We start from the raw sequence: 40,995 nt of genomic DNA, 5'->3' as shown, positions 1-40,995 counted from the left end.
CCAGCATACACCCAACCCCACAATTACAACCAAAACACCTCAAAACCCACGTCACATATATCAAAATAACACCCCAACACCTTGTTCCGACTCGGAAATTCAGAATCGGAGCGCTGTTTCTGAAGAATCGCAGAGTATGCTGAGCTATTCAGTGCAACGGATTTGCGATAATCACTCTCCCAATACCTGTTCACCTATATATGTGCCGCATGTGCGCTCAGATAAAGAGTATCAATGACCGTCTGCCCGATTGTTCCTTACCCCGATCAACGCCTGCGTGAGATTGCTGAAACTGTCACGATTTTCGATGAGGATTTACGCAAGCTCACAAATGATATGCTGGATACGATGCGTGCTGCTCCCGGTATCGGCATCACTGCTTCGCATATCGGTATTGGGAAACGTGTCGTTGTTCTGGAACTATCCGTAGAAGACGGCGGGAAAATCTATATCAATCCGGAGATTATCTGGGCCTCGGATGAGACAATCAAACATTCGGAAGGCAGCGTTTCAATGCCCGGTGTTGTGGAAGAAGTTGAGCGCCACGCCCGTATCCGTATTCGCTATCAGGATTTGAACGGTGCGGAACATATAGAAGAGTCCGACGGACTGCTTGCTGTCTGCCATCAGCATGAAATTGACCAACTGAATGGCATCTTCTGGATTCAGCGTCTCTCCCGCTTAAAACGAGATCGCCTGATCAAACGCTACGAGAAATTACAGCGCCGCTAAACGCACTACTTATAAAGAAGCCTCCCGAAAGCATTTTCGGGAGGCTTTATCACTTTAACCATGTAAACCCGGTGCTTCCTGCCCCGTGCTCTCTACATATTCTGTATAACCGCCGCCATATTTGTGAATACCGTCCGGTGTCAGTTCAAGAACACGGTTTGAAAGCGCGGACAGAAAATGTCTATCATGCGAAACGAACAGCATTGTTCCTTCATAAGCTGAGAGCGCTTTAATCAGCATTTCTTTGGTATCGAGATCAAGATGGTTGGTAGGCTCGTCCAGCACAAGGAAGTTCGGCGGATCAAACAACATAGCCGCCATGACCAGACGCGCCTTTTCACCACCGGAAAGAACCCGGCATTTCTTTTCAATATCGTCACCAGAAAAACCAAAACAGCCGGCCAATGCGCGTAAAGGTGCCTGCCCCGCTTTTGGAAAGCGCTGTTCCAACCATTCGAGAATAGTGCTGTCGCCTTCAAGGATATCCATCGCATGCTGGGCGAAATAGCCAAGCTTGACGCTGGCACCAAGCGTTACAATGCCATTATCGGCCTCAGTTGTGCCCGTAACCAGCTTGAGCAAAGTCGATTTGCCCGCCCCATTAATACCCATAATGCACCAACGCTCACGCCGACGCACCATGAAATCTAAACCGTCATAGATTGTACGGCTACCATAGGCTTTGCTGACGCCCTTCAAGTTGACCACATCTTCACCGGAGCGCGGTGGCGCGGCAAATTCAAAAGCAACAGTCTGGCGGCGGCGCGGCGGCTCTACCCGATCAATCTTTTCTAGTTTTTTCACACGGCTTTGCACCTGTGAAGCGTGGGAAGCACGCGCCTTGAAACGCTCGATAAATTTAATCTCTTTGGCTAGCATTGCCTGCTGGCGCTCAAACTGTGCCTGCTGATGCTTTTCATTCAGCGCACGCTGGCCTTCATAAAACGCATAATCGCCGGAATAGGTTGTAAGATTACCACCATCGATTTCGATAATCTTAGAGACAATCCGGTTCATAAATTCGCGGTCATGCGACGTCATCAGCAATGCGCCGTCATAGGTCTTGAGGAAACTTTCCAGCCAGATCAGACTTTCAAGATCAAGATGGTTGGAAGGTTCATCGAGCAGCATTACATCAGGACGCATCAGCAAAATACGGGCAAGTGCCACACGCATTTTCCAGCCGCCGGACAGTTTGCCGACATCGCCGTCCATCATTTCCTGCGTGAAACTCAGTCCTGCCAGCACTTCCCGCGCACGACCATCCAGTCCGTAGCCGTCCAGTTCTTCATAGCGCGCCTGAACTTCACCGTAACGCTCAATGATCGCATCCATCTCATTCATACGATCCGGATCGCACATGGCAGCTTCAAGCTCACGCAATTCCGCAGCAACAATACTGACAGGGCCTGCACCATCCATGACTTCCGCAACGGCGGTACGTCCACCCATTTCGCCGACATTCTGATCGAAATAGCCAACAGTTACGCCCTTCTCGACCGTAACCTGCCCCTCATCCGGCTGTTCCTCACCGGTAACCATACGAAACAGAGTGGTCTTACCGGCACCATTCGGCCCGACGAGACCGATTTTTTCACCACGATTCAAAGCGGCGGACGCTTCGATAAACAAAATACGGTGGCTGTTGGATTTGCTGATATTGTCGATACGGATCATGAATGAAGAGGCCTTTTGATTAGTCAGGCTCCTATGCCATGCCTTAGGCGCGCTGTCACCTCATACAAGTACAAAGTGCGGGGTTGTTTTACCGGATCGTCCGCAGAGCTTTTTGCAAAAGAAAAAGAGTAGCCAGCAGGGCCGGCACCAAAACAACGGCAAACCAGCCACCAATTTCCAACGCCCAGAACCAGAGCTGATGACCTTCAATATGGGTGAGAGTGCCGTCATCGTCAAAATACGGATCGAGAGAGAGCATCCATAAAGCGAGCACATAAGCAAAAATCTGCCCGAACAGCACTATGAGAATAACCGGCCGTATTTTCAAAACAGACCGGAAACGCATTGCATCAGCAAGTCCGCAAAGACATGCCGCCAATAATGTCACCGGAAATATGAAAAGCATAATCATTCGAGAATTCCGCGTGAATGCAAGATAGTGCCGGGTAACTCCGTCATGTCATGCATTATCCTCCGGCACAAGACCAGAGCGTGTCGCGTTTAACCTCGCCCATGACGCTCGCTCTAGATTCTTCTAATTGTCGCATGCTCGCGGACGCACCATGATCCCATTTTGCTGCGACATGCCCTAGAGCATAATTCCTTAAACTTGGATCAGTTTAAGGTAAAATTATGCTCTAATTTTAAAGTGTTAGAGCGACCTTTGTGTGCCAAGTCTGGCACACGGCGCTCTAGTCATTCCCACCTAAAATACAAAACCGCCCGCTTGTTTCGACAAGCGGGCGGTTTTGTTCTTTAAAGTCATGTCAGATCAGAATTTGATACCCAGCTTGGCGTTGACAGAATTGCTCTGGAAACCTGAGCCAAACTGGCCGCGATAGCTGATACCGAATGTTGCTGTTTCACTGGCTTTAATATCGAAACCGGCTTGCACCAATGCCGTGTCCTTAGCAACAGGAACACCGGAAATATCAAAGGCAGAGCCATTGCTAAAAGATGCACGAGTGACAGAGTCCACATCATTAAAGGCATGTTGCCAGCCCAGCGTACCGTTCAGCTCGGTCTTAACATTACCGAACATCATTTCTGTAGCCCCGCGAATACCCAAAGTCGTGAAAACCGTGCTCATTCTGTCCCTGTCGATTGTCAGAGCAGCCTGACCACCGGTTTCAGTAAAGCCATCCGTCTTCAGCGATACATAAGCCAGATTGGCAAATGGTTCAAAAACAGCATTGCTAGTTTTCAACTTATGGCTCAACTCACCAAAGGCCTGAACTGTGCCTGCATTATAATCAGCAGTCAGCTTTTCAGAGAAATCAGGGAAGAAAACCGAACGGCTGGTATCAACCGAATGCCAGCTATAGGCAATACCACCGCTCAGCGCTGTATTACCCCAGTGAGATCCGCCATAAAGACCCAGATGATAATTGTCGCTCTCACCCGATGAAGCACGATCATCAACATCAAAGCTGGTGCGGCTATAACCGGCAAGAGCACCAAGACGCAGATTTTCTGCTACCTCGGCATCATAACCGGCAAAAATACCACCTGTTGTCTGGCTGAGTTTTGCAGCATTCCCGTTTGAGGAGTTCTCAGTCCAAGTACCAAAACTCTGCACCCAAAGAGCAGCCGGCGCATCGTTTGCCGAGACAACCTGTGCGCCCTTTTGCGCATTGATATCACCAAAGGCAGAGCGAAGACGATCCTGTGCGGCATTACGCAGATCACTGCTTGTGTTGATCAGAGCGGTTTTTGAAGACGCATGTACTTCACCTGACAGCATATCAAATGCTACACGGGCATTTGCATCACTATCCTGTCCGGCAATAGCATCATAAACGGCATTACCGATGCCAAGCCCTTCAGCAGCACTGGCGACAGCCTGCTGGTTTTCGGTCTGTGCAACAGAGGCAAAACTTGTGCTGTTACGCAAAGCATCCAGATAAACCGTTTTCGGATCATAAACGAGATTCAGATCAATAAACGGCTTGTTCTGGCTCATATCTGCAAAAGTACCGGTAATCCCGCCATCTGCAGTCAGAATTGTATAACGGGTATTGGCTTTGTAGCTGCCGGTTGCTTTTTCCACATGGACATTGGCACCATCAATTATGGCCGCAGCACCAACCTGAATGAGATCCGAAGTACCGTCCGGATTAATCTCTGCCTCATACAAAGAGCCCGCTTCCATCACCAGATCACCGGAGGCTTTAAGCGTTCCGATTGAGTTGCCCGGAGCCAAAACGCTACCCGCAGCAACATGAATACCGCCCAGCATACCTGAACCGGCAAGGAAGGCGCCATTACTGACTTTGATAATACCGCTTACTGATGCATCCCTATGATCTGCATCACCAACGATCAAACCACCGCCATTGACTGTGGTCGTGCCTTGATAGCTGTTTTTGCCATTCAGCACCAAAATACCGGTGCCGTTCTTCGTCAGATCACCCTGACCATCGATCGTTCCGTCAAAGCGGGTATTCAGTGTCTGATTGATTTCCAGCGCAGCAGAATTCAAATCCAGACTGCCGCCTTTACCGGACAGGGAAGATGCCTTCAGGTCATGACCATTGAGATCAAGCTTACCGCCATTCACAACAAGCGTTGTGTTATCAACCAGAGCACCGGCAACATCTGCTCTTAAAATGCCCTTTTCTACAAATGTACCGCCCTGATGGCTGTTTGCCTGCCCCAGAACAAGCGTACCCTCACCCTGTTTAACCAAACCACCGCTGCCGCTGATCTCCTGCTTAACCAGTAGTTCATTCTGTGCATCAGCAACATCAATGCGCCCAGTACCATTCAGAATAAGTTTGCGGTCCAGTGCATTCATTGCCTGTCCGGCAATCTTCAACCCGCCATCAGCCAGATAAAGATCGGCTTTTGCAGTGCCTAAAGCGGCATCTTCATCAACGATAATCGTACCGCCATCTGTCACCAGCGTCTGGCCGATAAACTCGTGATTATCAATACAATAATCCTTCACAGCCTGCGCAAAACGATCATCCGTTGTTTTGCAGTCGAGCAGTGTCTGTTTTTCTTCCTGCGTCAGATCTTTCAGGATCGGATTGCCGTTCTCATCCGCAATCTGCCCGAGATAGGTATCATTGCGATTATTGTTACGGGTCAGATAGAATTCTTTGCCCTTGGCTTCAAAACCGGAAGCATCCGCGCCCCAGACAATGCGGGTCTTTTCCACATCACCGTCTTTATAAGTCTCCAGCTTTGGCCCGATCCAGCGCAAATCCTGCGCAATAGGATCATGATCAGACAGTGAATTGCCATTTGGCAACAGCGCAGGCTTGGAAAGCGTGCCTGACCATTTGCCGTTATCAACAATCTCAATCCATTTAGCAAACGGGCGAGACACCAGAATATGATCAATATTCACACGATCCCAACTTGCCCAAGTATTGGTGGATTCTTCGCCATCACTGGTCCATGTCGCGCGTTCATCGCCGACCTGACTTGGGTTAAATTGCTCGCGGTTGCGGTCTAACTGAATCAACTGATGCTGCTGCTTCAGAATATTCATCGTCACCGGCAGATTGTTTTTTACCGGATATGTCTCATCAACAAGACCAATATCTTTGCCTGCTTTGTAAGCTTTTTCCAGTGCAGTACCCCATTGGTTCCAGGAAAGCGTATCAATATTTACCCCCTTATGCGCGTCCTGAATGATCGCGCGCCATTTGGTTTTATCTGCAAGTTCAAGATATTCCGCAGACAAGTCGCTATATAGTTTATTGCCTGTAGCCTGCTTCATCAGACGCAATTGCGCGTCCACGCTCAGCAACCCACGCTCGGAAACATCTCCGGCATTAAGATCACCGACAAGGATAGTCGGAATGGCCGTTGATTGCGCAAGCGTATTGGCTTCTTTGGCCTGTTTGATACGATTGGTGGGCTCGTCATAATAATTGAAATGACGCCCGGTGATGACTGTATCCGGAAATCCGTTGCCCGGCTTCATACGAATTGTATTTGCGCCGAGATAGTCAGACTGACCGGCAGATATCACCATGCCGCTGCCTTCGCGGTCATCATTATCTTTGATTTTCTCGTAATTGCCGAGCTTGTCAGGATTAGCATTCAACAAATCCAGCGTGTTTTGCACATGAGCGTCAACAACGCTCTTATCGCCCAGCTTTTTGCCGCTGTTGTTATATAGTTCCGGTAAGACCAGCACATCAGGCGCAACACCGAGCAACAGGTCCTTCATCGTCTGATTATAAATCAGCTGGCCATTTTTTTTCGCCTCGGCATCCCACATTTTGGAATTAACGTTGTTATTCCAGATATTGAAGCCCATCACGGTCAGTGAGAAACTCTTATCTTTTGCCTCTTCCGCCTGTGCATGGGTGCCCAGAGCCGCGAGCAACAATGCGCCTGCCACCCCTGCTCCCAAATTACGTTTCTGTCCTGCGCCTGACCGCTGCTTTTTCATAACATCATCCTGATAGTAAGAGCTGAGACAACAAATGTCACTTTTCGTACATTAGACGAGGTATATGTCAGTTTTTATACAAAGCCTGTGAGTGTATCAAATCATTCACTTGACGCTTAAATTTTTTTATTTGAAATAATATGTGAACAGAGGGCGCGCTATGCGATTTGACGACGTAATATCAACTGGCGGCAATAAAAAAGACAATCGTCAGGCGTTTCTGCTGCAATATCTCGAACAAAATCACTATATTTCTCTTGAAGAAATCGCCCATCTTTGCTCTGTCACCATGCAGACTGCACGGCGGGATATTATGGCGCTCGAAACCACCGGCAAAGTCCGTCGTATTCACGGTGGCGCAACCATTGCCGCGCCGATGGATGTCGGCACGTATCGCCAGCGCCGCCTCGATCAGGCGGTAGAAAAACAAGCCATCGCGGCTTTTGTGGCAGAGACAATTCCGGATAACACGACAATCTTTATTGATACCGGCACGACTTGCGAGGCGATTGCAGCCGCACTGCTCAAGAACCGTCAAGGCTTGCGAATAGTCACCTATAGTCTGCGCGTGGCATCGCTGATCAGCGAAAATTCGGACTTCGCACTGGCTATTCCGGGTGGCTTTGTACGCGCCGTCGATGGTGGTATTTTTCAGGAAGATACACCGGACTTCATCAGCCGGTTTAAATTCGACTACGCCGTAATTTCGGTTAGTGGCGTTGATGATGACGGTGACCTTTGTGATGATGACCGCACCGAAGTGGCGGCAGTTTCCAAAGCACTCGATCAGTCCAGACACAAATTACTGGCCGTTGATAGCAGCAAATTCGGCAAACGTGCTTTGGTAAAGCTCGGCGGACTGGATAGTGTTGATGCTATCATTACCGACAAAGCACCTGCATCACATATTCTAGATAAAATACAGGCACTGAACCTGCAATTGCATCTATGCGAGACAGATGACCGGCACGGTTCCTGAGAACAGCCGGTCACCATACTTCACTTATGAATCGCCTGTGACACCAATTTGCTGTTCGTGGAAAACGGTGCTGAAAATCTCATTGCGACCCGCGCGTTTGCTCAAATAAAGCTGGCGGTCTGCATGGGCAATCCATTGAGACGGTGACATATCCGGCAGGCAACAGGCTGAAGCCACACCAATACTAACGGTCACGCAAGGCCCCACAGCCGATTCAGGATGCGGGATTCTGAGTGAACTGACTTGTTCCTGAATTTCCTTGGCAACCAGAGCGGCGGCTTCATGGTCACGCCCCGGAAGTACGCAGACAAACTCCTCACCGCCATAACGCGCAGTCAGATCGGTGGCCAGATGCACGGCTCTGGTCAGCGCTGCGGCAACCATAGCCAGACACCGGTCACCCGCCGGATGGCCGAATGTGTCATTAAACAGCTTGAAGAAATCGATATCGACCATAATCACCGAAAGCCATTCACCTGTACGGGAAAGCTTTGCGGTTTCTGTCGCCAGTGTCTGCTCCAGATGGCGGCGATTGCTTAAACCCGTGAGTGCATCCGTGACCGCCATCTGCGCCAGCTGATCGCGCAAGCGCTTCAGCTCCACATGATTGGCAACCCGTGCCAGCAGAATAACCGGCTGAATTGGCTTGGTCACATAATCAATCGCACCGGCAGACAGGCCGCGCACTTCCGCGTCCTGATCGTTCAGACCCGTGGTGAAGATCACCGGAATATCCGCAAGCATCCGGTCTTTCTTGAGACGTTGGCACACTTCATAACCGTCAATTCCGGGCATCAGCACATCCAGCAGAATGAGATCCGGCAATACGGTTTGCGCAATCTTCAGAGCTTCCTCACCGGATGTCGCAAAACATACCTCATAATCATCCTCAAGAACTGCACTCATAATCTCGATATTTGAGATTTCATCATCAACAATAAGGATGACTGCCCGGTTTGCCATAATCATTCTCCGATGCGCACATTATTGGTTGAAGACTGCGGGTTGTCCGCAAATTCTTCATCCAGCAATGTCAGCGCACGATTGTAGTCAAGACTATCAAGAGCGAGTTTCACCGGATGATCCTGCATAGCGGCAGGTGTCAAACCGATTGTCGTCGCCAATTTTTCAAAACTGCTGCGTGCCTTCAGGCTGCGGCGCTCTAAGAGCCCGCGAAAAGCAGAAATCTCTGCCTGAACATCAACCGGATCAGCAGATGCTGCCGGTGCGGCGGTATTAGCAGTTTCTGGCGTAGTTACAAGGCTCTGTGCAGCCTGAATCGCAGGTTTTAGCAGTTGCTCCAACTCAGCAATCAGACTATTCGCGGCAACGACATCGCCCTGTGACAAAGCCGCTTCCGTTTTGGCCGCATGAGCATAAATCTCTGCAAGTTCCAGAGAACCGGCAACACCTTTCAGCGTATGTGCATTGCGTCGTGCATCTTCCAATGCGCCACGGCTCATCAGCTCGTGCAACTCCTCGGTCGCGCCCGCAAATCTCTGTCCAAAATCTATAATCAGCTTACGCAGTAATGCAGTTTTTCCGTTCATGCGCGGCAGGGCTTTTGCCAGATCAAACGGCGGCAGGCTGTTAGGCAAATCAGGTTTTGGCTCTGCCGCTGGCACTTCACTTAATACGGCCTGAACCTCGACAATTTTCTGACGGGGTTTGAGCCAGCGGTTCAGTGTGCGCACCAACAGGAATGGATCAACCGGCTTGGCAATATGATCGTCCATACCGGCAGCAAAACATTTCTGCCGTTCTTCTTCATAAGCATGAGCTGTCATCGCAATAATCGGCAATTGCTCGGAAGACCATGTTTGCCGGATCAGGCGTGTGGCCTCAATGCCGTCCATTTCCGGCATCTGAATATCCATCAGCACGCCGTCATAGATAAGAGGCTTGGCCAGTGCCAGATCACAGGCGATCCGGCCATTCTCGGCAACATCAACCTTCAGACCCGCATCCTGCAACAATTCAACAGCGATTTCACGGTTGATCATGCTGTCCTCAGCGAGAAGCAGTGTCAGGCCACGCAAATGCTCTGCAACCATCGGAATAGCCTGCCCGATCTCCGCATGCGGTGCATCCGGCGCAACATCTTGCGAGAACAATTCTGTCACTGTGTCGAACAAAACATCCGGCATAATCGGCTTAGTCAGGAAGGCTGCAATACCCGCACGCTCAGATTCTGAACGGAACTCGTCATTACCATAAGCCGTCACCATCACGACATAAGGCAGCGATGTCAGCTTCTCGTGACGATGCATGCGTTGCACGGTCTCCAGACCATCCATGCCCGGCATTTTCCAGTCCAGCACCACCAGATCATAAGGTTTCTCAGCAAGACAGGCACTTTCAAGCGCGCCGAGAACTTCCTCGCCGGAAGCAACCAGATCAATGGTTACGCCCCAAGAGCTGAAAACATCCTGCAAAATTTCACGAGAGGCCGGATTATCATCCGCCGCCAGAACCCGCAGGCCAGCGATTTTTTCTGATGCAATGCGTACCGGTTCCTGCTGCATTTCACCTACAGCCATATTGACCGTGAAAGTGAACAAGCTGCCTTCGCCTTGCGTGCTCTCTACAGCGATCGTGCCGCCCATCTGCTCAACAATCTGCTTGCTGATGACCAGTCCAAGACCAGTACCGCCGAAACGGCGCGTCATAGAGCTATCGGCCTGCGTAAAGGAGTTGAACAACAGCGCCTGCTGTTCCGGTGCCATACCAATACCACGATCGCGCACAGAAATGCGCAGGGCAATATCATCATCTCGTCTCTCAATCGTATCGACAGATACGGTGACAGTGCCTTTTTCGCTGAATTTGACGGCATTGCTAACAAGATTGAGCAAAATCTGATTGAGACGCAGTTCATCCCCGACCAGCACCGGCGGAACATCTTCATGAATAACCGTCTCGATAGTCACGCCTTTATTCTCGGCGTTAATCGCTGCGAGATTAAGCTGGCTCTGCAAAGATGAGCGCAGATTAAACGGGCGCGCCTCAAGGGAGAGCTTGCCTGCTTCATTCTTGGAGAAATCAAGAATGTCATTAATCAGACGCAACAGAGCTGTACTCGCATTGCTGATTTTCGAGACATATTCTTTTTGGCGCAAATCGAGATCTGTACGCAGCACCAGATGACAAAAGCCCAGAATGGCATTCATCGGCGTGCGAATTTCATGACTCATATTAGCAAGGAACATGCTCTTGGATTTACTTGCCCCTTCCGCTTCCAATGTGCGCAGTTCAAGTGTTTCATTTTTGGCAATAATCTCATCGCGCATGGCGCTAATACGGTTGAAACATTCAACCAGCATATCGCCAAACCACACCAGAACAGCAGCCTGAAAGGCAACAATTCCTGCATGGAGCAAAACGCGCAGCAGATCGCCGCCTTCCGGAAACACAGCGGCAGGCATCAGGTAATCCAGCGTCAGGTGATGCGCGGCCACAGCGGCAGCGGCAAACAAGACGGCACGGCGATCACACCACGCGACTGTCAGCGCCAGCATGGCAAAGAAATACATATGCATATCCATCTGCCACTGACGCCCGCTCATCAGAAAAAGCAGCAAAGCAGGCTGCCCCATCAGAGCAACACCAGAAATATAGCGGGTAACCGGCGCAATGCCTGAACGCAGCCATGACAAATGATAGCATCCCGCCAATGCGACACCAGCCAGAGCCGCCCAGAGAGGCGAATGGCCTGTGCCATAGGCAACAATTGCCAGCAGCGGGACATGCAGCCAGAATAAAATCAGCAAAAACCGGCTGAACCGGCTGCGGAGGTCGTCGAGTTCTAGGATCATGCTGCTGTTGTCCGCTCCTGAATGCCATAACAGCCGCCCGGCAGCAGCGGTTCAAAAACCAGCCATACTCCGGCACTGTAAAGCTTGCTTGGGAATTCTTTATTCTCGGAATAAACGGTAATCACATTATTGGATGCGTTGATGGAGACAATCGCGCCTTCAGCAGCCTGAATGGAACTGACCACAGAGCTGAGACTGCGCCATGGTGTAACCATAACAATATACTGATCATCTTTGCCGGTCGGCCGCAACACGGCCACCGCAATGCTGCCAAGCAACAGCGCCAGCAATAATATCGCCGGCATCAGATCGCGGAGCTGAAACCGCTGATCTTCGCTCAGAGCCTTCATGTTATGGTATCCTGCCGTAAATATCCCTTTATCGGTAAATTTATAATATATGTAAGTAAATACGGCCTTAAATATTTTATAATCGTTCAGGCATACATTTCGACCAGTCCTGGCATGTTAATACATGTCTATGAGCGTTTCAGAACCCTTCCCCCACGCCGACCTGTTGGTTTGCCTTCTGCAACAACCGCCTGCCCGTTGACAAAAACATAGCTGATACCGGACGGCATCTGCGTGGAGTTTTCAAATGTGGCATGATCCGCGATTGCATCTTCAAATAACACCAGATCGGCAGCCATTGCGGGACGTAACAGGCCTCGATCATGCAGCGAGAAACGCTGCGCAGCAACTGAGGTCATCCGGCGCACTGCATCCTCAAGCGGGAACCATTTTTTATCACGTCGCAAATGGCCGGCAATCCGCGGGAAGGTACCAAAGGCACGCGGATGCGGCTTGGAACCCGGACGCGGCAACCCATCAGACCCTGCCATAAACAACCGGTTGCAACAGGCCGCATGGAGATCGCTTTCATCAAGCTGAAACAGGATAATCCCCGTCTGCCCGTCATCCTCTTCGACAAAGCGTACCAACAGGTCGAAAGGCGTTGTGCCAAGCGCAAACGCTGCCTCACGCATAGACTGCCCTTCCAGATGTTTCAGCATTTCAATACCGATTGCTGAAAGCCGTACATTCTCCCAGCCAATCAGAAAAATCTTGCTCTGGCCATGATAATCATCGCCGCCGTGCTCCACCCAATGCGCCAGTTTCTGTCGCCATGCTGTATCCTGTAAGCGCGCTTTCAAAGCCGGCAAACCACCATCCATCACCGCTGCCGGCAACAGCTGTAATATCCATGTACTGCCTGCCGGATAGGGATACATATCAAAGCTGATATCCACACCATCAGACCGCAGGCTTTCCAGATAATCGATCACCGCCGGTACATTGCCCCAGTTCGGCCGTCCCGCCGATTGCAAATGCGATAATAATCCGGCTGCACCAGACAGGCGCACGGCCTCACCGAACTCTTCAGTCGCCTGCATCAGCCCTGCTTCATAGGAGCGGATATGAGCAGCCAGCACACCGCCAAAACCGGCGACAACTCTTCCCAAAGCCACCAGTTCTTCAATTTCAGCAAAAGCGCTTGGCGGATAAACCAACCCCAGAGACAGACCTGCCGCGCCTTGTGCCATTTGCACTTCAAGTAACCGGCACATTGCTGCAAGCTCGTTCTCTGTTGCGGGTCGTCTGTCATGCCCCATCACTGCCAGCCGCAAAGCCGCATGACCAACAAGCGATACGAGATTGAGTGCGATCCCCTCACCTTCCAATGCCTGATGATAGCCGGAGAAATCATCAAAAATTTCATCAGATCGCGTTTCACCGAGAAGGCCGGAGAAATGCTGTCGCAGATATTCGCGGGATTGATCGATTGCGGGATAGAGCGAAAATGAGCAATTGCCGACCACAATACTGGTCACGCCTTGCATGGCTTTTTCGGGTCTGTCCCGCTCACGCAAAAAAATCAGGTCATCATGACAATGGGCATCTATAAAACCGGGACTTAAGTAGCGCTCATCCGCATCAATAATCTGCATATCGCCGTCTGCTTTCAGCCCCCTGCCGATCTGCTGGATCAGCCCGTTCCCTAAAAGCACATCACCGCGATACCAAGGCGCGCCGGTGCCATCAATGATACGGGCATTGCGAATGAGCGTTTGTGTCATATCCGGCTCCGGCTATTTATTGAATATTAAAGAGCAGCAACGGCTGTCATTTCAACCCGCAGATCAGGATCAGCAAGTCGGGCTTCCACACAGGCACGCGCTGGCGGATTTTCCGTATCAATCCATGCATCATAGACCAAATTCATCGCATCAAAATCAACAATTGCCGGAAGAAACACATTCACAGCCAGCAATTTTGAACGATCCGTACCGGCCTGTTTTAAGAGCTGATCTATCTTCCCCAAAACATCACGGGTTTGTTCTTCAATCGACGCTTTGCGATTTTCAGCCACCTGACCAGCAATATGCACCATGCCGCCATAACTTACGGCCTGACTCATCCGGCTGCCTTTTTCATAACGCATAATCATAATCATATTTCCTTCTGCAATCATAATTTCCGGTTTTAAACTTCTGCTTGCCTGCCAAAAATAATCCAATATAACAGACATAGAAACATTATAGCGAGCATTTGAGACGCCATGTCAGATAAGCCAGCAATCACTCCGGTCACGCCTAAAGAAGACGGCGTCAGCAAACGTGCGCGCGGGCTTGATCGGGCGTTTGAGATTTTGGACTTTTTGCGCAACAAACGTGAACCGCTGAAACCCAACGAAATTGCAGCGCAGATCGGCGCTCCGCGTTCCTCGGTTTATGAATTGGTCAATCTGTTGCTGCGCAATGGTATTCTCGAATTTACCGGCGGTGACGGCCGCGTCTTTCTCGGGCGCAAACTTTATTTTCTCGGCGCCGCTTACGAAGATCATTTTGACTTCATGCGCGCCTGCGATGCAGCGCTGGAACGTATTGCCGAACAAACTCGCGAAACCGCACAATATTGTGTTCTGGACGGCAATAAATATACCGTTGCCCGCATGAAAGAAGGCGTGCGCCCGTTCCGTATTTCCTCGGATGTCGGCCATTCCGTGCCTATTCCGTGGACAGCCTCCGGACGCCTGTTGGTTGCTCATCTCAGCGATCAAGACATAACCAGTTTTATTCCTGCCGCAGATTTTCAGATGCCCAATGGCAGCTGGCTGGATCCGGCAGAGTTTATCGCGCAGGTGCGTGAGGCCGATAAAACCGGCCAATTTACCTTCAATAGCACGGTCGACAATTTCACCCATTGTTTTGCCGTGCCGATGCGCGATGCACAGGGCATTGCCACCGCAACGCTGTGCCTTGTTGCCCCGCGCGATGACGGGCTGAAGAACCATGCTTTTTATCTGCAATGCCTCAAGGATGCGGCGCAGGCACTCAGCGGCAAACAATAACGGATATCCGGTACGACCACTGAGCGCCTCCCCCGCCCCAAAGCAGAATGATAGTTGTTTCATCAAACAGGTCATTGGAATATGAAATGCCCTTTTGAAACTTCACGCATTTGCCGCTCGACCGGCACATAATCCGGCGCACGAACAGGGCTGTGCAGTTCATCAGCGATCTGACCGCGGCGCATGCCGCGCCGTGCAGGGTCAGGCACCGGCACTGCGGCCATCAGTTTTTTCGTATAAGGATGCTGCGGATTTTCAAACACTGCAGCACGTGGGCCGATCTCAACAATCTCACCCAGATACATCACTGCAACGCGGTGACTAAGCCGCTCCACCACTGCCATATCATGCGAGATAAATAGAAAAGCCAGATTAAGACTGGATTGCAAATCGAGCAGCAGATTAATCACCTGTGCCTTGATCGAAACATCGAGAGCAGACACAGATTCATCAGCTACAATCAATTTCGGATCGAGTGCTAAAGCGCGTGCAATACAAACGCGCTGACGCTGTCCGCCGGAAAATTCATGCGGAAAACGCGAAGCCATATCCGCTTTTAACCCCACCCGCTCCAGAAGGTCAGCCACACGGTCGCGCGCCTGCTGTTTCGTGCCGAGGCCATGTTCCAGAAACGGCTCCGCGATAGAAGCACCCACCCGCATACGCGGATTGAGGCTGGCATAGGGATCCTGAAAAACCATCTGCATGGTACGGCGCAAACCTTGCAACTCATGTCCGGCCATGGCCATCACATTCTGCCCGTTGACCATAACTGAACCGCTTTGCGGCTCGATCAGCCGCATGATCGAGCGGCCTGTCGTCGACTTACCGCAACCGGATTCCCCTACCAGTGACAGTGTTTCTCCCGGTTGCAGGGAGAACGAGACATTCTCCACTGCATGAACACGCCCTGCCAGTTTCCCGAATAATCCGCTATGAATAGTAAAGCGCGTTGTGAGTCCTTTTACATCCAGAACCGGCGGTGCATCCTGCGCAACAGTATCAGCAGCTTCAACCGGCGGCAGAGCCGTGCCGGTACGGATATCAACAACCGGAAAACGTAATGGACGCACGCGCCCTGTCATCGATCCAAGTGCGGGGACTGACGACAATAAAGCGCGTGTGTAGGGATGCTTCGCCTGATGAAAAATCTCGGCCGTATCACCGGTTTCCACCGCATCACCATGATACATCACCACTGTACGGTCAGCCACTTCTGCAACCACCCCCATATCATGGGTAATGAACAGCACCGAAGTGCCTTCCTCCTCCTGCAAAGTTTTGATGAGGTCGAGGATCTGCCCCTGAATAGTCACATCCAGTGCTGTGGTCGGCTCATCGGCAATCAACAGTTTAGGGCGGGTGACCAGTGCCATAGCAATCATCACACGCTGGCGCATACCACCGGAAAAACGATGCGGATATTCATTGAACCGGCTTGCCGCCGAAGGAATACGCACTTTATCCATCAGGCGCAGAGCTTCAATCTTCGCTTCCGCCTTGCTCATATTGCGGTGGCACAGCAGCGCTTCGCAAATCTGATCGCCCACAGTATAGAGCGGGTTCAGCGAGGTCATCGGTTCCTGAAAAATCATCGCGACATCATTGCCGCGCAATTTCTGCATTTCCCGCTCGGAAAGCTTCAGGATATCTTTGCCCGCAAGCAGAATATTGCCTTCAATCCGGCTTGTGTCCGGCTGCAACAATCGCATCACCGATAGAGACGTTACGCTTTTTCCCGAACCGGATTCCCCGACCAGCGCCACTGTTTCTCCTGCGCCAACATCAAAAGAGATATTTTTAACAACCGGTCGCCAACCGCCATCCCCCAGAAAAGAGGTTGTGAGATTTTGCACACGGAGCACAGGCTGTTTGTCTGATAAATGGCTCATCATGCCCTCACATATCTTTCCGCAAACGCGGATCGAGTAAATCACGCAACCCGTCACCAACCATCTGTAACGACAGAACGGCGAGAATGATGGCAAAACCCGGAAACAGTGTCATCCAGTCTGCCTGCCCGACATATTGACGACCAGAAGCAATCATCGTGCCCCATGTCGGAATTTCAGGGCTGACACCAAGCCCCAGAAAGGACAAACCGGCCTCAGCAAGCATGGCTTGCGCAAACAGAAACGTACCCTGCACCAGAATAGGCGACAGCAGATTACGCAACACATGGCGGGTCATAATATGCGGCGTGGAAATGCCCAGCGCACGCGACGCCTCGATATAAGGCAGTTCGCGGATAACAAGTGTTGAAGCGCGCACCACGCGCGCCAGTCTCGGTGCATAGACAATCGACAGCGCCACAATCACTGTTGTCAGCGAGGGGCCGAGTGCAGCAACCAGCGCAATCGCCAGCAGAATATCCGGAAAGGCCATCATCGCATCAATCAGACGCGCAATCGGCGTATCCAACCGCTGGAAAAAACCGGCCATCAGGCCAAGTGTAATGCCAATTACAGAGGCCAGCACCACCACGGCAGCCCCCACCGCCAGAGACAATTGCCCCGCATAGAGTGTGCGGGAAAACACATCACGACCAAACTCATCTGTGCCGAACAACCATGTGCCGTTCGGCGCGGTCAGACGGTTACTGATCGATAATTTTCCCGGGGCATAGGGAGCAATCAGTGGCGCTAAAACGGCCAGCAGCACGAAAACCGTCAGAACGAACAGGCCGAATGCAACGGTACGCCGGCGCAACAGGCGGCGGATAAACAACCATGTTTCAGAGGATTTTATAACGGAACCGGTCATCAGTAGCGCACCCTCGGATCGACAGCCAGATAAAGCATATCAATGGCAAAATTGATCAGAACATAGAGCGCTGCAATCACCAGCAATGCTCCCTGAATAACCGGATAGTCACGGCGCATCACAGCCGACACCACCAGATTGCCAATACCCGGAAGACCAAACACAGTCTCTGTCACCACCGCGCCGGAAATCAGCACAGCGGCGGTTAGTCCGATGACGGTCAGAATCGGGATCAGCGCATTTTTAAATGCATGTTTCATCACCACGCGGCTACCGTTCAGCCCTTTCGCCTTAGCAGTGCGCACATAATCATCCCCCAGTACATCCAGCATAGAGGCGCGTGTAAAACGCATAATCAAAGCTGAGGAGACAATACCTAGTGCGAAGGACGGCAGCACCAGATGCATCATCCGCTCACCGAAACTGGTATCGGGGCCACCATAACCGGAGACCGGAAACAACCCGTAACGCACGGCAAAAACCTGCATCAGCAGCAGGCCAAGCCAGAAACTGGGAATACTTGCGGCAAACATCGCCAAAGCTGTTGCTGTCTGGTCGAAAAACGAACCACGCTTAACCGCAGCATAAATTCCGACCGGCAAAGCAATGGCACTGGCAATCAGAATGGAAAACAGTGTGAGAAAGAATGTCGGCTCTGCCCGCTCGGCCAAAGCATGAGCAACCGGCTGACCAAGGAAGATTGACTGTCCCAGATCACCGCGCAGCAATTGCAGTAGGTAATAGCCATATTGGACCGGCAATGAGCGGTCGAGACCGAGCTTTACGCGCAGTCCTTCAATATCAGCCTGTGTCGCCTCCGGCCCCAACATGACGGCAGCAGGATCACCCGGTGTAACGCGGACAATCACAAAAACAATCGTCACAACCAGAAACATGACCACGATCATGCCGATCAAACGCTGTATAATATAGCGTAGCATTCAGTCTCCACCCCATTCGGGACATGCCCAAATCCTTGAAGCCGCGCCTCTCCTCCTCCGGAGAAAACGCGGCCGGTCTTATTTATTTTTCAACGGATGCATTCCAGAAATAAGGCCATGGTGCCGGTGTCACACCATCCAGTTTCTTGGATTTGGCAGAGAGATTGTTGAAATTACCGATCTTGATGAACGGCACTTCGTCGAACACAACTTTCTGCACATCTGCCCAGAGTGCCGCACGCTTCTGCGGATCAGCCTCCGCATTAAACGCATCCATCACCTTGGCACGGGCAGGCGTATCCCATTTACCCGGCGCACTGACAGAGAGCGGGTCAATCAGCGCCGGTTCCGGCAAAAATGGGCTATGGGTAATATAAATATCCCAGAGTGCAGGATCAGCACGACGTTGGGTCAGCGTTGCCCAATCAACCACCTGCATATCAACCTTGAAACCGGCCAGTTTCAGATATTCAGCGGCAACCTGTGCCATTTTATAATGGAATTCATACTGCCGGCTGGTGAGAATACGCAGCGGCTCGCCATTATAATTGGCTGTCTTCAGCAGGGCTTTTGCCGCTTCTGCATCGCCAACATTATAGCTGCCTTCTGAACCGGCATCGGTATTCCAGATGAACTGAGACGGATAGAGTGACGGCTCAACACTGAAGAAATCCTTGCTGCCATAGGCAGCAGTCAGCATATCCTCATTATTCAGCGCCACCTGCACGGCTTTACGCAGATCACGGTTCGCGGCAATGCCTTTGGAAGTATTCATAATGAACACCGGCCAGCCGAATGGCTTGAGCATCACGGCATCCGAAGACGCTGATCCGGACACACGGTCAAAAGCCTCAACCGGCAACGCATCCACATAACCATATTGGCCAGAAACTGCTGCCTCTACACGGGTATTGGCATCCGGCACCGGCACGAACCGGATTTCATCAAGATTTTGCTGACGGCTGCCTGCATAACCGCTTGGCTCGCCTTCCTGCGATTTATAACCGTCATAACGCACCAGCTGAATATATTGATCCGGCTTGCGTTCTTTAAACTGGTAAGGGCCGGTGCCGACAAATTCAGTCATCGGTTCGGCCTGTTTTTCAGATGGCAGAACAATAGCCGCGGAATTGTTGAAAGCCAGCAGAGATGTCAGCGGCGCATAAGGCTGTTTCAGCGTGATTTTAATGCTGTAATCGTCAACCGGCTCAATGGCTTCAATCAGCGTTGCCGCCTGTTTGCCGCGCGAGGCTAAGCTTGTCCAGCGCTTGAGCGATGCCACAACATCTTCCGATGTCATGTCTGTACCATCGTGGAATTTAACACCCTCACGCAGCTTAATCAGATAGGTTTTACCATCGGCAGAGATTTCCGGAAGGCTGGCAGCCAGAAGCGGCGCCGGTTTCCAATCCTTGTCAAAGGTATAAAGCGTTTCAAACATATGCTGACTGACAATACCAACGAGATCAGCGGTCGAGACCATCGGATCCAGTGTCGGCGGCTCACCAATTGTCGCCACATCCAGCACGCCGCCTTTTTGCTGCGCGAATGCGGATGGTATCAATGCGATTGTCGCAGCACTTATCAACAGCGCCAGTTTCATTGCCTGCATTTTATGAACCCCCAATTGTTATGTCCGCACCCCAGATGCGGCTCCTCCTCGGTGTGACTTTTGATTTTGTCCAAAATAATGGACATTCGTCTATTTTACCGGATTGACGTATCTCAATACAGTATGCATAACTTGTCAAGGGGGCGGCCAGCCTGACCGGCACGTTTTTTGACGTCTGAAAGGGTAATAAACAAGGTCGCTGAATATGTGAGGAAAAATGGAACCAAAACTTGCAGACCAATTGAACACACCGGCAATTGTTGTTGATCTGGATATCGCAGAGCGCAATATCCATAACTTTCAATCTTATGCGGACAAAAATGGTTTCAGAGTACGCCCTCATATCAAGACGCATAAACTACCTGTGCTTGCGCATGCCCAGCTTGCAGCCGGTGCAGGCGGCATCACCTGCCAAAAAATCTCTGAAGCGGAAGCCATGCTTGATGGTTTGCAAAAAAATTATGACTGCTCGCCTGACCTGCTGATTACCTATAATATTTTAGGCCATGAAAAACTTGATCGCCTCAAAGCATTGGCTCACCGCACAAAACTAACTGTAGTAGCAGATAATATGACCGTGATTAACGGTCTGTCACAGGCTTTTGCCAATGAAGAACAGCCACTAACCGTGTTGGTAGAATGCAATACCGGCGCAGACCGCTGCGGCGTTGCATCGCCTGAAGCGGCCGCAGAACTTGCACGAGCCATTCACGATGCTGCGGGGCTGCAATTTGGTGGGCTGATGACCTATCCTCCAGCGAATGCCCATGCAGCGGTTGAAAACTTCATGGCACAGGCAAAACAACAGATCGAAGCATCCGGCATTGCTGTGCCGCTCATCACCTCCGGCGGCACACCTTCAATGATGAGTGCAGCAGAGGCACCGGTCGTCACGGAATATCGCCCCGGCACTTATATTTATAACGATCGCTCGCTCGTTGAGCGCGGTGCCTGCACCTATGATGATTGTGCATTTTTTGTATTGGCAACCGTTGTGTCCGTACCGTCAGAAAACAGAGCCATTATTGATGCTGGCAGCAAAACACTGACGTCCGATCTGCTGGGACTGACCGGCTATGGCCATGTGCTTGGCCGCGATGATATCCGCATAGATCAATTGTCGGAAGAGCATGGTCGTCTGGTCAGCGACCAGCCGATAAATCTCAAAGTCGGCGATAAACTGCGGATCATTCCCAACCATGTCTGCGTCGTTACCAATATGTTCGACAGCGTCTATATCCAGCGCAACGGCATCGTCACGGAAAGCTGGCCGATTGCCGCCCGTGGCAAGCTGGTCTGAGGTCGATGATGAGCGGACAGTTTCTCGCCATTGGTGAGGCTATGGTCGAGCTGGCACCTGATGGCAACGGCGCCTTACGGCAGGGCTTTGCCGGTGACACCTTAAATGCCGCCTATTATGCCCGCGCTGCGCTGCCTGCCGCATGGCAGGTCAGCTATTTCACCCAGCTCGGGCTGGATGCGATGTCCGATGCCATGCTGGCTTTCATGGCACAAAAACAGATAGGAACCGACTATATAGGCCGCCATGCATCACGCATGCCCGGCCTCTATATGGTGCATCTCAACCATGGTGAGCGCAGTTTTTCCTATTGGCGTTCTCATTCTGCAGCACGCTTACTTGCAGAGGATAAAGCAGCGCTCCGGCAGGCAATCGAAGCGTCAAAAATCATCATTTTCTCCGGTATCACGCTGGCAATTCTCGAAAGTGATGGTGCCGACAATCTGCTCTCTGTACTGGAAGAAACGCGCAATACCGATAAGATCATTGCTTTTGACCCCAATATCCGTCCCCGCCTCTGGGCGGATCAGGATCATATGCGCGCACAATTGATCCGCGGCGCCAAAGTCAGCAATCTTGTTCTGCCAAGCTTTGATGATGAAGCCAGCCACTTCGGTGATCTGACTATTGCAGATACAATTGATCGCTATCGCAGCTACGGTCTGAACCGGATTATCGTCAAAAATGGTGCGGACGACATTGAGGGATATTTTGATGGCCAGCCATTGACCGTCAAAGCCACAACAGTCCCACAGATTATCGATACAACTGGCGCAGGTGACAGCTTCAATGGCTCATTCTTAGGGCATTTCGCCCATACGGGTGATGCCGTTACATCGGCAAAATTTGCCTCTCAGATCGCGGCAAAAACCATTCAGCATTATGGTGCACTGGTGGACTAAACACAAAAAACCCGCCGGAAATTCCGACGGGCTTTCCTTTCATTAAACGTAATAATCAGCGATAAACAATACCACCGTCAGTCAGAACAGCCTGACCGGTAATGTAATCGGAATCCGGCCCTGCAAAGAACGAGACCAGCGCTGCCACATCATCCGGTGTCTGCGCACGGCCAAGGGCAATACCTTCAACAAATTTCTTATAGGTTTCGCCTTTTGGCGCGCCAGTCAGTTCAGAGAAGCGCTCGTCGATTTCCACCCACATATCCGTGCCGACAATGCCCGGGCAATAGGCGTTTACGGTAATTCCTGCGCTTGCATATTCCTTTGCTGCTGCCTGTGTCAGCGCTCGCACCGCAAATTTGGTTGCGGAATAAACGCCAAGCATAGCGAAGCCATCATGACCGGCAATCGACGAAGCGTTGATGATCTTGCCCTTTTGTCCGCGCTGTTTGAATTTTGCCGCAGCAGCCTGAATACCCCAAAGCACGCCATCCACATTGATGCGGAAAATCCGGTCAACTTCTTCAGGCATGACTTCAGCCAATGGCTTCACCTGCGCAATACCGGCATTGTTGACGATCACGTCAAAGCCACCGAGTTCTTTCTCGGTATAATCAATCGCCGCGTAAATATCCTCACGCTTGCTGACATCCGCAGCAAAAGTAGTCACTCTGCGCCCCAAAGCCGAAATCTCTTTGGCGACCTCTTCAAGCTTATCTTCTTTCAGATCAACCAAGGTCAGATCAAAACCATCCTTGGCCAAACGCAAAGCAATGCCACGGCCAATACCCTGAGCAGCACCAGTAACTAACGCAACCTTATTGGTAACAGACATACCCATATCCTTTTCGTTTGAAACACAAAAACTCCGGCGAAAGATGGCTGCCATACACGACTTTAATATGGCATCTTCTGTCCATCAATCTACCGTACATAATCATACAGCTTAGAATATCATCTCACTAATGCATTGATTAAAATCAATTTTATTTGTATTTATTTCATCTAAAATAAAAATTTTCCTTATGGGCGCCTATCCTGCCGCTCTTCTATATAGTCTTTCAGAACCTGCGCATGGTTATGCGCCGTATCTCTGGCCGAGTAGAGCAAGGTTATCGGATGTTCTGCACAATGGCTTTGCAACACTTCTACTGCCTGCCCATTGCTTTGTAATTCATCATGATAGCGCTGTTTAAAAACCTGCCAGACTTCTGCACTAACTGTCTGATGATGCAACCATTGCCGCAGTTCTGTCGTCGGTGCGATATCTTTCAACCAGAGATCAAGAGCCGCTTCCTGCTTGCTCACCCCGCGCGGCCAGATGCGGTCGACAAGAATGCGAAAACCATCATTCGGCGATGGCGCATCATAAATCCTTTTGACTGCAATCTTCAACACTGTCCCGTCTCACTTTTTAATGGCTGCAACGAATATTCTTGATACAGGATGATAAGGCTCAGGTTTTTATAGTACAACTCAGGAAGCAGTGTTATAGCAATAGCACAACCAGAACGGACAGAGCAGACAGTGCATTCAAATATAACGCCTGAACAGACTGAAAACCGAAAAATAGCCCTGCAAGTGTCAAATGTCAGCCGACATTTTGACGACACGACCGCATTGCAAGACATTTCGCTTTCTGTCGCCTCGGGTGAAATCATTTGTCTTGTCGGCCATTCCGGCTGCGGTAAAACCACTTTGCTCAAAATGATTTCCGGTATTGATACGCCGGATAGTGGGTCGGTTTTCATCAACGGTCAGCCTATTGTCAACGGCACCCATTTTATTGAACCCGAGCAACGCCGCGTCGGCGTGGTGTTTCAAAATTATGCGCTATTCCCGCATCTGACTGTTAAACAGAATATCTTATTCGGCCTGCGTAAAACGCCACGCGCCACCGCCTCAGCACGTGCTGATGAATTGCTGGAGCTGGTTGGCCTGTCCCATATGGCAGCGCGTTATCCGCATATGCTGTCAGGTGGCGAGCAACAACGCGTAGCACTGGCACGTGCCCTTGCGCCAACGCCGGATATCCTGCTGATGGACGAACCTTTTTCCAATCTGGATCAGGGATTACGCCAAAAAGTCCGCAGTGAAACAATCGCATTGCTGCGCAAATTAGGCACGACAGTTATTATCGTCACCCATGATGCGGAAGAGGCTTTATCTGCCGGTGACCGCATCGTGCTGATGCGCTCAGGGCGTATTATTCAGCAGGGCACGGCGCATGAAATTTATGACCAGCCCAATGGTCGTTATACGGCAGATTTTTTCTGTAATTTCAATGCGCTTTCCGGCACGATCCGTGACGGCCGGATTGAAACCGCTCTTGGTAGTTTTGAGCTCACAGACCAGCAGAATACAAATGGTGCCGTGCATATGTATTTACGCCCGAGCCATATTTATCCGGTGAGCGATGATGGCGACCTGCACAATACCATCAAGGGGGCTGTCACAGAGCGGCACTTCTTAGGTGAATCCGAGGAACTGGTGGTTCATACCGATGACCAATCAGCTCCTTTACGTGTCCGCACAACTTTACGTCTGCCTGCGGAAATTCGTGCAATACGTCTGCGTCTTGATACTGATAAGGCCTTTTTCTTTCGTGACTGATCCTACGATAGAGCATTTCACATTTAAGGTGAAACACTCGAAATGCTCTATCTTTTTGTGTCTACGCATGTCTTTGCCCCAAAACCGGTGTCCACTTTTGGGAGACATGCCATAGTCTGATCACAAAGACTTGACCGCACACAGATTTTTCGCCAATAGTTGACTTCGTTAATCATGTTTTCTGCCCCTGCAACTTTCACTCAGGAAAGATCTACGATGACCAGAACCCGTACCATGCAAGCTGGCCTCGCCTTAGCTTTCGGAACCATGCTCGCCGGCGCTGCCAGTGCTGAAGAAGTCAACATCTACACAACGCGCGAACCGGGTCTGATCCAGCCTTTGCTTGATGCGTTCAAGGCTTCCAGCGGTATTACGGTGAATACTGTATTCCTGAAAGATGGTTTGGCTGAACGTGTTGCAACTGAGGGCGAAAACTCTCCGGCCGATATTCTGATGACCGTTGATGCGGGTAATCTGATCGACCTGACAGAAAAGGGCCTGACCCAGCCTGTCTCTTCCAAAGTTCTGGAAGATGCTATTCCGGCACAGCTGCGTGATGCCAAGGGCGAATGGTTTGCTCTTTCAATGCGCGCCCGCGTTGTTTATGCAGCCAAAGATCTCGATGTTTCTTCGCTGAATTATGAAGATCTGTCCGATCCGAAATGGAAAGGCAAAATCTGTATCCGTGCCGGTCAGCATCCGTATAATACAGCACTGATCGCTGATTATATTGCCCATTACGGTGCGGAAAAAACTGAAGAATGGCTCAAAGGCGTTAAAGACAATCTGGCGCGTAAAGCTGCCGGCGGTGACCGTGACGGCGCCAAAGACATTGCAGGCGGCATTTGCGATATCGCTGTAGCCAATTCCTACTATGTCGGTTTGATGCGCTCCGGTAAGGGCGGCGAAGAACAGGTTAAATGGGCGGAAAGCATCAAAGTGATCCTCCCGACCTTCAAAGAAGGCGGCACACAGGTCAATATCAGCGGCGCTTCGCTTGCCAAGCATGCCAAGAATAAAGACGCTGCTGTGAAACTGCTCGAATATCTGGTGTCCGACGAAGCTCAGAAGATCTATGCGGAAGCCAATTTCGAATATCCGGTAAAGCCGGGTGCGCCACTTGATCCGATCGTCAAATCCTTTGGTGAGCTGACCATCGACAAGACACCGCTCACAGAAATCGTAAGCCATCGCAAACAGGCCAGCGAGTTGGTCGACAAAGTCGGCTTCGACAACTAACAAACAAACGCCGCTTTTCATTCAGGATGAAGAGCGGCGTTTTTTGTACTAAAGCAGATATTCCATCGATTCGATGCGCTGCTTGATAAAAACGACTGAGCGGTCTTCGTTTCATTCTGTCAGAACCGCTCCGGATAATGGCGAGCCTTACCATGCCAGCATATTCTAAAGGCCGGTTGTTCCGTGCCGGATCTTTATGGCTCTGCCTTTCAGCTATCAGTGCAATTCTGGTCTTGCTGCCCGTATTGGCACTCGCTTTACAAGCCGCACAAGGTTCTGAAGGTCTCTGGTCACACCTGTTGGCCACCACATTACCCGTTGCTTTTGTTGATACGATCATCCTCCTGACCGGCGCTGGCATCATTGTTGCACTCGTCGGCACATCCGCTGCATGGCTAGTAACAGCCTATGATTTTCGCGGACGCAGGCTGCTGGAATGGGCGCTTTTACTGCCGCTCGCAGTGCCAACCTATATTATTGCTTATGCCTATCTGGATATTCTGCATCCTATCGGCCCCGTGCAAAGCGCATTAAGAGATTTGCTAGGCTATACAAGCCCGCGCGAGTTCCGCCTGCCGGATATCCGCTCCATGACCGGCTGTATTCTGCTGCTCGGCTTTGTGCTTTATCCCTATGTTTACATCCCCACACGGGCGATGTTTCTGACACAATCCTCGTCATTGATCGACGCCGCGCGCACTTTGGGCGTTACGCGCAATGCAATTTTCTGGCGTGTGGCGCTACCTATGGCACGCCCCGCCATTGCAGTCGGTATCAGCCTCGCATTGATGGAAACACTGAATGATATCGGTGCGGCAGAATTTCTTGGCATCCGTACACTGACCGTTTCCATCTATACAACATGGATTACGCGCTCTGATCTTCCCGGCGCAGCACAGATTGCATTAGCGTTGCTGCTGATTGTTGTTTGTCTGGTCTCGCTGGAGCGCTGGGCACGGCGCAAACAGCGTTTTTCATCCAGTGCCAAGCGCAGTCAGCAATTCACACCGCACAAAGTCAGTGCTGCACGCGGCGGCATTCTGTTTTTGCTCGGGCTCACACCAATTCTGCTTGGCTTCGTTTTCCCTGCCATTTATCTGGCAACGGAAGCATGGAAACGCGTACGCTTTGCCGGTATCTCGCCACGCCTTTACGATGAAATCATCAATACGGTGATGCTGGCTTCCATCGCGACCATCGTCACGCTCACCATCGGCCTGATCGTTGCCTATGCCATCCGGTTGCGTCCGGGCAATGCCTCGCAATGGTTCTTCCGTTTCTCCACCATGGGCTATGCAGCCCCCGGAACGGTGATCGCGATTGGTGTGCTCATTGTAACCGGCGCAGCGGATCGCTTTATCAGCCAGATCGCCATGTCATGGTTTAATGTATCGGTCAGCCTGTTCCTGCTTGGCTCCGGCGCTGCGCTGATCTATGCCTATCTGGTACGCTTCTTAGCCATCTCTGCAGGTAGTATTGATGCAGGTTTCAACCGTATTCCTGTGACCTATGATCAGGCATCTCGAACATTAGGTGAAACAGCAACCGGAACCTTCCGTCACATCCATTTGCCTTTGTCCAAAACGGCACTCAGCGCTGCGGCTCTGCTGGTCTTTGTCGATTGCGTCAAAGAACTGCCCGCCACACTATTGCTGCGCTCGCTCAATATTGAAACGCTCGCAACCCACCTTTACGGTGAGGCCGCGCGCGGCACTTATGAGGAAGCCTCTCTCGCCGCACTGGCAATTGTGGCAATCGGCATTTTACCGGTGATTGTGCTATCCCGCGTCGGGAGTAAGCTCTAGCTCACGCCTCACTCGTCCTTGCTTCCTGATGCAGCCATTCAATAAACAATTTGAGTGCAGGCTTTTGCGTATTCTCCGGCAGAGTCAGAATATAATAAGCAAATTGGGTCGGCCATGGCCGGTCAATCGCCAAGGTCAGACGTCCGGCAGCGATCTCCGGTTGGGCATAAATATCCCGTATCAGCGCAATACCCTGTCCGGCTTCTGCCGCTTTCAGCAATAGAAAATCCTCGTCAAAAGCCGTGCCGCGTTCCACTTCCGGCGTGGCTTCAATACCGCATGCTGTCAGCCATAACCGCCAGTCAGCACGGTCAGAATCCTGCAACAACGGATAGGCAAGACAATCAGACGGTTGCTCAATGACAGGCCCTGACGCCAATAAAGCAGGGCTTATCACCGGCACCAGTGCCGGTGCCATTAATGGCTGCACCTCATAATCCGGATAATTACCAAGACCGTGCCGCAGAGCAATATCAACCCGCCCGCCATGCAAATTGGTCAGGCCGGATGAAGCCTCAACCCGCACTTCGATCTCCGGATTTTGCGCCATGAACCGTCCCAGTCTCGGCACCAGCCATGAGGCAGCAAAGGACGGCAATGTACTGACAGTCAAAGTCTGGCGCTGACTGCTCGCTTCCAGAGTGGTCAGGCTTGCCTCGATCTGCGCGAAAGCCCGCAGCAAAGCCGGATATACATTGGTTCCCTCTTCAGTCAGCTCCACCCCGTAACGGGTACGCCGGAACAAATTCACCCCCGTCCGCTCTTCCAGCAAGCGGATTTGCTGGCTGACAGCACCGGAGGTAACCCCCATCACTTCCGCAGCACTCTTAATGCTGCCGGTGCGTCCTGTTTCGATAAAAGCCCGCAAAGCCAAAAGCGGCAACACTTTTCCCATAGTTTAGATTTCCTAAATTCAAAATCAGAATGAATGATTTTTGAAAGCAATAATAACAAGATATTTATGGATTTAATCACGCATCATCAATTTAGAATTTCTTCTTCAATATCACAAGGCAAAAATGATTGATCTCTACACAGACTCTTCACCAAATGGCTTCAAAGCAACCATCGTGCTTGAAGAAACCGGCTTGGACTACACCTTGCATCATATTCAGATTGAGCAGGGTGAACACCGGCAGCCGGCATTCCTGAAACTCAATCCGCATGGCCGTATTCCGGTCATAACCGATAGTGAAACCGGCGTAACATTATTCGAATCCGCAGCAATCCTGCTCTATATCGCAGAAAAATCCGGTCAGCTTTTACCGCAATCACTCCTAGAGCGCTGGCAGGCACTGCAATGGCTGCAATTCCATGCGTCCAGCATGGGACCGGTTTTTGGACAGCGTGTGCATTTTGAAATCTTTGCCGAAAACAAACTGCCGGAAGCGATTGCCCGTTACCAAAAGCTGACAGACGATATTTATCGGGTACTCGATCAGCGCTTGCGTGAAGCAGACTATTTTGCTGGGTCGGATTATTCCATTGCTGATATCGCGGCATTTGGCTGGACACATATCGCGCAGATTTGCGGGTTCAGTTTTGATCAATACTCGCATCTGACCGCATGGCACCAGCGGATCGCTGCCCGTCCGTCCGTGCAGCGCGGCATCGCATTGCCAGCGCCTGCAACCGGCCCCTGAATCCTCTCCCTGTTCTGCCTGCCCAATCCTCCCCTTATTGAAAGACAAGCTATGACTATTCACCAAGCTGCTTCAGAAATCACTCTGGGCGCATCTTCAGATGCATTTGCCCATCATCCGGGTTATCGCCGAATGTTTGCAGAAAACCAGCTGACAATCGGCATTTTCCTGCCGCTGCGTTTTTATCAGGGGGACATGCGTGTTCTCGAAGGACAAACCGCGCTTGTTAAAGATATTGATGAACGCGGATTTGCCTCCGTCTGGGTGCGGGATGTTCCCCTATACGACCCTTCTTTTGGTGATGCAGGGCAAGTCTTTGATCCGTTTACTTATCTTGCTTATCTCGCAGCCCACACCAACCGAACTTCACTGGCTACCGGCAGTGCGATTTTCTCGCTGCGTCATCCGATTGATCTGGCAAAAGCTGCCACAACAATTGACCAGCTATCGGGAGGTCGTCTTGTGCTCGGCATAGCATCCGGCGACAGACCGGTGGAGTTTCCCGCTTATGGTCTCGATCTGGACAACAGAGGCGAACGCTTTGCGGAATCTGTGCATTATTTCCGTCAGCTGCTGGCAGAGAAAACACCTGCTATCCGCTCTCCTTTAGGAGAAATAACGCAGGCTGAATTTTTGCCCAAAGCGCCTTTCGGACGTGTCCCTTTATTGGTCACCGGTTCCAGCCGCCAAACGCCGGAATGGGTTGCACGCTACGCCGATGGCTGGCTGACTTATCCGCAAGCGACGCATCATTCAGAAGGCCCTAAACGCCTTGCACAGAATATAAAGCGCTGGCGTGATGCTTTGCCCGATGGTGGCTTTCGCCCGCATGTTACCAATGAATGGATTGAACTGACGGAAGATCCAGATTTTCCGCGCACACCGCTCAATGGCGGCTTTACACTAAAAACCGGACGTAAAGGGCTGATTGATCTGCTCGGAGAATGGCAACAGGCTGGCGTCAATCACGCAGCACTCGGCATGCAATTTGCGACCCGTCCGTCGGCAGAGATTATACAAGAACTTGCGGAAGAAGTTCTGCCGCTGTTCCCCTCTCTGGAAGGCCCTGCACCTTCTGCCATAAAATGGTAAAATACAGATGATATAGGAATTTAACAAAAAGAGCCAAGCATAGCATGACAGATCGGTACTACTCAGGAAATATCGAAACCCCGATCGGAACTATGATCGCAATCGTCAACGATCACGGGGCTGTCATGCGGCTTGATTTTGATAATGATCGTCGGGTGCATCCGCCGCAAACACAAATACCGGTTACGCGACACGACGATCAGGCCGTGTTGCATGTTGCCGAGCAGTTGCACCAATATTTTGCCCGCGAAAGGCGCGTTTTTGATCTGCCACTGGCACCAATTGGCACACCGTTTTTGAAAGCCGCATGGCTGGAACTGGCCAAAGTGCCCTACGGCACGGTTACAACCTATGGCGAACTGGCAAAGCGTACGGATCATAAAAGCTCCGCACGCGCCTATGGCCGTGTGAACGCCATCAATCCGATTTCCATCATTGTGCCATGCCATCGGGTGATCGGAGCCAATGGTAAACTCACCGGCTATAGCGGCGGCCTCGATAAAAAAGAAGCATTGCTACAGCTCGAAGGCTACAGTTTTCAGGCACGTTTGTTCTGACGCCTCTTCATCTGATGTGCGGTTTTCAGCATTGCAATTTCTGCTTCGGCTCGTGCCACCGGAGCAAAACTGTCTACTCACTTGATAAAAACTCCGGACCACGTCCAATGATAGACTGGTCTTCTGAACCAATTGCAGCCAGGTCCCGCCCCTCATAAGGCAAAGTCAGCAAGATCCGGCGGATTGCTGCCAGACGGGCACGTCTTTTATCGTTAGCGCGAATGATCGTCCACGGGGCATAACCGGTGTCTGTGCGCTCAAGCATAACGTGAAGTGCTGCTGAGTAATCATCCCAACGCGAAATACCCTCCACATCCATAGGTGAAAATTTCCAGTGCTTGAGCGGGCTGTGACGACGCTCGTGGAAGCGTTTCAATTGCATTTCCTGTCCGATATCGAGCCAGAATTTGAACAGATGAATGCCATCCGTCACAATCATACGCTCGAAATCCGGTGTCTCGACCAAAAACGTTTCAAGCTGAGCGGGTGTACAAAAACCCATAACCGTTTCCACACCCGCACGGTTATACCAAGAACGGTCAAAGGTTACGAATTCACCGGCAGTCGGAAAATGTGCAACATACCGCTGAAAATACCACTGGCCTCTTTCCGTTTCGGTCGGCTTAGTTAAGGCCACATTCCGTGCGGTACGCGGGTTCATAAATTCACGCAGAGTAAAAATAGTCCCGCCTTTTCCGGCAGCGTCGCGTCCTTCAAACACAGATACAACTCGGCCGCCAGTAGCCTGAAGCCAGCTTTGCAGCTTTACCAGCTCAATTTGTAAACGGGTCAGCGTTTCCTGATATTCTCCCGATTTCATTTTTGTCGGATAAGGATAACCACCTGATTGCAACGCCTGCTCTTCAATCCAGTCAGGCAGCTTCGGATCATTTATGTCGAACTTCTTTTTATTATCACTTTTTGAATGAGCGCACATAACAAGATCCTCTCTCTGATCTGCCGATAGTACTTATCCTTCAGGCATCAGGTAAAGCGAGAAATTGCCATATACTTCAAAGAGCATCAATAAATGTGCTTATTCTAACTCTTGCAGTGCATCCTGCAAGACAGGCATTTTAATTTAGAAAACATGCACATATGCTGCACTGATCAGGCAGCACAGCATATCTGATTTATTCAACACCATCCCTATTGCCTTCGCTTCAGTTTTGCTGCTCAGGCAAGACTACACGAACCGTGTCGTTTTTATCGTTCTCAATCGCCCCTTGGATCATTTCATCTGTCACACGCAATTCTGCACCAATAGGTGAATAAGGTGTGGCGGGCGCAAAAGGCGCTGTCGGGGTTGATTCCGGACGCGCACCGCGCCTCCAAACGAAGAAACCCACCATCAGAATATTGAGAATGCTGAGCGCCCAGAAAAGCCCGACAGGGCCCATAGCGGCCATAACCGGAGAGATAATAAGCGGACTAATTGCAGATCCCAAAGAATTAATCAGCAGCAGCCCCTGTATCATACGCACGAGCGCATCAGCTGATGTGCTGTCCGCCGCAAAGCTCACTGCCACAGGATAGATCGCAAAAATAGCGCCGCCCAGCAAAAAGAACACAAAAATCAGCAAAGGTGACGATGGCGGTATCACAATAATCAATGCGGATAATACCACGCAGGCAATACTGATTGTGATCAACACAATGCGGCGATCCTGCCGGTCAGACCATCGCCCGACCGGATATTGCAGCACCATAGCCCCCAGAATAACACTGGCCATCATTGTACCGATTTCGCCGACATCACGTCCGGTGCGCTGCAAATAAAGTGGTAACAGCGCGTATATTGCCGCGATAGCGATCCCCGAACCGAAACAACCGATAACACCGCTCGGGGTCATGCGTAACAAATCCAAAGGATTAAGCGCTTCAACACGCTCAACAACCGGCGTGACCCTTGGCAAAATCACGATCGGAAGAACAGAGAGTGATGCCAGTATGGCTGCGGCCATGAACGGCGCGACGTCTCCCCAAGCGTCAATCGTACCGAGTGCGATTTGCCCCAGCATGCCCGACCCGTATAGTGCAATCATATACAGCGCCAAAATACGTCCACGCATTTTTTGGTCGGAGGCTAATAGCAACCAGCTTTCAATAACCAGAAAAATACCAATCGCTGCCCAGCCATAGAGCAAACGCAGTGCGAACCAAAACCAGACATCGAAATACATGCCTTGCAGCAACACACTCACGGTAATGAGGCATGCAAAGCTACTATAAGCGCGGATGTGACCAATACGGGCGATCAGGCGATCATGAAAAACGGCTCCCAGTGTAAGCCCGATAAAATACGCTGAAGAAACAAGACCAACCACGGTTGCAGAAGCGCCCGCTGTGTCCAGGCGCAGGGTCGTCAATGATGACAGGAAGCCGTTGCCGATACTGACAATAAACAATCCCAAAAGCGGGGCAAGTATCATCGCTATCAGTTGCGCAGACATGGCGACCTCGAAACAGGCCTGATCCTCTTAAAACTATAGTCTGTTATCAGCACAGCCCATACGCATATTGAGAGAAATCAAGTTTCAATTTTTTAAAACTGCGGTGCTTTGCTAACAATCCGGATCTATGCGGTGCTTTAAATCGTTGCACAATAAAAATGGTTTAGAAAAGTAAGGCAGGGTTATGTTGAACCACAATATTAGGATTCGGCGTTGGCTTATAAACCCTGTGCAGTGAATTTCAAGCACTGCTTTTATAAGCGTTCAATATTCCAGGAATGTCCCGTTTGACAGCTAGGATCGAGCCTGCGTGATACAGCATCGCGATGATGTGGACCGAGAATCTGGCATGCCTGTTCTTCGGACACAGCCATATCTGCCATGACATCATTCACATCAGCACGGCGGCGAGCGAGGCTTAGAATTTTCCTCCGGCAGCGTTCGCCATCAATAATAATCATCATTATTCCATAGCAATATGATGCTCGATTTCCTGACCATGCTTTGGTTTCTGAAGCAAAAAGACAAGCGGCATAGCCAGTAACGCCATCAACATAAGTAACTTAAAGTCGTCAATATAAGAAATGACGGTCGCTTGCTCAGTTATAACACCATCTAATAGCGCACGTCCGCCAGCCTTAAAAGGATTCAAAAACTGGACGGCCGCTGAAGCATCAAAATTATGATTGAACGGTGTTACGTAAGTTGCAATATCTGCATGGTTAGCTTGAATATTTTCTGTCAGTAGCGCAGACACAATCGAAATACCGACACTCGATCCTATATTTCGTGACAGATTATATAGCCCCGTACCATCCCCGCGAAGATGTGCTGGTAAGGTTGCGAATGCAACTGTTGTCAATGGCACGAAAAGAAAACCAAGACCTGCCCCTTGAATGAAACCAACACGAACAATAGTCCATTGTGAAACATCAGGTGTCCATCCTGTCATCTCATACATAGCAATGGCTGTGAGACCTAACCCGGCTAATAAAAGGTATCGTGTATCCACCCGACCTATCAAACGGCCAACAATAAGCATGCAGACCATAGTGCCCACGCCGCGTGGCCCCATGACAATACCTGCTGTAGTAACCGGATAGCCCATTAATGTTTGCAGATAGGGTGTCATTAACGCAAGCGATGCCAGATAGGTAACACCAATAATAAAGATGAATAATATACTGACCGCGAAATTACGGTCTTTAAAGAGTTCCGGCCTGACGAATGCGTTTTTAGTTGTGAATGTATGGATCAACAGAAGATAGAATGCGGCGGCGCAAATGATTGCTTCAATTACGATCTCGCTTGAAGAAAACCAGTCCAGTTGCTCGCCTCTGTCAAGAAAAAGCTGTAGCGTGAGGATCCCCAAACTAAGCAAGCCAAAACCAATCCAATCAAGCTTTGCCGAGAAGTCGATTTTCGTTTCTGTTACAAAGATCATAATGCCTGCGAAAGCAATAACCCCGATAGGTACGTTGATATAAAAAACCCAACGCCAACTCATCTTATCGGTGAGCCATCCGCCAATAACAGGCCCGAGAACCGGCCCCACCATAACTGCAACCCCAAATAGCGCCATAGCCGGACCACGCTCTTCGGGCAAATAAATGTCAAATAAGATCGCTTGTGACAGCGGTATGAGCGCTGCACCAAAAAGCCCTTGCAACAAACGAAAGCCTACAATTTGCGGCAATGATTGTGCCAAGCCACATAAAACAGACGCAACCACAAAGCCGGCAATAGCTGTCAGCAAAACACGTTTGCGGCCAAATTTAGCGGCGAGAAATGCCGATGGTGGCGTCATGATAGCTGCAGCGACTATATAGGATGTCAGCACCCAGTTAATCTGATCGGCGCTCGCCGCGACGCTACCCTGAATATAGGGCAGAGCCACATTTGCGATTGTCGTGTCCAGTGCCTGCATGATGACCGCAAGAGTAATGCAGGCACTGATAGCGCCTCTATTCGCAATGATAAAAGGTTGGGAAACAGCAGTGTTTGACATGTCAAATACTTCAAAAAATATTGGTAATAAAAGAAGGCAAGCCCCGTGAATGGCCGGTATCGACTTCCAGATTGGCGCTCATGCCTATGCGAAGTATCGGCTTGCTATCAGTACTGTTGATGGCAACACGTATGGGAATGCGCTGTACCACTTTGATCCAGTTGCCTGATGTGTTTTGGGCAGGCAATAGTGAGAAACTTGAGCCGGAGGCAGGGCTGATGCTGCTCACAATACCTTCCCATTGTATGCCGGGATAAGTATCAACCGATATTGCAACCTTTTGACCAGGTTGGATATTCGTCAGCTCTGTTTCCTTCGGATTTGCAGCAATCCATACATTGTTGGATGAAACCAAAGAAAAAGCCTGTTGGGAGGCTTGCAGATAAGAGCCAACCTGCAAAGAGTTCACATTGGTAACGACCCCGTCAAATGGTGCGCGAACAACAGAATGATCAAGCTGACGCTGCGCTTCATCCACCTTGGTTTTGGCTTCCTGATAAAGCGGATTTTGTTCAACAGGTTGGTTCACATCGCCGCCTAGTTGCGAAAGTGCTAATTGCGCATCTGCTTTGGCGACCGAAACCATTTGGCGAGCCGCATCCATATCATGTTGTGCCTGATCAAAAATGGCGTGTGATGTCGTATGACTCGCAACGAGGTTTTGCTGACGTTTAAATATTGTTTCATAATAAGGAATGTTGATTTCAGCTTGTTTAGTCGCCGTTAGAGACTTTTGATATTCAGCCTTAAGGCTGATGATTTTATTGCGCGTGTTCTCAAGCTCTGCTTTGGCACCAGCTACAGCTATAAGGAAACTGTCTGGTCGCAAACTGAATAAAACCTGTCCTTTTCTGACCAGTTCATTTTCACGAACGCTAATTGATGTAACCAACCCCGAGACATCAGTAGAGACGCCCACCATATCGGCCTGAACATAGGCATTGTCAGTCGACATATATCGTCCGCCGGTAATGTAAAAATAACCGCCTATGAGCAGCGCAATCGGAAGCAGGGCAAAACCTGCTTTGCGGCGGATCAATCTGCGACGATCTATTTCGGTTTCACCCAAAATAGTTTCAGATACGGCATCATCGGAAACTCTGGCCGTTGTATTCGTACGGCTATCCAGCCTTGCTTCCAATATGCTCTCATCTGCTACTGCGGGATGTTTCACGATATTGTTCGTATCAGTCATGATGAGACTCTTTTTCATCTTGTGAGCCGGTTTTGTTCGTATCGGTAAAACGCTCGACGTCCTTGCCGATTGCAGAACGGCTGCTTAGTCGTGTGATTGCTGCTCCCGCATCAGCCAGACCGTAAATTCGGTCGATGCGCGGGCTTAGTCCGTCGATCGTCGTGTCAGGCCGGTTACCTTCATCCTTGCCAAGCGTCACATCTTTTAAAGATATCTCGCCACTTGCTTTGTCTGTTACGGACATCGTCGCGGCAACGGGAACAATCTCACGATCGAAAACGCTCACCACCTGTGCTTTGGCCGTGCGTTGTTGTGAGCGCAGCGTATAGGTGTCTTGTCGCTCGCGCCTGATGTCATAACGCTTGGCGACTATCTCAGCTGTTTCCAGCATCTGTATATAGACGTCCGGCACCATGCCGGGGACTGTAACCGGCAATCCGGCACGAAGAGCGGCGGTGCGGCCGATGGTTTGCTGGAAGCCTTGCGGCAACGCTGCGCCGATAATCACATCATCAATCTCTGTTGAACCAATGCCTGAACGCGCCGCCGCGCGGATTGCGTGTGCAGCAAGTGTGGGCGACGGGGTAGCATTAAAAGCACCGCGATAGGCTCGGCCAATCGGTGCGCGCGCGGTAGATACGATAACGGCATCTCTCATATCTCTCTCCTGACTGAAATGGGAAATTCCTGATGGATTTAACCGTTCATTGCATGTGCCAACGCAGTAAAGCGGTCGAGATGATGATCCTCATCGCCATACTGATGACTGATCATTGTTAACCGCTTGGCATAATGTGAGAGCGGCAATTCCCAGATCATAACGATACCACCATGTATTTGAATGGCCTCTTCGGTGACCAGTGTGCCAACACGTTCAATCGTATATTTAGCTGCCGAGACAATGCGCTCCCGTTTGCAACGATCACCGTCAAATGCAGCTAAGGCACTTCCTCAGCACAAAGCGCATATTCAAGATTGTTGAGCTGGGTGCCTTCAAAAACAAAGCTTTCATCAATCTGCGGTTGACCCGAATGGGGTGGCATAAACAAGTTCCACAGTCCTGCTACCTTCGCCTTTGGTTTCAGGTCTTCAATTGTTGTCAGAGGTGTCCAGCGTTCGCCGGTCTCAAGTTCGCGAGCATATTGAGCTAGCTGCGGGCGCACTTTGGTTGTCATGAAGCCCCGCACTTGCTCCTGAAAATACTGCTGCTTCCCGGTAAATTTGAAATCCATCATTACTTTCCTTGAGCCTTTGCCATAAATACTATATATTCAAAAATTGATTTTCTTTTGAAATGCATATGTGAAAAGTTGTTATTTGATAGCATTATGCTTAAAAACAATATTATATTTCAATTTATGTTTTACATACCTGATATTCAAAGCATAAGAATGCGTGTTCGCCAATACCAAATATTTGCCCGCCTTATTGTTTCGTGAGGAATGCAGAGCTCATGTGTAACCGTTCATCTAGAATGCCATCCGGTGCTGGCCGTGACCTCACAGAAGGGCTTGCCACAAATTACGACTGCTCCCGCTATGAGCGGCAAAAACAACGCATTCTTGACGCTGCCGTCATACTCCTCAACGAGAAGGGCATTCAGGGGATGACGTTAGCCGACGTAGGCAAGGCTCTTGATTTAAAGACGACTGCTGTGACCTATTATTTCCGGCGTAAGGAGCATCTGATAATAGCCATCTACGAGGACACGCTTGAGCGTCTAACCCTCATGGCACGGAGCGCAGGACAGGAGAATACCCCAAGAAAGCGCGTCACGCGTTATCTTGATCTCTATTCATGCGCTTTCGCAGACACTTTGCAAAATGAGGGGCGTCCAGTTGCCAATCTGTCCGAACTAAGATCTATAGATGCAACGGCACGCGCTCGGCTTTTTGAGCAATATCGAATTTTCTTCCGTGAAGTCCGGAGTTTCTTTGGCCCAGCTGCCGATGAGGATCACAGACGCCTTTTCACGGTTCGTGCACATATTTTGATAGAAGCAGTGTTCTGGCAAAATGTCTGGCTTGGCCAATTTGCAATCGGGGATTTCCCCAATGTCAGACAGCGTTTCCTTGATATACTTGATGGAGGTCTCGCATGGGAATTCCACACCTCGAACAATGCACTGTTCTTAGAACCGGATGCCATTGCGAGTTCCGTTGAGCAGGAAAGCTTTCTATGCGCCGCTACAAAACTTATCAATGATATCGGCTATCGCGGTGCTTCTGTGACAAGAATTATGGCAGAACTAAAAAGGACGAAGGGAAGCTTTTATCATCATTTGGACTCGAAAGATGATCTTATCAATGCTTGCTGGCAGATCAGCCACAGCCGCTTGACCTCTCTATATACCAAAGTTTCCGGCACTCACAATTCACCATGGAAACAACTGTCCAGTCTTCTGTCTTCGGTATTGGCAATTCAATTCAATGAGGTCTTTCCATTCCTTCGGGTGACTGCTTGTCAATCTATGCCGCCTGCTATCCGCGACGCAGCGCTTCAAAAAACCCATCAGATAACACTCTCAATAATGGGAATACTTGTTACAGGTATTCAAGAAGGATCCATCCGGCGCATAGATCCATTGATTGCCAGTCATCTGATTATATCGGCACTCAATGCAGCTTCTGAATTGCAACAATGGCGTGAGGGGCAGTCAATTGAGGAGATGATCAAAATTTATACAACAACTCTAAGCAACGGGATATTTGACCAAGAGTAAAATATAAAGTTTCTTGTTCTAGCAAGATTAGTAAGTTATTTTTTCGCTAAAAAATGAAAAATTTCGCATGCCGCCTCCGGTCGAACATTGTCGTACCAGGAAGCGGTTATGTTTTTCTTGGCCGACAATCAGAAGTGCGCTGTAATATCAACCTGAGTGTAAACGTAATTCTTCCTATAGTGTTGATATTACGTACATTTCAGGCATATTCTCGTCCGAGTTTTTCAGCCCACTCGTGCACAGTTTTATGGACAACGACGATCCTTGATAAACCAGCATATACTCAACCATGCGAGAGCTTAACGAAAGCGGAAATACAGCCACGCAGCTTCAGCCACAGTTTATTATCGCCTTTCATGCTTGTTCCAAAATTAAGGTTACGATGCCACATTGGCTATACAGCACCTGCGTCTGAGAGCCTACTTACCACTTCACCCTGAAGCCGACAGTGCCTTTGACCGCATAGCTATCAGCAAAATTGCTGAGGCTAGTGTTAAGCGAACCCTCACCATAGAGTGCATATTTATCATCCGCCCATGCGTAAGTACCGCCAGCACCGATCCCGCCCCATGTCGTGTCATTCTCATTTCTGAAATCCACGTCAGCAACCGTGACTTTGTTGCCGCTCATGAACTCCTGATAAAGATTAACAATGCCATAGAGATGGGAACGCGCGATCATGCCACTGCTCGCTGCCCAAGCGTTCCGGTAATCCGCCGAGAGACCCAGCCGTGCATTGAGACTATCACCATTGCGATTGGAGACAGATGCCTCCCATGCATCAGTGAATGTATCAAACTTCACCGACGACCAGACCAGTTGCGCCTGTGGTGTCAGCGACCAGTTATCATCGAGATCAATGCGCTTGCCCCCTTCAAGGCTCAGACCATAGCCGAAGCCCTTATTGCCGTTGATCAGCGATTGATTGGCGGTGGTTGAGTTGAGATCACTGTCATACCACATAGCTTGCGCCTGAGCGTCAGCATAGAAACCATTATCATCATACCATGTCAGCGTGCCGCCAAGACCCCAGCCATGGGTATCGATTTTACCATCACCATGATCGGAAGTGATTTTGGAATTCGCCTTGCCATATTGGCCGGTGATACCACCGATGAGTTTGCCGGTTTCGCCTTCATAAAGCTGCCCGTCAACACCGGCCTGCATGATAAAGGTATCGACATC

At 50.4% G+C, this 40,995-nt stretch carries 36 protein-coding genes; 12 read left to right on the top strand and 24 right to left on the bottom strand.

From position 1 onward, the window contains the following. The first annotated feature begins 234 nt into the window (after positions 1–234). Positions 235–732: a peptide deformylase gene (locus QUF18_RS18700; RefSeq protein WP_289388785.1), complete on the top strand. Its 498-nt coding sequence runs from the start codon at positions 235–237 to the stop codon at positions 730–732. A gap of 54 nt (positions 733–786) precedes the next feature. Here QUF18_RS18700 and QUF18_RS18695 read toward each other — a convergent pair whose 3' ends face one another. The 3 genes from QUF18_RS18695 to QUF18_RS18685 all read right to left on the bottom strand — a co-directional run bounded on the left by QUF18_RS18695 (position 787) and on the right by QUF18_RS18685 (position 6,820). Beyond that, the gene (locus QUF18_RS18695) at positions 787–2,409 is read right to left on the bottom strand and encodes an ABC-F family ATP-binding cassette domain-containing protein (RefSeq protein WP_289388784.1); all 1,623 of its coding nucleotides are present in this window, start codon (positions 2,407–2,409) and stop codon (positions 787–789) included. Between the two features lie 88 nt (positions 2,410–2,497). Beyond that, entirely contained in the window at positions 2,498–2,821 is a 324-nt protein-coding gene (locus tag QUF18_RS18690) for a hypothetical protein (protein WP_289388782.1), read from the bottom strand. A gap of 360 nt (positions 2,822–3,181) precedes the next feature. Then, positions 3,182–6,820, bottom strand: a complete 3,639-nt coding sequence (locus tag QUF18_RS18685; protein WP_289388781.1) for an autotransporter outer membrane beta-barrel domain-containing protein — start codon at positions 6,818–6,820, stop codon at positions 3,182–3,184. 160 nt (positions 6,821–6,980) lie between these two features. On the opposite strand from QUF18_RS18685, the gene QUF18_RS18680 reads away from it, so the two are divergent. Continuing rightward, positions 6,981–7,799: a DeoR/GlpR family DNA-binding transcription regulator gene (locus QUF18_RS18680; RefSeq protein ID WP_289388780.1), complete on the top strand. Its 819-nt coding sequence runs from the start codon at positions 6,981–6,983 to the stop codon at positions 7,797–7,799. A 24-nt stretch (positions 7,800–7,823) separates the two neighbouring features. Here QUF18_RS18680 and QUF18_RS18675 read toward each other — a convergent pair whose 3' ends face one another. From QUF18_RS18675 to QUF18_RS18655, 5 genes are all read right to left on the bottom strand, one after another. After that, positions 7,824–8,762, bottom strand: coding sequence for a diguanylate cyclase (locus QUF18_RS18675; RefSeq protein ID WP_289388779.1), 939 nt, complete (start codon positions 8,760–8,762; stop codon positions 7,824–7,826). A 2-nt stretch (positions 8,763–8,764) separates the two neighbouring features. Further along, positions 8,765–11,614, bottom strand: a complete 2,850-nt coding sequence (locus QUF18_RS18670) for a hybrid sensor histidine kinase/response regulator (protein ID WP_289388778.1) — start codon at positions 11,612–11,614, stop codon at positions 8,765–8,767. After that, the gene (locus QUF18_RS18665; protein ID WP_289388777.1) at positions 11,611–11,964 is read right to left on the bottom strand and encodes a hypothetical protein; all 354 of its coding nucleotides are present in this window, start codon (positions 11,962–11,964) and stop codon (positions 11,611–11,613) included. Before QUF18_RS18665 ends, QUF18_RS18670 begins: the two co-directional genes overlap by 4 nt. 128 nt (positions 11,965–12,092) lie before the next feature. Continuing rightward, positions 12,093–13,691: an N-acyl-D-amino-acid deacylase family protein gene (locus QUF18_RS18660; RefSeq protein ID WP_289388776.1), complete on the bottom strand. Its 1,599-nt coding sequence runs from the start codon at positions 13,689–13,691 to the stop codon at positions 12,093–12,095. 26 nt (positions 13,692–13,717) lie between these two features. After that, a complete protein-coding gene (locus QUF18_RS18655) occupies positions 13,718–14,062 on the bottom strand; it encodes a RidA family protein (RefSeq protein WP_289388774.1) in 345 nt (114 codons plus the stop codon). Between the two features lie 111 nt (positions 14,063–14,173). On the opposite strand from QUF18_RS18655, the gene QUF18_RS18650 reads away from it, so the two are divergent. Continuing rightward, positions 14,174–14,965 (top strand): IclR family transcriptional regulator, encoded by a 792-nt coding sequence (locus tag QUF18_RS18650; RefSeq protein ID WP_289388773.1) that lies wholly within the window; start codon positions 14,174–14,176, stop codon positions 14,963–14,965. A gap of 71 nt (positions 14,966–15,036) precedes the next feature. Here QUF18_RS18650 and QUF18_RS18645 read toward each other — a convergent pair whose 3' ends face one another. The 4 genes from QUF18_RS18645 to QUF18_RS18630 form a co-directional block, all read right to left on the bottom strand. Next, entirely contained in the window at positions 15,037–16,860 is a 1,824-nt protein-coding gene (locus tag QUF18_RS18645) for an ABC transporter ATP-binding protein (protein WP_289388772.1), read from the bottom strand. 4 nt (positions 16,861–16,864) lie between these two features. Continuing rightward, positions 16,865–17,728, bottom strand: a complete 864-nt coding sequence (locus QUF18_RS18640; protein WP_289388771.1) for an ABC transporter permease — start codon at positions 17,726–17,728, stop codon at positions 16,865–16,867. Next, positions 17,728–18,669, bottom strand: coding sequence for an ABC transporter permease (locus tag QUF18_RS18635; RefSeq protein ID WP_289388770.1), 942 nt, complete (start codon positions 18,667–18,669; stop codon positions 17,728–17,730). Before QUF18_RS18635 ends, QUF18_RS18640 begins: the two co-directional genes overlap by 1 nt. Before the next feature lie 82 nt (positions 18,670–18,751). Further along, positions 18,752–20,281, bottom strand: a complete 1,530-nt coding sequence (locus QUF18_RS18630; protein WP_374807196.1) for an ABC transporter substrate-binding protein — start codon at positions 20,279–20,281, stop codon at positions 18,752–18,754. Between the two features lie 217 nt (positions 20,282–20,498). Between QUF18_RS18630 and QUF18_RS18625 the strand changes: the two genes are divergently transcribed. Together QUF18_RS18625 and QUF18_RS18620 are read left to right on the top strand one after the other, a co-directional pair. Then, positions 20,499–21,581, top strand: a complete 1,083-nt coding sequence (locus QUF18_RS18625) for a D-TA family PLP-dependent enzyme (RefSeq protein ID WP_289388769.1) — start codon at positions 20,499–20,501, stop codon at positions 21,579–21,581. 5 nt (positions 21,582–21,586) lie between these two features. Further along, entirely contained in the window at positions 21,587–22,483 is an 897-nt protein-coding gene (locus QUF18_RS18620; protein WP_353074555.1) for a sugar kinase, read from the top strand. A gap of 55 nt (positions 22,484–22,538) precedes the next feature. Here the strand turns inward: QUF18_RS18620 and QUF18_RS18615 are convergent, their stop codons facing one another. Together QUF18_RS18615 and QUF18_RS18610 are read right to left on the bottom strand one after the other, a co-directional pair. Continuing rightward, positions 22,539–23,318 carry an acetoin reductase gene (locus QUF18_RS18615; RefSeq protein WP_289388768.1) on the bottom strand — a complete coding sequence of 260 codons (780 nt, stop codon included), beginning with the start codon at positions 23,316–23,318 and terminating at the stop codon, positions 22,539–22,541. Between the two features lie 188 nt (positions 23,319–23,506). Beyond that, a complete protein-coding gene (locus QUF18_RS18610) occupies positions 23,507–23,881 on the bottom strand; it encodes a DUF488 domain-containing protein (RefSeq protein WP_353074554.1) in 375 nt (124 codons plus the stop codon). Positions 23,882–24,010: 129 nt separating this feature from the next. Between QUF18_RS18610 and QUF18_RS18605 the strand changes: the two genes are divergently transcribed. The 3 genes from QUF18_RS18605 (at position 24,011) to QUF18_RS18595 (ending at position 28,140) form a co-directional block, all read left to right on the top strand. Further along, positions 24,011–25,096: an ABC transporter ATP-binding protein gene (locus tag QUF18_RS18605; RefSeq protein WP_289388767.1), complete on the top strand. Its 1,086-nt coding sequence runs from the start codon at positions 24,011–24,013 to the stop codon at positions 25,094–25,096. A gap of 216 nt (positions 25,097–25,312) precedes the next feature. After that, positions 25,313–26,335 (top strand): Fe(3+) ABC transporter substrate-binding protein, encoded by a 1,023-nt coding sequence (locus QUF18_RS18600; RefSeq protein WP_374807197.1) that lies wholly within the window; start codon positions 25,313–25,315, stop codon positions 26,333–26,335. 152 nt (positions 26,336–26,487) lie between these two features. Continuing rightward, positions 26,488–28,140, top strand: coding sequence for an ABC transporter permease (locus tag QUF18_RS18595; protein WP_289388766.1), 1,653 nt, complete (start codon positions 26,488–26,490; stop codon positions 28,138–28,140). Between the two features lies 1 nt (position 28,141). Here the strand turns inward: QUF18_RS18595 and QUF18_RS18590 are convergent, their stop codons facing one another. Beyond that, positions 28,142–29,035, bottom strand: coding sequence for a LysR substrate-binding domain-containing protein (locus QUF18_RS18590; protein WP_289388765.1), 894 nt, complete (start codon positions 29,033–29,035; stop codon positions 28,142–28,144). A gap of 124 nt (positions 29,036–29,159) precedes the next feature. On the opposite strand from QUF18_RS18590, the gene QUF18_RS18585 reads away from it, so the two are divergent. From QUF18_RS18585 to QUF18_RS18575, 3 genes are read left to right on the top strand one after another with little or no spacing between them, the layout of a single operon-like run. Next, the gene (locus tag QUF18_RS18585) at positions 29,160–29,783 is read left to right on the top strand and encodes a glutathione S-transferase family protein (protein ID WP_289388764.1); all 624 of its coding nucleotides are present in this window, start codon (positions 29,160–29,162) and stop codon (positions 29,781–29,783) included. A 51-nt stretch (positions 29,784–29,834) separates the two neighbouring features. Further along, positions 29,835–30,875: an LLM class oxidoreductase gene (locus tag QUF18_RS18580; protein ID WP_289388763.1), complete on the top strand. Its 1,041-nt coding sequence runs from the start codon at positions 29,835–29,837 to the stop codon at positions 30,873–30,875. Positions 30,876–30,919: 44 nt separating this feature from the next. Beyond that, positions 30,920–31,432, top strand: coding sequence for a methylated-DNA--[protein]-cysteine S-methyltransferase (locus tag QUF18_RS18575; RefSeq protein ID WP_289388762.1), 513 nt, complete (start codon positions 30,920–30,922; stop codon positions 31,430–31,432). Between the two features lie 73 nt (positions 31,433–31,505). Here the strand turns inward: QUF18_RS18575 and ppk2 are convergent, their stop codons facing one another. The 8 genes from ppk2 to QUF18_RS18535 all read right to left on the bottom strand — a co-directional run bounded on the left by ppk2 (position 31,506) and on the right by QUF18_RS18535 (position 38,323). Continuing rightward, the gene (gene ppk2 / locus QUF18_RS18570; protein WP_289388761.1) at positions 31,506–32,369 is read right to left on the bottom strand and encodes a polyphosphate kinase 2; all 864 of its coding nucleotides are present in this window, start codon (positions 32,367–32,369) and stop codon (positions 31,506–31,508) included. A 226-nt stretch (positions 32,370–32,595) separates the two neighbouring features. Next, positions 32,596–33,885, bottom strand: coding sequence for an MFS transporter (locus tag QUF18_RS18565; protein WP_289388760.1), 1,290 nt, complete (start codon positions 33,883–33,885; stop codon positions 32,596–32,598). 254 nt (positions 33,886–34,139) lie between these two features. Next, positions 34,140–34,349 carry a hypothetical protein gene (locus QUF18_RS18560; protein WP_289388759.1) on the bottom strand — a complete coding sequence of 70 codons (210 nt, stop codon included), beginning with the start codon at positions 34,347–34,349 and terminating at the stop codon, positions 34,140–34,142. Continuing rightward, positions 34,349–35,893 carry a DHA2 family efflux MFS transporter permease subunit gene (locus tag QUF18_RS18555; protein ID WP_289388758.1) on the bottom strand — a complete coding sequence of 515 codons (1,545 nt, stop codon included), beginning with the start codon at positions 35,891–35,893 and terminating at the stop codon, positions 34,349–34,351. Before QUF18_RS18555 ends, QUF18_RS18560 begins: the two co-directional genes overlap by 1 nt. Positions 35,894–35,903: 10 nt before the next feature. Continuing rightward, a complete protein-coding gene (locus QUF18_RS18550; RefSeq protein ID WP_289388757.1) occupies positions 35,904–37,088 on the bottom strand; it encodes an HlyD family secretion protein in 1,185 nt (394 codons plus the stop codon). Next, a complete protein-coding gene (locus QUF18_RS18545) occupies positions 37,081–37,746 on the bottom strand; it encodes a thiolase family protein (RefSeq protein WP_289388756.1) in 666 nt (221 codons plus the stop codon). The genes QUF18_RS18550 and QUF18_RS18545 overlap by 8 nt, the downstream gene beginning before the upstream one ends. A gap of 38 nt (positions 37,747–37,784) precedes the next feature. Further along, positions 37,785–37,991 (bottom strand): hypothetical protein, encoded by a 207-nt coding sequence (locus QUF18_RS20435; RefSeq protein ID WP_353074556.1) that lies wholly within the window; start codon positions 37,989–37,991, stop codon positions 37,785–37,787. A gap of 35 nt (positions 37,992–38,026) precedes the next feature. After that, positions 38,027–38,323, bottom strand: a complete 297-nt coding sequence (locus QUF18_RS18535; protein ID WP_289388754.1) for an acyl-CoA dehydrogenase family protein — start codon at positions 38,321–38,323, stop codon at positions 38,027–38,029. Between the two features lie 218 nt (positions 38,324–38,541). On the opposite strand from QUF18_RS18535, the gene QUF18_RS18530 reads away from it, so the two are divergent. Continuing rightward, positions 38,542–39,810, top strand: a complete 1,269-nt coding sequence (locus tag QUF18_RS18530; RefSeq protein ID WP_289388753.1) for a TetR/AcrR family transcriptional regulator — start codon at positions 38,542–38,544, stop codon at positions 39,808–39,810. 423 nt (positions 39,811–40,233) lie between these two features. Here QUF18_RS18530 and QUF18_RS18525 read toward each other — a convergent pair. Next, on the bottom strand, positions 40,234–40,995 hold a 762-nt coding region (locus QUF18_RS18525; RefSeq protein ID WP_289388752.1), incomplete at its 5' end, for an autotransporter family protein.

The organism is Pseudochrobactrum kiredjianiae, from assembly GCF_030362795.1.
Classification (GTDB): domain Bacteria; phylum Pseudomonadota; class Alphaproteobacteria; order Rhizobiales; family Rhizobiaceae; genus Pseudochrobactrum; species Pseudochrobactrum kiredjianiae.
Note: the sequence above shows the minus strand (reverse complement) of the source record. Positions and strands in the feature narration are given on the sequence as shown.

What these genes read in the sequence shown, in the direction of transcription:
- QUF18_RS18700 (WP_289388785.1), top strand. Translation starts at nt 235, where the DNA reads ATGACCGTCTGCCCGATTGTTCCTTACCCCGATCAACGCCTGCGTGAG.
- QUF18_RS18695 (WP_289388784.1), bottom strand. Translation starts at nt 2,409, where the DNA reads ATGATCCGTATCGACAATATCAGCAAATCCAACAGCCACCGTATTTTG.
- QUF18_RS18690 (WP_289388782.1), bottom strand. Translation starts at nt 2,821, where the DNA reads ATGATTATGCTTTTCATATTTCCGGTGACATTATTGGCGGCATGTCTT.
- QUF18_RS18685 (WP_289388781.1), bottom strand. Translation starts at nt 6,820, where the DNA reads ATGAAAAAGCAGCGGTCAGGCGCAGGACAGAAACGTAATTTGGGAGCA.
- QUF18_RS18680 (WP_289388780.1), top strand. Translation starts at nt 6,981, where the DNA reads ATGCGATTTGACGACGTAATATCAACTGGCGGCAATAAAAAAGACAAT.
- QUF18_RS18675 (WP_289388779.1), bottom strand. Translation starts at nt 8,762, where the DNA reads ATGGCAAACCGGGCAGTCATCCTTATTGTTGATGATGAAATCTCAAAT.
- QUF18_RS18670 (WP_289388778.1), bottom strand. Translation starts at nt 11,614, where the DNA reads ATGATCCTAGAACTCGACGACCTCCGCAGCCGGTTCAGCCGGTTTTTG.
- QUF18_RS18665 (WP_289388777.1), bottom strand. Translation starts at nt 11,964, where the DNA reads ATGAAGGCTCTGAGCGAAGATCAGCGGTTTCAGCTCCGCGATCTGATG.
- QUF18_RS18660 (WP_289388776.1), bottom strand. Translation starts at nt 13,691, where the DNA reads ATGACACAAACGCTCATTCGCAATGCCCGTATCATTGATGGCACCGGC.
- QUF18_RS18655 (WP_289388774.1), bottom strand. Translation starts at nt 14,062, where the DNA reads ATGATTATGCGTTATGAAAAAGGCAGCCGGATGAGTCAGGCCGTAAGT.
- QUF18_RS18650 (WP_289388773.1), top strand. Translation starts at nt 14,174, where the DNA reads ATGTCAGATAAGCCAGCAATCACTCCGGTCACGCCTAAAGAAGACGGC.
- QUF18_RS18645 (WP_289388772.1), bottom strand. Translation starts at nt 16,860, where the DNA reads ATGATGAGCCATTTATCAGACAAACAGCCTGTGCTCCGTGTGCAAAAT.
- QUF18_RS18640 (WP_289388771.1), bottom strand. Translation starts at nt 17,728, where the DNA reads ATGACCGGTTCCGTTATAAAATCCTCTGAAACATGGTTGTTTATCCGC.
- QUF18_RS18635 (WP_289388770.1), bottom strand. Translation starts at nt 18,669, where the DNA reads ATGCTACGCTATATTATACAGCGTTTGATCGGCATGATCGTGGTCATG.
- QUF18_RS18630 (WP_374807196.1), bottom strand. Translation starts at nt 20,281, where the DNA reads ATGCAGGCAATGAAACTGGCGCTGTTGATAAGTGCTGCGACAATCGCA.
- QUF18_RS18625 (WP_289388769.1), top strand. Translation starts at nt 20,499, where the DNA reads ATGGAACCAAAACTTGCAGACCAATTGAACACACCGGCAATTGTTGTT.
- QUF18_RS18620 (WP_353074555.1), top strand. Translation starts at nt 21,587, where the DNA reads ATGATGAGCGGACAGTTTCTCGCCATTGGTGAGGCTATGGTCGAGCTG.
- QUF18_RS18615 (WP_289388768.1), bottom strand. Translation starts at nt 23,318, where the DNA reads ATGTCTGTTACCAATAAGGTTGCGTTAGTTACTGGTGCTGCTCAGGGT.
- QUF18_RS18600 (WP_374807197.1), top strand. Translation starts at nt 25,313, where the DNA reads ATGACCAGAACCCGTACCATGCAAGCTGGCCTCGCCTTAGCTTTCGGA.
- QUF18_RS18595 (WP_289388766.1), top strand. Translation starts at nt 26,488, where the DNA reads ATGCCAGCATATTCTAAAGGCCGGTTGTTCCGTGCCGGATCTTTATGG.
- QUF18_RS18590 (WP_289388765.1), bottom strand. Translation starts at nt 29,035, where the DNA reads ATGGGAAAAGTGTTGCCGCTTTTGGCTTTGCGGGCTTTTATCGAAACA.
- QUF18_RS18585 (WP_289388764.1), top strand. Translation starts at nt 29,160, where the DNA reads ATGATTGATCTCTACACAGACTCTTCACCAAATGGCTTCAAAGCAACC.
- QUF18_RS18580 (WP_289388763.1), top strand. Translation starts at nt 29,835, where the DNA reads ATGACTATTCACCAAGCTGCTTCAGAAATCACTCTGGGCGCATCTTCA.
- QUF18_RS18575 (WP_289388762.1), top strand. Translation starts at nt 30,920, where the DNA reads ATGACAGATCGGTACTACTCAGGAAATATCGAAACCCCGATCGGAACT.
- ppk2 (WP_289388761.1), bottom strand. Translation starts at nt 32,369, where the DNA reads ATGTGCGCTCATTCAAAAAGTGATAATAAAAAGAAGTTCGACATAAAT.
- QUF18_RS18565 (WP_289388760.1), bottom strand. Translation starts at nt 33,885, where the DNA reads ATGTCTGCGCAACTGATAGCGATGATACTTGCCCCGCTTTTGGGATTG.
- QUF18_RS18560 (WP_289388759.1), bottom strand. Translation starts at nt 34,349, where the DNA reads ATGATGATTATTATTGATGGCGAACGCTGCCGGAGGAAAATTCTAAGC.
- QUF18_RS18555 (WP_289388758.1), bottom strand. Translation starts at nt 35,893, where the DNA reads ATGTCAAACACTGCTGTTTCCCAACCTTTTATCATTGCGAATAGAGGC.
- QUF18_RS18550 (WP_289388757.1), bottom strand. Translation starts at nt 37,088, where the DNA reads ATGACTGATACGAACAATATCGTGAAACATCCCGCAGTAGCAGATGAG.
- QUF18_RS18545 (WP_289388756.1), bottom strand. Translation starts at nt 37,746, where the DNA reads ATGAGAGATGCCGTTATCGTATCTACCGCGCGCGCACCGATTGGCCGA.
- QUF18_RS18535 (WP_289388754.1), bottom strand. Translation starts at nt 38,323, where the DNA reads ATGATGGATTTCAAATTTACCGGGAAGCAGCAGTATTTTCAGGAGCAA.
- QUF18_RS18530 (WP_289388753.1), top strand. Translation starts at nt 38,542, where the DNA reads ATGTGTAACCGTTCATCTAGAATGCCATCCGGTGCTGGCCGTGACCTC.